The following is a 57,671-nucleotide window of genomic DNA, read 5'->3' on the forward strand; positions in this document are numbered from 1 at the left end:
GCCGTCAACCCGGACGGTTTCTTCATGTCCAACGGCCCTGGCGACCCAGCGACCGCAGACGCCCAGGTCAAGCTGCTCCGCTCAGTCTTGGACGAAAAGCTGCCGTACTTCGGCATCTGCTTCGGCAACCAGATCCTGGGCCGGGCATTGGGCTTTGGCACGTACAAGCTCCGCTACGGACACCGCGGCATCAACCAGCCCGTGATGGACCGCCGCACCGGGAAGGTCGAAATCACCTCCCAGAACCATGGCTTCGCCGTGGACGCCCCGCTCGACGGCGCCACCCAGGCGCCGGAATCACGGTACGGCCGGGTGGAAGTCAGCCACATCAGCCTGAACGACGATGTTGTGGAAGGCCTCGCCTGCCTGGATATCCCGGCGTTCTCCGTGCAGTACCACCCCGAAGCTGCCGCCGGCCCGCACGACGCCGCGTACCTGTTCGACCGCTTCATCGACCTGATGGCGGACACCAAGGACGCTGAAACCAAGACTGCCAACGACAACAAGACCGAGGACAAGAAGTAATGCCAAAACGTACAGACCTCAAAAGCGTCCTCGTCATTGGTTCCGGCCCGATCGTCATCGGCCAGGCCGCCGAATTCGACTACTCCGGCACGCAGGCCCTGCGCGTCCTCAAGGAGGAGGGCCTTCGCGTCATCCTCGTGAACTCCAACCCGGCCACCATCATGACCGACCCCGAGTTCGCCGACGCCACCTACGTTGAGCCCATCACCCCTGAGGTGGTGGAGAAGATCATCGCCAAGGAACGGCCGGACGCCGTCCTGCCCACCCTGGGCGGGCAGACCGCGCTGAACACCGCCATCGCCCTGGACAAGAACGGTGTACTGGAGAAGTACAACGTCGAGCTGATCGGTGCCAACATCGCCGCTATTGAGCTGGGCGAGGACCGGGAAAAGTTCAAGGGCGTCGTGGAGCGCTGCGGCGCGGAATCCGCCCGCAGCCACATCATCCACAGCATGGATGAAGCCCTCACGGCAGCCGACGACCTGGGCTACCCCATGGTGGTCCGCCCCTCCTTCACCATGGGCGGCCTGGGCTCCGGACTGGCCTACAACGAGGACGACCTGCGCCGCATTGTCGGCCAGGGCCTGCAGTACAGCCCCACCAGCGAGGTGCTGCTCGAGGAGAGCATCCTGGGCTGGAAGGAATACGAGCTCGAAATGATGCGGGACAAGAACGACAACGTGGTTGTCGTCTGCTCCATCGAGAACTTCGACCCCGTGGGCGTGCACACCGGTGACTCCATCACCGTTGCTCCGGCGCTGACCCTCACTGACCGCGAGTACCAGAAGCTGCGCGATGTCGCCATCGCCGTCATCCGCGAGGTGGGCGTCGATACCGGCGGCTGCAACATCCAGTTCGCCATCGACCCCGCCACCGGCCGTGTGGTGGTCATCGAAATGAACCCGCGCGTCTCCCGCTCCTCCGCACTGGCTTCCAAGGCCACCGGCTTCGCGATCGCCAAGATCGCCACCAAGCTCTCGCTGGGCTACACCCTGGACGAGATCCCCAACGACATCACCCAGAAGACCCCGGCGTCCTTCGAACCCACCCTCGACTACGTGGTGGTCAAGGTCCCGCGCTTCGCCTTCGAGAAGTTCCCTGCGGCGGACAACACCCTTACCACCACCATGAAGTCGGTGGGCGAGGCCATGGCGATGGGCCGCAACTTCACCGAAGCACTGCAGAAGGCACTGCGCTCCCTGGAACAGAAGGGCTCGCAGCTGGACTTCAGCAGCGTCCCTGAATGGGAAGTGGCCGAACTCATCGAAAAGGCCAAACGCCCCACCACCGAGCGCCTGCACCAGGTCCAGCGCGCCCTCCTGGGCGGCGCCACCGTGGAGCAGCTTTTCGAGGCCACCAAGATCGATCCCTGGTTCCTTGACCAGCTCCAGCTGCTCAACGAGATCTCCCGCGAAATCCGGCAGGCCGGTGCTCTGACAGCGGACATGCTCAAGCGCGCCAAGCGCCACGGTTTCTCTGACGAGCAGATCGGCTCCCTCACGCACAACCCTGAGGCAGTGGTCCGGGGCGTCCGCCAGGCCCTCGGCATCCGCCCCGTCTACAAGACCGTTGACACCTGCGCCGCCGAATTCGCCGCCTACACGCCGTACCACTATTCGGCCTATGACGAGGAGGACGAGGTCGCGCTGCACTCCAAGCCGTCCATCCTGATCCTCGGCTCAGGCCCCAACCGCATCGGCCAGGGCATCGAGTTCGACTACTCCTGCGTCCACGCGTCCATGGCGCTCCGCAAGGCCGGCTATGAGACCGTCATGGTCAACTGCAACCCGGAAACCGTCTCCACCGACTACGACGTCTCCACCCGGCTGTACTTCGAGCCCCTTACGCTGGAGGACGTCCTCGAGGTCATCGCGGCGGAGGAACGCACGGGCGGCGTCATGGGCGTGTTCGTCCAGCTCGGCGGCCAAACCCCGCTGAAGCTGGCGCAGCAGCTCGCCGACGCCGGCGTGCCCATCCTGGGTACCTCACCGGAGGCCATCGACCTCGCCGAGCACCGTGGCGCCTTCTCCCGCGTGCTGGACAAGGCCGGCTTGGTGGCGCCGAAGAACGGTACGGCCGTCTCCTTCGAGGACGCCAAGAAGATTGCCGATGAGATTGGCTACCCCGTCCTGGTCCGCCCGTCCTACGTGCTGGGCGGCCGCGGCATGGAAATCGTCTACGACGAGCCGAACCTCTCGCGCTACATCGCCAACGCCACCGAGATCACCCCGGACCACCCGGTCCTGATCGACCGGTTCCTGGAAGACGCCGTCGAGATCGACGTCGATGCCCTCTTCGACGGCACCGACATGTACCTGGGCGGCATCATGGAACACATCGAGGAAGCCGGCATCCACTCCGGTGACTCCGCCTGCGTCCTGCCGCCCATCACCCTGGGCAGCAATGTCATTGATCGGGTCCGCGTGGCCACCCGCGCCATCGCCGAGGGCGTGGGCGTGCGCGGCCTGATCAACATCCAGTTCGCGCTGGCCTCGGACGTCCTGTACGTCCTGGAAGCCAATCCGCGCGCCTCCCGGACCGTGCCGTTCGTGTCCAAGGCCACCGGCGTCCAGATGGCCAAGGCCGCCGCGCTGATCGGCACCGGCGTGACCATCAACCAGCTGCGCAGCGCCTACAAGATGCTGCCCGAAACCGGCGATGGATCCACCCTCCCGCTGGACGCGCCCGTGGCCGTCAAGGAAGCCGTGCTGCCGTTCAGCCGGTTCCGGACGCTCGAGGGCAAGGTGGTGGACTCCCTGCTCGGGCCCGAGATGCGTTCCACCGGCGAAGTCATGGGCATCGACAAGCACTTCGACACCGCCTTCGCCAAGAGCCAGGCGGGCGCGAACAACGCCCTGCCCACCGAAGGCAAGGTCTTTGTGTCCGTGGCCAACCGGGACAAGCGCTCGGTGATCATGGGCGTCAAGCGGCTCTCGGACCTCGGTTTCGAGATCGTCTCCACCGGCGGCACCGCCGATGTCCTGCGCCGCAACGGCATCCAGGCCACCCCGGTACGCAAGGTGGCCGAGGGCAGCAGCGCCGAAGGGGAAGGCACCATCGCCGACCTCATCGTCGCGGGAGAGATCGACATGGTCTTCAACACCCCGTCCGGCGGCGAAGCCCGCAGCGACGGCTACGAGCTCCGGGCCGCGGCCACGTCCATCGGCATTCCGTGCATCACCACGGTGGCCGAGTTCAACGCCGCCGTCCAGGCCATCGAAGCCATGCGCACCTACGAGTGGTCCGTCACCAGCTTGCAGGAGCACGCGGCTGCCCTCGCCGAGTCGCAGCAGAAGGCGAAGGCGGCCCTGCAGCATGCCTGAGCAGGTACCGGGCGCCGGCCGGGAGTCTTTTGGATCCCGGCTGGGCGCCGCCATGGCATCCCGCGGTCCGCTCTGCGTGGGCATCGACCCGCACCCGGCGCTGCTGGAAAGCTGGGGCCTGGACGACGACGCCGCCGGGCTGAGGCGGTTTTCGCTGACGGTCCTTGAGGCCGTGGCTCCGCTCGCTGCCGCGGTGAAGCCCCAGGTGGCCCTTTACGAACGGCATGGATCCGCCGGTATTGCCGTGCTGGAAGAGGTCCTGGCCGGGGCCCGCGAGCAGTCGGTGCTCAGCATCGCCGATGCCAAGCGCGGGGACATCGGATCCACCATGGCCGCCTACGCCGACGCGTGGCTCCGTGACGGCTCCCCGCTGGCGGCGGACTCGGTCACCCTCAGCCCCTATCTGGGGTTCGAGTCCTTGCGGCCGGCGCTGGACCTTGCCGCGGACACAGGCCGGGGCGTGTTCGTCCTCGCCCTGACGTCCAACCCGGAGGGCGCCTCCGTCCAGCACGTTGGCGGCAGCGATTCGGTGGCGCGCAGGATCACCACCGCCGCAGCCGCGGAGAATGCCCGCTACGCAGGAAACCTGGGGTCCGTGGGCCTGGTGGTGGGCGCCACCGTTGGCACAGCGCTGACGGACCTCGAGCTGGACCTCGCAGCAGTCCGTGGCCCCATCCTGGCGCCGGGCCTTGGCGCCCAGGGAGCTACCCCTGCCGACCTCCGGGCCACGTTCGGCGCCGCGTACCCGCTGGTCCTGGGAACCTCCAGCCGGGACATCCTCTCGGCGGGACCCCGGCCGGGCGGATTGAGGGAAGCTGCCCAGCGCACCTTGGACGGGCTGCGGGGACAATAGTCCGCCAATTCCCCGGATGCATTGCTTCAGGCTGCACCAAAGGGTATTTTCAGGACAGGTCCAAGGGCGGCCGCCCTTGGATGAAATCCGCCGACTCCGGGGGTGTCCGTGATGGTCCTGCGACCTTTATCTGCGACTGAACGGGCCGAGGCCTTGGGCAAGGCGGCGGCGGCAAGGGCCACCCGGGCAGCGGCCAAGGAAAGCCTTCGAAACGGGGACAGGTCCGCGGCGGACATCATTGGCTCAGCCCTTGAGGACGACGCCCTGGCCCGGATGAAGGTGTCCGAACTCCTTGAAGCCCTTCCCGGCATCGGGAAGGTGCGGGCCGCGGCCATCATGCAGCAGTTGGGCATTGCGGCCTCCCGCCGGGTCCGCGGGCTGGGCGTCCACCAGCGGCGGGCGCTGGTAGATTTTATTGACGAGCATTAGCGCAGGCCGGCCGCCTGCGCTTCCCCACCTCCAGCAAAAGGAATACGTGAGCAAGAAACCCGGACTGACAGTCCTCGCAGGTCCGACGGCTGTTGGCAAAGGCACCGTGTCCACCTACATCCGGGACAACTACCCCGAAGTCTGGCTTTCCGTCTCGGCCACCACCCGCGCCCCCCGGCCCGGGGAAGAGGATGGCGTCCACTACTTCTTCAAGTCCAAGGAAGAATTCGAGCAGCTCATCGCCGACGGTGAACTGCTGGAATGGGCCGTGGTCCACGGCCAGAACACCTACGGCACGTTGAAGAGCACCGTGAACCGGGCTATCGCCGAGGGCCGCTCAGTCCTGCTGGAGATCGACCTGCAGGGCGCCCGGCAGGTCAAGGCGGCAGTTCCGGACGCGCAGTTCGTCTTCCTGGCGCCGCCGACGTGGGACGAGATGGTGCGGCGGCTGGTGGGCCGGGGGACCGAAACCCCCGAGGAACAGCAGCGCCGGCTGGAAACCGCTAAACTGGAACTTGCTGCTGAACCGGAGTTCGACCACACCGTCATCAATGATGACGTCCGCCGGGCAGCGGACGAGCTTGTTTCACTCATGGGGCTGACCCCGCATCCACATCTGCCGGAACCGTCAGCCCGCTAGGAATTTGGAGGAATTCGTGTCTACGAACCTTGAAGGCATCATCAACCCGCCGATCGACGATCTGCTGAAGGTAGCGGATTCCAAGTACGGCCTGGTGATCTTCGGTGCCAAGCGTGCTCGTCAGATCAACGCCTACTACGCCCAGCTGCACGAGGGCCTGTTCGAATATGTCGGCCCCCTGGTCGATACCAAGCTGAACGAGAAGTCGCTCTCGATCGCCCTGCGCGAGATCAACGAAGGCAAGCTGGTTTCCACGCCGATCGAAGCCGCAGAGTAATCCTGCAGCCGAACTGACTTGCTGTTGACGGAGGTCACGTGCGCATAGTCCTCGGAGTCGGGGGAGGGATTGCCGCCTACAAGGTGGCATCGCTCCTCCGGCTTTTTACTGAAGCCGGCCATGACGTCACGGTGATCCCCACCGAGGCGTCCACCCGGTTCGTCGGTACCGCCACCTGGGAGGCTTTGTCCGGCAACCCGGTCAGCAACAGCGTTTTTGATGACGTGCACCTGGTCAACCACGTACGGCTGGGCCACGAGGCCGACCTCGTGGTCGTCGCACCCGCCACGGCCGACCTCCTGGCCAAGGCAGCCACCGGCCAGGCCGGCGACCTCCTGACCAACACGCTGCTTATGGCCCACGGCCCGGTGCTCTTTGCCCCGGCCATGCACACGGAGATGTGGCAACATGCCGCCACGCGCGCCAACGTGGAAACTCTCCGCGGGCGTGGTGCTGCAGTCCTTGAACCCGCCTCCGGCAGGCTGACAGGGGCAGACTCGGGACCGGGCAGGCTCCCGGAACCCCAGGCCATCTTCGACGCCGCCATGGCGCTGGTGCAGGGCCGGTCCGATTACCAGCTTCCGCTGGCAGGACGCACCGTCACCATCAGCGCCGGCGGAACCCGGGAACCCCTGGACCCGGTCAGGTTCCTCGGCAACCGGTCCTCCGGCAAGCAGGGCGTGGCGCTGGCCGTTGCCGCGCGGAATGCCGGGGCCACCGTGCGCTTGCTGGCAGCCCACATGGAGGTCCCGGCGCCGGCAGGGGTTGAGGTGCAACGTGTGGAGACGGCCCTGGAGCTCCGTGAGGCCGCACTGGCTGCAGCAGCCGATTCCGACGTGATCATCATGTCCGCTGCCGTGGCCGATTTCCGGCCCGCAGAAGTCTCGGACACCAAAATCAAGAAGCGGGACGACACCGCCGACCCCGTCATCACCCTGGTCCGCAACCCGGACATCCTGCAGGAACTCGTGGAGCAGCGCAACGCATCCCGTGCCGGAAGCGGCCAGCTCGTGGTCGGCTTCGCCGCCGAAACCGGAGACAGCCAGGGCGACGTCCTGGCCTACGCCCAAGCCAAACTGCAGCGCAAGGGCTGCGACCTGCTGGTGGTCAACCACGTGGGGATCGACAAGGTCTTTGGCCAGGACTCCAACGCGGTGGTCATCCTCTCCCGGGCCGGCTCCGAACCACAGGAGGCGTCCGGGACCAAAACCGAGGTCTCGGAAGCCATCATCAGGCGCATCAGCTTTGAACTGAACCACGTTTCGCCCCGCGCCTGAAGTGTTTCAGGCCACGTTTGCTTAGCACGGGGACATCTCCCGCCTGGCAACCAACACCAACCAGTAAGGTAGTTGAGTGACTTTACCGCTGCACCTTCCCCAGGCCCACGGGGCCACGCCCGCCGCGCTCCGGCTCTTCACGTCCGAGTCGGTCACCGAGGGCCATCCGGACAAGATCTGCGACCAGATCAGCGACGCCATCCTGGACGCGCTGCTGGCAGCCGACCCCGAGTCGCGCGTGGCCGTGGAAACCATGGCCACCACGGGCCTGGTGCACGTGGCAGGCGAAGTCACCACCGACGCCTACGTCGAGATCCCGCAGATCGTCCGTGAGACCATCCTGGGAATCGGCTACGATTCCTCGGCCAACGGCTTCGACGGCGCCCGGTGCGGCGTCTCCGTCTCCATCGGACAGCAGTCCAACGACATTGCCGGCGGTGTGTTCAACTCACTCGAGGCGCGCGAGGGCCGCCAGGAGGACGATTACGACCTCCAGGGCGCAGGGGACCAGGGCCTGATGTTCGGCTACGCCAGCGACGAGACCCCTTCCTACATGCCGACGCCGATCTGGCTCGCCCACCGGCTGTCCGAACGACTCACCGAGGTCCGCAAGACGGGCCAGCTGGCCTACCTCCGCCCGGACGGCAAGACCCAGGTGACCGTTGGCTACGACAAAGACGTCCCCGTCTCCGTGGAGACAGTAGTGATCTCCAGCCAGCACGCCGACGGCGCAAGCCTCGAGCAGCTCCGCGCGGACCTCGCCGCCATCGTGATCGAACCCGTTCTTGCCGGCGCCAACCTGGACCTCTCGCGCACCGCCAACATCCTCAACCCGGCCGGTGAGTTCGTTATCGGCGGACCGGTTGGGGACGCCGGACTCACCGGCCGCAAAATCATCGTGGACACCTACGGCGGCATGGCCCGCCACGGCGGTGGCGCCTTCTCCGGCAAGGACCCGTCCAAGGTGGACCGCTCTGCTGCCTACGCCATGCGCTGGGTTGCCAAGAACGTGGTGGCCGCAGGACTGGCCAAGCGCGCCGAGATCCAGATCGCGTACGCTATCGGCCAGGCCCGGCCCGTGGGAACGTACGTGGAGACGTTCGGCACCGAGACCGTGGACCCGGCCAGGATCAGCGCCGCCATCGCCGAGATCTTCGACCTCCGCCCGCGCGCCATCATTGACGCCCTTGACCTGAAGCGGCCCATCTACGCAAAGACCGCCGCGCACGGGCACTTCGGCCGCGACGATCCTGACTTCACCTGGGAACGCCTGGACCGGGTGGATGACCTGAAGGCATTCTTCAACGCCTGACAGTCCCCGTGAGGCGTCCGGAAGACCAATGTCAGTGCCCGGTGCTTGGCTGTCCTTGTCCAACCCGGTAGCTGAACGGAGGTAACCGCCATGGTTGCTGACAGTTCCGTCCAGCCATCGTTGCTGCAGGGATTTCCGGTTCGGACTCCGTCCGCCGGAGCCATGGCAGCACAGCTGCCGGTGGCGCGGGTTCTCGTGGAGTCCTCCCTCCCGCACCTGGACCGGCCTTTCGACTACGCCGTCCCGGCCTCCCTTGACCGGGAGGCCCGGCCCGGGGTGCGGGTCAAGGTCAAGTTCAACGGCCAGGACCTCAACGGCTTCCTCCTCGAACGGGTGGCGGAGTCCGACGCCGGACATGCCCTGGTGCCCCTGGCCAAGGTCGTTTCACCGGTTCCGGTCCTCACGCCCGCCGTCCGGGACCTGGCCACCGCAGTCGCCGCCCGGTACGCCGGTACCGTCAGCGATGTCCTCCGCCTCGCCGTTCCACCCCGCGTCGCCAGGCTGGAGAAGGAATACCCGGGCGCCTACGCGGAAGCGGAAGTCGGAACCACTCCCGCCGCCGCCGGCCCCTCAGCCTGGGCGGACTACCGCACCGGTGCGGCCTTCCTTCGGCACCTGGCCGCCGGTGGAGCGCCGCGCGCGGTGGTCAACCCGCTCCAAGGCTACGGACCCGCCGGGTGGCCGCACCTCCTCGCCGAAGCCGCTGCCGCCGCCTACACCTCGGGCCGCGGCGCCCTGCTGGTGGTGCCGGACTACCGCGACCTTGACCGCCTCGAGGCAGCACTCAAGGACGTGCTGCCGGATGACGCCGTGGCACGGCTCACCGCAGACGACGGCCCCACGCCCCGGTACCGCAACTACCTTCGCCTGCTGGCCGGCACCGCCAAAGTGGCCATCGGCACCCGGTCTGCCGCCTTCGCACCGGTACCGGACCTCGGCCTGGTCGCCTGCTGGGACGACGGGGACGACCTCCACATCGAGCAACGCGCACCCTACCCGCACGCCCGGGAAGTCCTGCTCCTGCGGGCGGAACAGGAAGGCGCCGCCTGCCTCCTGGCCGGGCACTCGCGCAGCACGGAGGTCCAGCGGCTGGTGGAGTCCGGGTGGGCCATCCCCGTGAGCACCCCGCGTAACACCCTGCGGGCCACCGTTCCGCGGGTCGTCAGCACCGCCGATACCTTCGAGCAGGCCCGCGACCCGCTCGCAACGGTCGCCCGGCTTCCGCACGCGGCCTGGCAGGCCGCCAAGGAAGGCCTGGAGCGCGGACCTGTCCTGGTGCAGGTGGCCAGGTCCGGCTACGCGCCGTCACTGGTCTGCGAAACGTGCCGCGAGCCGGCACGCTGCGGAACCTGCCAGGGGCCGTTGGCGCTGGCAGGCACGTCGGCGCTTCCTCAGTGCCGCTGGTGTTCGACGCCGGCACCGGACTGGAGCTGCACCCACTGCGGCGGCCGGCGGCTCCGGAAAGGGGCCACCGGGGTCCTGCGTACTGCGGAGGAGCTGGGGAGGGCTTTTCCCGGCAAAACCGTCGTTACCTCCTCCGGTGACCAGGTAAAGGCCAGGGTGGGGGAGGCAAAGGCCCTGGTGGTGGCCACGGTGGGGGCGGAGCCGGTCGCGGCCGGCGGCTATGCAGCGGCCCTGCTCCTGGACGGCGACTCCCTGCTGCGGCGGGAAACCCTCCGCGCCGGCGAGGACACGGTCAGGCGGTGGCTGAACGCCGCGGCACTGGTGCGCCCTGCCCCGGACGGCGGACTGGTGGTGGTGACGGCCACGGACACCGCTGCCACAGGCGCCCTGCTCCGTTGGGATCCTGCCGGCTATGCCCAGCGGGAGCTGGCCCTGAGGATGGAACTCCAGTTGCCCCCGGCGGTCCGGATCGCATCTGTCACCGGGCCGCGACCCGCCGTCGAACACTTCACGGCCGCCGTGGAGGCCGGGCTCGGCAGCGCCGGAATAACGGTGCGCACCGCAGGCCCGGCGCCGCTGGTGCTGACCGCTCCGCCGTCCGGGAGGCGCTCGGCCGAGGACGTCCGGACCCTGCTGTTCTTCCCGTATGGCCAGGCGGCCGCCGTCGTCCGTGTCCTGCGGGCCACCCGGGCGGCCGCGGCCGCCAAGCGGACCGTGGAGCCGGTACAGTTGCGCCTGGACGGCGTGGACGTCCTGTAACGGGTTGGCAGCACGGTGCTTGTTGCCGCGCCTGCGTCACCGGACTGGAGACGCGCTCAGCGCCGCCTGTTCGCCACCACTTCGTGTGCCGCATCCACCAGTTGCCTCGCCGATTCGTCCCAGCTGAATTCGGCGGCCCGCGCCACGGAACGCCGGGACATGTCCTGCCAATGCCCGTCATCCTGCAACTGCGCCACCGCGTGCGCGAACTGTTCGGGGGAGCCCGGGTCCACGTACAGGGCTGCGTCCGCGCCCACCTCGCGGAAGATCGGGATGTCGCTGGCGATCACCGGCGTCCCCACAGCCATGGCTTCCACCAGGGGGAGCCCGTAGCCCTCGGCCCTGGACAGGCTTACCAGTGCGGTGGCCCGCCGCAGCAGCCCGTCATACTCCTCGTCGGTGACGCCGTTGTGGAACACCACGGCGGCGCCCGGCGGCACCAGGCCTTCGAGTTCCGCGCGCCGTTGTGGACTGATCCGGCTCAGCAGGTGCAGGGTGTAGCCGGGCAGCCCGGACATGCCGGCCACCATGGTTTCCACGTTCTTGTAGGGCATGAACGAGCCCATGTAGATGAGCGTCTTGTCCGCGCCGTCACCCGGGGTGCGGTGGACCTGGGCCGGCTGGGGGGCGTTGGCGATGATGCGCACCGGCCGGCGGGTCAGGCGGTACTTGGCGATGAGCGCCTCCGTGGTCCGGCTGATGGTGGCCACCGTGTCGGCCCGGTTCAGCAGCAGCCGCTGGGGCCAGAACGCCTTGTGGTAGAGGCGCCAGAGCAGCCTGACCGGGGCCGGCAGGAATCCCGGGGGAGCGGGGTGCTCGTAGTAGATGAGGTCGTGCAGCGTCAGGATCAGGCCGTACTTCCTGCCCCAGGTGCCCATGGTCTGCATGGGGCACACCACCACATCGGCGCCGAGGCCGTTGACCTTGCGGGCCACGAACAGCTCCAGCGGTGAGAGCGGACTGTTGATCAGCGTGTACGGAACATCCGGCAGGAGGGCGAGCTGGCGGACGTCGGAGACCAGCATGGAGACGTCTGCGATTTTCGCCGTGGCGGCGATCAGGCTGGCCCCGTAGCGGCTGATGCCGTCATGGTGGTCGGTGCGGGTAAAGCGGGCGTCGATAACTATCTTCACGCGGGATGATCCTTCAGGAAGCTGCGGATGTGGCGGGCGGCGGGCTCCGGCGTTTCGTAGTGGATCAGGTGTCCGACGCCGGGAATCACCTTCAGCTCCCCGTCCGGCAGCAGTGCCAGGAGGCGCTGCTGGCTGGGAAGCGTGGCTATTTCGTCCCTTTCGCCGGCCACCAGCAGCACGGGGAGCTCCAGCCGGCCGGCCACCTGGGCCACGTGGTTGCTGACCGACGCCGTGAAGGACTCCAGCAGGCTGTCGCGGTCGGCGAAGGAACTGAAGTACGCGTGGTGCTGGCCGTGGATGAATGCCCGCAGTTCCTTGTCGCGTGTCTTGGCCATGGTCTCGCTCATGACGCGCACAATCAGCCGGTTGCGCAACAGGGCCAGCCCCGGTTTGCGGGGGAGCCTTGCCGCCAGCCGGTAGTACAGGACTGCCAGCCGCGTCATCACGCCTTTGGGCCCCTCCAGCGCCGGGGCAGCAATGGGGTTGATGAGGATCAGGGGACGGACTGCGCCGGGGTGGCCGGCCACAAAGTGCGCTGCCACGATCGAACCGAAAGAGTGGCCCAGCAGGACGGTGTCCGGTCCCAGCCCGCGGGCCGCCATGAAGTCGCTGACGAACTGTCCGTAGCGTTCCACCGAATGCTCGTCCCGCCCGAAGGCGTCGGACCTGCCAAAGCCCGGCAGGTCGGGCATGATGATGCGCATGTCCGGCAATTGGTCCGCGACGCGCAGGAGCCCGTGATGGTCGCCCCGGAAACCGTGGATCACCAGGATGGTGCGGGTTTCCGGTGTTTCCTCCAGCGGCTCGTAGGTCCAGAACGCCACGCTGCCGCCGTCGAGGGTTACGGTGCCGGCCGAAGTCCGCGCTGCCAGTGCGGCACTCACGTATGCCGGCGCAGGGGAGGTCCCCGGGTTCACGGTATCCATGCCCGCGCCTAGTTGACGTTGTCCGGATGCGAACCGGTGCGCTGCCCGCGGTCCAACGCAGTAATCGCGGCCAGGTCCCGTTCGGAAAGCTCGAACCCGAAGACGTCCAGGTTCTCCCGGATGCGGGCCTCCGAACTTGCCTTGGGGATGGCAATGTTGCCCAGCTGCATGTGCCAGCGCAGGATTACCTGCGCCGGGGTCCTGCCGTGCTCGGCGGCGCAGGCTTCGATGACCGGATCCGCAAGCACCTGGCCGCGGCCCAGCGGGCTCCATGCTTCGGTCCGGATACCCAGGTCAGCGTGCTTGCTGCGCAGTTCTTCCTGCTGCAGCCAGGGGTGCAGTTCGATCTGGTTCACGGCAGGAACCACTTCGGCGCTTTGCAGGAGCCGGTCAAGGTGGGCGGGCTGGAAGTTGCTGACGCCGATGGCGCGGACACGGCCTTCGCGGTAGAGGGTCTCCAGTGCGCGGTACGTTTCCGGGAACAGCCCGCGCCGCGGGCATGGCCAATGGATCAGGTACATGTCCACGTAGTCCAGGCCCAGGTTGACCATGGAGTCGTCGAAGGCACGCAGCGTGGAGTCGTAGCCGTGATGGTCGTTCCAGACCTTGGTGGTGATGAAAACGTCCTCCCGGGTCAGGGAAGGGGACAGCTCCCCGGACCCGCCGCTTCCGGTTCCGTCGCCAAGCTGGGAACTGATGCCGCGCGCGACGCCGGTCTCGTTTCCGTACATGGCCGCGGTGTCGAAGTGGCGGTAGCCTGCCGCGAGCGCCGTGGCCACCAGGCCTTCTGCGTCCGCCGCCGGCACCTTATACAGCCCAAAGCCAAGCTGGTCGATCAGCACGCCGTTGTTCAGGCTGAGCCGGGGTGAGGTTCTCATGGAAACGACTCTACCCACTTCAGCTTGTCAGGCCCTCGTAATCGACCAGCCGGCGGGCGGTGGCTTCGTCCAGGATCAGGTCCGTGGCCAGCCTCGCGGCCAAGGCCCCGCGGAGGCCGTTGATCTTGGAGACACCTGAGACCACGCAGATCCTCCGGCGCACCTGGCGCAACTGGGCAAGTGCCGGCCCGGTGGAGCGTTCGTTCAGGACGATCCCGTTGGAGGAACCGTCGGCCCGGAAGAACACGGTGGCTACGTCCCCCACCACGTCCGAGTTGGCCAGCGCGTTCAGGTCCTCCTCGTCGAGGTATCCGCCCGCGTAGACGTGGCTGGGGTAGTCGGCGTGCACCGAACCGACACCGAAGATGGCAATGCTCATCTTGGCCTGGAGTTCCAGGACGCGCTGCACGCTGCGTTCATTCCACATGGCCGTCTTGGTGGCGGCGTGGTCGAAGAATGCCGGGACGGGAAACTGCTCCACCCGTGCGCCGTAGGCGCTGCCAAACCTTCGCATGATGTCACTGGCGTAGGTAATGCCCGTGGTGTGCATGTTTCCTGCGCCGTTGAGCTGGACGATAACGCTGTCGTGGGTGATCTTCCGGGTGAGGTGCCGGCTGACCGCGCTGAGGGTGGATCCCCAGGCAACGCCGATGATGGCATTGGAGTCCACCAGGGGACCGATGGTGCGTGCGGCCTGCATGGCCACGCGGTCCAGGGTTTCGGCTTCGTTGAGCGTCCCCAGGACGGGAACAACGTGCACGTCAAGGTTGTACCGGCGCCGGATCATGCCTTCCAACTCCGGGCCGGTATCGAGCGGATTGCGGATCTGGATCTGCACCAGCCCCGATTCCCTGGCGGCGGACAGGAGGCGTGAAACGGTGGACCGGGAGGTACGCAGTTCGCGTGCGATCGCATCCATGGTGAGGTCCTGCAGATAGTACATTTGTGCAGCTCGGAGGGCATCTGCGTCCCTGGAGAGAGTCATCTCATTTCCCATCTGCACGTTTGTGCATAGTGCTTGACTCCATTTTCCATATCTCCAAAGAATAGAGCAGAACGGCGGCACGCCACGGTGGCAGCCGCATCACTCAAAGCCCCAAGGGAGTTTGTTTTGGGACCCAAGGAACCAACTGTCCATCTGTCTGCCGGCGCGCCCCGGTCCGGAGCCGAACGCTCATCGGTACACAGCCTCCGGCGCAGGCCGCACGCCAAAGTACTCGTGGTGGGCGGCGGCATTAACGGGGTAGGTACGTTCCGCGACCTGGCTTTGCAGGGCGTCGACGTCGCGCTCGTGGAGCGCGGAGATTACTGCCAGGGCGCCAGCGGCGCATCGTCGCACATGATCCACGGCGGGATCCGCTACCTCGAAAACGGCGAGTTCCGCCTGGTGCGCGAATCCGTGGTGGAACGCAACCGGCTGCTGAAGATCGCGCCGCATTACGTCAAGCCGCTGCAGACCACCATTCCCATCTTCAGCACGTTCTCGGGCATCCTGTCCGCGCCTATGCGCTTCCTGACCCACAAGCAGCAGGGCAAGCCGAAGGAGCGCGGCGCGTTCCTTATCAAAGTCGGGCTGAGCCTCTACGATTCGTTCTCCCGCGACGGCGGCACCGTGCCGCGGCACCAGTTCCGCACGCACAAGGCCGCCCTCAAGGAGTTGCCTGCCCTCCGTCCGGACGTCAAATACACTGCCACCTACTTTGATGCCTCCGTGCACAACCCGGAGCGGCTCACCCTCGACGTCCTGCAGGACGGCGTGAAGGCCGGCCGCCCCGCGGGGACGGAGCAGGCCCACAACGCACAGGGCAACACGGCGCGTGCCAGCAACTACCTGTCCCTGCAGTCCATGTCTCCGGCACCCAACCCGGGGACCGGGCGGGGCAGCACCGTCCGGCTCCGTGACGAACTCACCGGCGAGGAGTTCGATTTCACGGCGGACGTCATCGTGAACACCACCGGCGCGTGGGTGGACCTCACCAACGGAGCCATGGGTGCCGCGTCATCCTTCATGGGCGGCACCAAGGGCTCGCACATCGTGCTTGACCACCCGGGCCTCCTTGCCGCGTGCCGGGGCCGCGAAATCTTCTTTGAGCACACTGACGGCCGGATCGTCCTGATCTACCCGATGGGTGACCGGGTCCTGGTGGGTACCACCGACGTCGACGCCGACATGTCCGAGGACGCCGTCTGCACCGACGACGAGATTGCGTACTTCTTCGACCTGATCGGGCACGTTTTCCCGTCCGTCGACGTGACTCCTGAACACATCGTGTATACGTTCTCCGGGGTCCGCCCCCTGCCACGCCATGACGCCACCCAGCCCGGCTTCGTCTCCCGCGACTACCGCATCGAACGCCGCACCTCCGGACAGGACGCGGGCTCCGCCGTCGTCCTGAGCCTGGTAGGCGGCAAGTGGACAACGTTCCGCGCCCTCGCAGAGCACCTCGCCAACGACGTCCTCGCCGAACTCGGCATGCAGCGCAAGGTTTCAACCGCGCAGCTGCCCATCGGCGGCGGTGCCGGATTCCCCGCTGACGATAACGGCGTCCAGCAGTGGATCAAGGCGCACATGTCGGCCGGCCGGGACGCGGACCGCACGGCGGGCCTGCTGACCCGCTACGGAACGCGGGCCGAAGAAGTGATCGGGTACCTCGACGCCGCCCCTGACCAGGCGCTGCGTTCCACCCGTGAGCTCAGCGTCCGGGAACTGGAATACATGGCGGCACACGAACAAGTGGGCCATCTGGTGGATGTCCTGATCCGGCGCACCTCCCTGGCCTTCCGGGGACTCGTCACCGGCGAGCTGCTCAACGAGCTCGCCGAGGTGCTCTCCGGACCGCTCAATTGGGACGCTGCGACGCGCACCGCAGAGATCAAGCACGCCCAGGACGTGCTGCAGCGTTTCCACCGGGTGGAAACGCACAGCCTGGTCTCCTGAGGCCGGGCGGGGCCGGGGGAGCGAGTTACCCCGGCCCAACGGCCCTCCACCCGCGGAGGGCCGACAACTAAAAACAGAAGGAGTCAAAGATGTCTCTAGGAATAGTTTTCCTCTCCGAAGTCTTTGGTACCGGCATGCTGACCCTCTTGGGTTGCGGCGTCGTTGCCAACGTGGCTTTGCGGGGAACAAAAGGCAACAACGGCGGGTTCCTCATGGTCACATGGGGGTGGGGAATAGCCGTCTTCGCGGGTGTCTTCGTTGCCGCCAAGTCGGGCGCGCACCTGAATCCCGCCGTCACGCTCGGCCTGTTGCTTAACGGCAAAGCCGAGTACGCCCCGGGAGTCACCGTGGATTTCGCCTCCACCCTGACCTACTTTGGCGGCGAAATGCTGGGCGCGTTCCTCGGCGCCGTGGTCTGCTGGCTGGCATACAAGCAGCACTTCGACGACGAACCTGAGCCCGCCGGCAAGCTCGGCGTGTTTTCCACCGGGCCGGCCATCCGGTCCACGCCCTGGAACGTCATTACCGAGGTCATTGGCACCTTCGTGCTGGTGCTGGTCATCCTGACCCTCGGCGGAACCCCCTCCGGGCTCGGCCCGCTCGCCGTTGCCCTGCTCGTGGTAGGCATCGGTGTTTCCCTCGGCGGCCCGACGGGCTACGCCATCAACCCCGCGAGGGACCTTGGACCCCGCATCGCCCACGCATTGCTTCCCATCAAGGGCAAGGGCTCCAGCGACTGGGCCTACTCCTGGGTGCCCGTCGTCGGACCCTTGATCGGCGGCGCACTCGGTGGCCTCGTGGCCCGCGTTGTCCCCATCATCGTCACAGCAGCATCCTGAACCCATACGACAGATCAACAAACCGGACAAGGACGTCATCATGAACCAGTACGTAATCGCTATCGATCAGGGCACCACCAGCACCCGCGCCATCATCTTCGACCACAGCGGCGCCATTGTCTCCTCCGGCCAGATGGAACACGAACAGATCTTCCCGCAAGCCGGCTGGGTGGAGCACGACGCCACGGAAATCTGGAACAACACCCGTGAGGTCATCGGCTCCGCGCTTTCCAAGGCGAACCTGACACGGCACGATATTGCCGCCGTCGGCATCACCAACCAGCGCGAAACCGCCGTGGTGTGGGACAAGACCACCGGCAAGCCGGTCTACAACGCCATCGTGTGGCAGGACACCCGGACCCAGGACATCGTCGATGAACTGTCCAAGGACGGCGGCGGAGACCGGTTCAAGCAAAAAGTGGGGCTCCCGCTGGCAACCTACTTCTCCGGGACCAAGATCAAATGGATCCTGGACAACGTCGACGGCGCCCGCGAAAAGGCAGAGGCCGGGGACCTGGTGTTCGGCAACACCGACGCCTGGGTCCTGTGGAACCTGACAGGCGGCGTGGACGGCGGCGTTCACGTCACCGATGTCACCAACGCGTCCCGCACGCTGTTCATGGACCTTGACACTCTCCAGTGGGATGACGAAATCCTTGGCATCTTCGGCGTGCCGCGCAGCATGATGCCGGAAATCAAGTCCTCCTCCGAGGTCTACGGCGAGGTCCACGGATCCCAGCTGCTCCGCGAGACACCGGTAGCAGGGATCCTGGGCGACCAGCAGGCGGCAACCTTCGGGCAGGCAGCCTTCGACACCGGCGAAGCCAAGAACACCTACGGCACCGGCTGCTTCCTGATCTTCAACACCGGCGAGGAGATCGTCCACTCCAAGAACGGGCTTCTCACCACCGTTGGCTATAAGCTCGGCGACGCCAAGCCGCACTACGCCCTCGAAGGATCCATCGCCGTCACGGGTTCCCTCATCCAGTGGCTGCGGGACAACCTGGGCATGATCAGCAGCGCGCCGGAGGTGGAGACCCTGGCCGCGGCCGTAAAGGACAACGGCGGCGTGTACATCGTCCCCGCGTTTTCCGGTCTCTTCGCTCCCTACTGGCGCTCGGATGCACGTGGCGCGATCGTCGGCCTGACCCGCTTCGTCAACAAGAACCACATCGCCCGGGCTGCCCTGGAAGCCACCGCGTTCCAGACCCGCGAAGTGCTCGACGCCGTCAACGCGGACTCCGGCGTGCCGCTGAGCGAGCTGAAGGTCGACGGCGGCATGGTCGCCAACGATGCCCTCATGCAGTTCCAGGCCGACATCCTGGGTGTTCCGGTGATCCGGCCCAAGGTCGTGGAAACCACGGCGTTGGGCGCCGCCTACGCGGCCGGCCTCGCCGTGGGCTTCTGGAAGGACCTGGGCGAACTGTCCGCGAACTGGTCCGAGGACAAGCGGTGGGAGCCGCAAATGGACAAGGCGGAGCAGGAGCGCCAGCTGCGCCTCTGGAAGAAGGCCGTGACCAAGTCCATGGACTGGGTTGACGAGGACGTGAAGTAGGCCGACGAGCCGATGCCTTCACTGTTGAGGGGGCCCCGCCCGCTTCGCGGACGCCCGAAGCCGCTCCCGGGCCCCCTCAACAGTTCGGCATTTCCGGGCCGGCCGATTCAGCCGCTCGTGGCGACTTACATAACGCTGGCAAGCCGTGCGCTAAAGTGGTGGTATGCGTGCGATCCTCCTTCTTAGCTAGCCGCCCGGCATCCCGGCCAGACTCCCGGATTGTCGAGCGGCAGCCCCTCCGTGTGAGGGGCTTTTGTGTGTCCGGGACGAAGTGCGGGCCCGGAGCAGGGGACCGAAGGATCAGGCGCGACCCGTCCTGATCGGACAAGATCGAAAAGAATAGAAGAGGCCAGCAGTGGGCGTTCAGCCGGAGACAGAGACCGGAACAGCAACAGTATCGGCAGGGCCCGAAGAGGGCACCTACAGTTTCACCGCCATGGAGGCCAAATGGCCTCAGGTGTGGGAGGACCTCAAGGTCTTCACCCCGGTGGACGACGGGTCCCGGGAACGCCGCTACGTGCTTGACATGTTCCCGTACCCCTCGGGCGACCTGCACATGGGTCACGCCGAAGCGTTCGCCATGGGCGATGTGGTGGCCCGCTACCTCCGCCAAAAGGGCTACGACGTCCTGCACCCGATCGGGTGGGACTCGTTCGGCCTGCCCGCGGAGAACGCAGCCATCAAGCGCAACGCCCACCCCAGTGAGTGGACGTACGCCAACATCGACACCCAGGCAGCCTCATTCAAGCGGTACGCGATCTCCGCCGACTGGTCGCGCCGGCTGCATACGTCCGACCCCGAGTATTACCGCTGGACGCAGTGGCTGTTCAAGCGCTTCTACGAGCGCGGCCTGGCCTACCGCAAGGACTCGCCGGTCAACTGGTGCCCCAAGGACCAGACCGTGCTGGCCAACGAACAGGTGGTCAACGGTGCCTGCGAGCGCTGCGGCACCACTGTCACCAAGAAGTCCCTCAACCAGTGGTACTTCAAGATCACCGACTACGCCGACCGGCTGCTGGACGACATGGACGAGCTCCGCGGGCACTGGCCCGAGCGCGTGCTGGCCATGCAGAAGAACTGGATCGGCCGGTCCGAGGGCGCCCACGTCACCTTCGTGATCGAGGCCGACGGCGGCAAGCCCGCCAAGGACGTCACGGTCTTCACCACCCGTCCGGACACGCTGTACGGGGCAACGTTCTTCGTGGTGGCCGCTGACGCGCCGCTCGCCGTCGAACTCGTCACCGACGAACACGCCGCCGCCCTGGAGGACTACCGGGAGAAGGTCAAGGCCCTCTCGGAAATAGAACGGCAGTCAACGGAACGGGAGAAAACCGGTGTCTTCACCGGCCGGTACGCCATCAACCCGCTGAACGGGGAGAAACTCCCGGTCTGGGCCGCCGACTACGTCCTGGCCGACTACGGCACCGGCGCGATCATGGCCGTGCCCGCCCACGACCAGCGCGACCTGGACTTCGCCAAGACCTTTGACCTGCCTGTCCGGGCGGTCCTGGACACCGGCGAGGAGGATCCGGCCGTGTCCGGCACGGCGACTGCCGGCGAGGGCACCCTGATCAATTCCGGGGCCCTGGACGGGCTGCCCAAGGCCGAGGCCATCCCGGCCGCAATCAAGATCCTCGAAGAGCAGGGCACTGGCGAGAAGTTCGTCAACTTCCGGCTCCGCGACTGGCTGCTGAGCCGCCAGCGGTTCTGGGGCACCCCGATCCCCATCATCCACTGCCCGTCCTGCGGGGAAGTGCCCGTTCCGGACGAGCAGCTGCCGGTGACGCTGCCGTCCGACCTCCGTGGCGAGGACCTGTCGCCGAAGGGCACGTCCCCGCTGGCGGCTGCCGAAGCGTGGGTCAATGTCGAGTGCCCCTCCTGCCACGGCCCGGCAAAGCGCGACACGGACACCATGGACACTTTCGTGGACTCGTCCTGGTACTTCCTGCGCTTCGTCTCGCCCCAGTTCACCGAGGGCCCCTTCGACCCGCAGAAGATCAACGACTGGATGCCTGTTGGCCAGTACGTCGGCGGCGTGGAGCACGCCATCCTGCACCTGTTGTATGCCCGGTTCTTCACCAAGGTCATCCACGATCTGGGCATGATCGACGCCGACGAACCGTTCAGTGCCCTCCTCAACCAGGGGCAGGTGCTCAACGGCGGCAAGGCCATGAGCAAGTCCTTGGGCAACGGTGTGGACCTCGGTGAACAGCTGGACAAGTACGGTGTGGACGCCGTCCGCCTGACCATGGTGTTCGCCTCCCCGCCCGAGGACGATGTGGACTGGGCCGACGTGTCGCCGTCGGGTTCGGCCAAGTTCCTGGCCCGCGCCTGGCGCCTCGCACAGGATGTTGCCAGCGACCCCGGGGTGGACGCCGCAGCCGGTGACCGTGCCCTGCGTTCGGTAACGCACCGCACCATTGCCGACGCCGCCGAACTGCTGGATGCCAACAAGTTCAACGTGGTGGTGGCCAAGCTGATGGAACTGGTCAACGCCACCCGCAAGACCATCGATTCCGGGGCCGGCGCCGCGGACCCGGCCGTCCGGGAGGCCGCAGAGGCTGTAGCCGTGATCCTCAGCCTGTTCGCCCCGTACACGGCCGAGGACATGTGGAACCTGCTGGGCCACCCGGCATCGGTGGCCAATGCGGGCTGGCCGGCACACGATCCCGCCCTCCTGGTCCAGGACACGGTCACCGCCGTTGTCCAGGTGCAGGGCAAGGTGCGCGACCGCCTGGAGGTGTCTCCGGACGTTTCCGAGGACCAGTTGCGTGAGCTGGCCCTGGCCTCCGAAAATGTCCAGCGTGCCCTCGACGGCCGCGGCATCCGGACTGTGATTGTCCGTGCGCCTAAGCTGGTCAACATCGTTCCGGCCTGACCGCTGCACCCGCAGTATCCACCGGCCGTCGGATATTTTCCGGCGGTCGGTGCCGCCTGAGCCGGACACCGTATCCAGGAGGCCCCTTGCCTGACAGTAACGCCGCCGCCTGGCCATGGGTACGGTCCCGGCTCTCGGCGCTCAGGCCCTCTGCCCGTCCCGGGACCACGCGGCAGGGCCCCGGCGCCGCGGTCCGCACCGCTGTCGTCACAGACTCTGCAGCCGCCCTGCCGGCCAGCTATCTGGCGGGGCTTCCGCACGACGGAATCCTCACCGTGGTGCCGATGCCCGTCATGGTGGGCGCGGAGATCTATGGCGAAGGCGAAGACGACATCCTGGAAACCATCGCCGTGGCCCTCGCTTCGGGAACCGCCGTCAAAACGTCCCGTCCTTCACCCGGGCAGTTCGAGCAGGCGTACCGCGCAGCCCAACAGCGCGGCTTCGAGGCGGTGGTGTCAGTCCACATCTCCGGTGAACTCTCCGGTACGGCGGACGCCGCAAGGCTCGCTGCGGCACGGGTTGGAATCCCGGTCGAGGTGGTGGACACGGAAACTGTCGGCATGGCCCAGGGAATGGCCGTCCAAGCTGCAGTCGCAGCCGCGGCAGCCGGTGCAGGCTGCGCCGACGTCGCCGCGGCCGCCCACGCCCAGGCAACCCGGACCAGGGTCTACTTCTACGTTCCCAGCCTGGAACAGTTGCGCCGCGGCGGCCGGATCGGCGCCGCAGCGTCGCTGGTGGGCACCATGCTCGCCATCAAACCCATCCTGGCGGTCGACGGCGGCAGGATCGTTCCGCTGGAACGGGTGCGTTCCGCGGCGCGAGCCGTGGCCCGGCTGGAAGAGATCGTTGCGGCAGAAGCGGTGCCCCGCCCGGGAGAAACCGTGCGCCTGGCCGTACACCACTTTGGAAACCAGGCGGAAGCGGACGGCCTGGCCGCCAGGCTGGCAGCGGCTTTGCCCGACTGCCCTCCTGCCCAGATCAGCGCCCTGCCCGCTGTCCTTGCGGCCCACGCCGGGCTCGGAGTGCTTGCCGTCATCGTCGGCAGGGGAACCGGCGGCGCCAGCCTTTCCACATAGGAGCCTCGCTGCCTGTCGACCGGTGGCAGGGATCCCTAGGGTGGAGCTATGTCACGCCGGGATGCTGGAGCAGCAGGTCAGCAGGCGCGGCATGCGAGGGACCGGCTCCAGTCCACGCTGGGCGGGGGACGCCCGGGCCTCCTGCTGGACGGTCCGGGCCCGGGTGGCTTTGAGTACCATGGCCCGGGACAACCGGACGAGGACGGCACGGGGCCCGCCGCGGATGGCAGGAAAGATGCGGGCCTGGGCCTCCGGTGGCGGATGGGACTGCGCGTTGCCGCGCTGCTCACCGCGCTGGCGTTGGCTGCCGGAGCCTGGTTCTGGTGGCAGGCGGGAGCCGGCGCCCCCGAAATCCTGCCACTGGGCGGCACAGGCATTTCCGGCGGCAGCCACGCGTCCTCCAAGGACCCGGTTGCCGGTGCAGCGGAGGGCCGCCCGGACTCGCCAGCGGATTCCGGCCAGGCCCAGGGGGAGCCCGTGTCCGGCGGCGGCCAGGTGGTGGTGCATGTGACCGGGGCCGTGGGCAGCCCCGGGGTCATCCGTTTGCGGCAGGGCAGCCGCGTTGACGACGCCATTGTTGCAGCGGGCGGTCCTGCAGCCGATGCTGACGTGGACCGGCTCAATCTCGCACTTGTCCTGGAAGATGGACAGAAGATCCAGGTCCCGAAGGTGGGGGAGCCGCTTCCGTCCGCCCAAGGGACAGGAAGCGCAGGTGGCCCGGACACCGCCGGTCCGGTTGCCGGATCAGGCCAGCCCGGCGGGAAGATCAACCTCAACACCGCAAGTGTGGCGGAACTGGACACCCTTCCCAAGGTCGGCCCCGTGCTCGCGCAGCGGATCGTCGACTGGCGAAAAGACCATGGCCCCTTCAAGAGTGTTGAGGAACTGGACGCGGTGGATGGCGTCGGGCCCAAGATGCTTGAGTCCCTGCTGCCCCTGGTGACGGTCTGAAATGGCGCCGCGTGGTGGTGACACCGGGCCGGGATTGCCTGAGCAGGACCGCTATGCCCGGGGCCCGCAGCAGAACTCATGGAGCAAATTCGTGGAGTCAGCGGTCCGGGGAGAAGCACCCGGGCGGCCAGGGAACGGGCAGGGTCCGGTACCGTCAAGAACCGCGGGACACTCACGAACGGTTCCGCTTGGTTCACGTCCACGCCGGCTCCTCCAGGGCTGCCTGATATGGTGCGCCGGCTTTGTGCGCAAGCACGCGGCGGAAGCGCCGGACGCCCCGGCAGCCGCGGATTCTCCTGTTACTGCGCCCCGGCGCCGCACCGATCTCCGTCTCGCCCTTCCGGCAGCACTGGTGTGGGGAGGCGCCGTGGCCGGGATCTGGTTGCCGCCTCCGTCCCTGGGCTTGCTGTGCGCCGTCTTGGCGGCCGTTGCGGCAGCGTTCATTTCCGGCGCCGCCAGAGGCAGCCGCCGGGGAACACGTGAACCCGTCCAAGGGCCGCGGGCCACACCAGGCCGGAAGGCCCGGGCCAGGAGTTTCATGGCTGCTGTCGGGGTCTCCCTGATGCTTGCCGCTGCCGCTGCCGCGCAGTCGGCGGCGGGCTCAGCACAGCGCTTCGACGGACCCCTGGCAGAGGCGATCGCAGCAGGCAGGTCGGTCGTGGCCATCGTGGAGGTAGCCGGAAGTCCACGGGCGGTGACGGGACCGGGGGGAGCGGCGGAACGGTGGTCGGTGCCGGTGGTGACCCAGGAAGTCTCGACCGGCGGGGCGCGAATTCGCACGCATGCCCCGCTGGTTGTCATGGGCGGACAGGACTGGGGCTCGTTGGTCCCGGGACAAACGGTGCGTGCGGCCGGCACGTTGCGGCCGGCCGAACCGGGACGCACGGAAGCGGGAAGCCTCGCGGCCTCCACTGCGCCCGCACGGACAACGGCCGGTCCAGTCCTGCAGGAGGCTGCACGTGAGTTTCGGGACCGGTTCGTATCGGCCGCGTCCTTCCTGGAGCCGGACGCCCGCGGTCTCCTGCCGGGAATGGTCACCGGAGACACCAGCGCCCTGGACCAGGGATTGGGGAACGCCATGAAAGCGGTGGGCATGACACACCTGACCGCGGTGAGCGGGGCAAACTGCAGCCTGGTGCTGGGGGCTTTGCTGGTGTTGTGCCGGCGGTTCCGGTTGCCCCGTGCGCCCGCTGCGGGAGTGGCCCTTGCCGGGTTGGCGCTGTTCGTGGTCCTTGTGGGTCCGGATGCCAGCGTCCTGCGTGCGGCCCTGATGGGAGCCATCGGGGTTGCAAGCCTCGCCGGGGGACGCTCGGGACGTGGGCTGAGCTTCCTCTGCCTGGCCGTCATCGGTCTCCTGCTGTCAGATCCAGCACTTGGCAGCAGTTTCGGCTTTCTTCTATCAGTGCTGGCTACGCTGGGCATCATCCTCCTGGGCCGGCCGATCATCGACTGGATTCCCGTGGTGGTGCCGAGGTGGCTGGCTGCTTCGGTAGCCGTCCCGCTGTCCGCCCAGCTGCTGTGCGGGCCCGTCATCGTCCTGTTGCAGCCACAGTTCGCCACATATGCCCTGCCGGCCAACGTAGTGGCCGCGCCCCTGGTTGCGCCTGTGACCCTGCTGGGGACCGCCGCAGTGCCCCTGGTGGCCCTCATTCCTTGCGCCGCCACGGTCCTGATTGCCGTGGCGGGGGCCTTCAGTTCAGGGGTGGCCGCCACCGCGAGGTTCGCGGCGCAGCTGCCCGGGTCCGCTTTGCCATGGCCGGAAGGGGTACCCGGCCTGCTTTCCATGCTGCTGCTGTCGGCCCTTACCTTCGCCGTGGTGTGGGCGGCTGCCCGGCCACGGCACCTCATCCGTCGGATCCAGGAGGCGCACACGGGGACTGAAGCGTTGATCGAACTGCTCGAGATCCGGATGCATCGGGTCCGCGCTGCGGGCAGCTTGGAGCCCGGGCGCGGACATGGCAGGCTGGGATACTGCACCAAAACCTCCGGAAGGGACCTTCGATGGCCGCTGCGCAAAAGCGTGAAACCCGCTCTCCAGCGTCGAACGCTGCCTCCTGGCGGGACGTGACCCCGGCGCAGATCGTGCTGGTCACCGGGCCGGAGGAATACCTTGGCATCCGGGCCATGGACAGGGTCCGGGCGCAAGTCCGGGCGGCGGCGCCGGACGTGGAACTCAGCCGCATTAACGCCGCCGGTTATGAGCCGGGGGCCCTGACCATGCAGGTCAGCCCCTCGCTGTTCGGCGAGAGCAAACTCATTGAAGTCGAATCTGTGGAAGCCATGAACGAAGCCTTCCTGGCCGACGCGCTGGCTTACGTGCAGCACCCCGAGCCGGATGCCGTCGTCGTGCTTCGACACGCCGGCGGCGCCCGCGGAAAAAAGCTGCTCGACGCCGTCAAGAAGGGCGGCTGGCCAGTCGTTGACTGCCAGCCCTTGAAGAAGGACGCTGACAAAATCTCTTTCGTCACCTCGGAATTCAAGGCAGCGGGACGCCGAATCAACCAGGACGCCGTCCAGGCCCTGGTGAACGCCGTGGGTGCAGACCTGTCCGAACTCGCTGCCGCCTGCAGCCAGCTGATCGCTGACGCCACCACTACCGTCACGTCCGAGACTGTGGACCGGTACTACGGAGGGCGCATCGAAGCCACGGCCTTCAAGGTGGCGGACGCCGCCATGGCGGGAAACGCGCCGCTGGCGCTGTCCACCCTCCGCCACGCCCTCGCCACTGGCGCGGATCCGGTACCCCTGGTTGCCGCCCTCGCCGCAAAGCTGCGGACTGTGGCGCGGGTGGCCGGCGCATCAGGATCGTCCGCCCAGATTGCGGCGGAACTCGGAATGCAGCCCTGGCTGGTTGAACAGGCCCAGCGGGACGTCCGCCGCTGGACCCCCGAGGGCCTGGTGCGCTCCATCCAGGCCACGGCAGAGGCTGATGCCCAAGTTAAGGGCCTGTCACGGGATCCGGTTTACGCCGTCGAACATGCCGTGACGGTGATCGCCATGTCGGTCCAGGGCAGGTAACGCCGGCAGACGCGACTGCCGGCGAGGCGCCCGGGGCATCCTGCTGCCGGCGTCCAGGGTCGGCTGCGTATCACTGTGCCCGCTGCCTGGCAGGCCGCCGCTTAAACGCGTGTGGCCGGCACCTTCCGGTACCGGCCACACCATCAGTTCGCGGGAACTGGAAACCTTAGAGTGCGTTGACCTTCTTGGAGATCGCCGACTTGCGGTTCGCTGCGTTGTTCTTGTGCAGAACACCCTTGCTGACAGCCTTGTCCAGCTTACGGCTGGCAGAAACGAGCGCAGTAGTAGCAGCTTCCTTGTCAGCGGACTCAACGGCGGTGTTGACGGCGCGGATGGCCGTCTTCAGCTCAGACTTGACTGCGTTGTTGCGCAGGCGTGCCTTCTCGTTGGTCAGGATGCGCTTCTTCTGGGACTTGATATTCGCCACGTGTGAACTCTCTTTGTAATGCGGAAATGGTCTAGAGGGCTTTCCGGCTGGCCTTGACTGAGCGGCGTGGGGATACCTATGGCGGCCAACCATCAGTGACCGTCGACCTGCACGGACACACAGCAATAAAGAATAGCAGGTCAGGGACGGGACTGGCCATTTCCGGTGCCTATGTCCAACCGTGCCGCCGGCGCAGCCCGGAGGCAACTTTCTCAAAACGCGCCTTGTCCAGGACGGCGCCCTCCCGCCGAACGCTGTCCGGCCTGATTTGCAGGACCCGGTCCAGCCGGACCTCGCTGGCCCTGCCCTGCTTGTCCCAGGCGCCGGAGCCCAGGTCCACGTAGAGGTCGGAGGCCGTACCCGGCGCCACCCGGTCCCTGCTGGTCATCATCAGTCCCAGGAGATATGTCCCGTGATGTCCCACAAGCAGCACGGGGCGGTCCTTGCCCCTGCTGTGGTCCTCCTCGTAAGGGACCCAGGTCCACACCACCTCACCGGGGTCCGGGTCGCCGTCGGGCCGGGGTGCATACCGCACGGCAGACCGGCCGGTGAAGTCACCCGGATAGGCGGACTTGGGAGCACCCTCGACGGGGCCTCGCAACTGCAGCATGCGCAGGCCGCGGCGGACGGCGTTAGCCACGGAGCGGAGGTCGATAGCCATGCTGAAACCCTATCGCCCTGCGCGGCCGGCGGAACGCCCCCACTGTGGCGCGGCAGGATGCGGTGCCGCGGCCCGGGACGTGGGACACTGGGAGTTCAAGATGTGCGGCCATACCGCCCGGCACCTTCGGGGTTGCCTGCCGGCTGGCTGCGAACAATGCCAACAGTAAGGACCCTGCGTGTCTCCCATGGCCCGCACCGCACCGGTGCCCGCCGCGACAGATCCGGCCATTATTCGGAACTTTTGCATCATCGCGCATATTGACCACGGCAAGTCCACGCTGGCTGACCGGATGCTGCAGTCCACCGGGGTTGTCCAGGCGCGCGACATGAAGGCCCAGTACCTGGACCGGATGGACATCGAGCGTGAGCGGGGCATTACCATCAAGTCCCAGGCCGTGCGCATGCCATGGGAAGTGGACGGGGTCAGCTACGCACTGAACATGATCGATACGCCCGGCCACGTGGACTTCACCTATGAGGTCTCCAGATCGCTGGCCGCCTGCGAGGGGGCAATCCTCCTGGTGGACGCAGCGCAGGGTATCGAGGCGCAGACACTGGCAAACCTGTACCTGGCCATGGAGAACAACCTCACCATCATCCCGGTGCTGAACAAGATCGACCTTCCGGCAGCGCAGCCGGAGAAGTACGCAGCCGAACTCGCCAACCTCATCGGCGGCGATCCGGAGGACGTCCTGCGCGTGTCCGGCAAGACCGGCGTCGGTGTGGAGGCGCTCTTGGACAAGATTGTCCGCGACCTCCCCGCCCCGACGGGCGACCCGGATGCGCCGGCCCGTGCCATGATCTTCGATTCCGTCTATGACACCTATCGTGGCGTGGTCACCTACGTCCGCGTTGTGGACGGCATGCTGCACCCCCGTGAGCGCATCCAGATGATGTCCACCCGGGCATCGCACGAGCTGCTGGAAATCGGTGTCAGCTCGCCGGAACCCACGCCGTCAAAGGGCTTGGGCGTCGGTGAAGTGGGTTACCTCATCACCGGCGTTAAGGACGTGCGCCAGTCCAAGGTGGGCGACACCGTCACCAACCTGGCGAAGCCGGCGGCCACGTCACTGCCCGGCTACGCAGACGCCAAGCCCATGGTGTTCTCCGGCCTGTATCCGCTGGACGGCGCCGACTATCCGGTCCTCCGCGACGCCCTCGAAAAACTCATGCTCAACGACGCAGCCCTGGTGTACGAGCCGGAAACCTCCGCAGCCCTTGGCTTCGGTTTCCGTGTCGGTTTCCTGGGCCTGCTCCACCTTGAGATCACCCGTGAACGCCTGGAGCGCGAATATAACCTGGCACTCATCTCCACCGCACCGAACGTTGAGTACGAGGTCACCTTGGAGGACAAGAAGGTGGTCCAGGTGACCAACCCCAGCGAGTACCCCACAGGCAAGGTCGCTGAGGTGCGCGAACCCATGGTGTCCGCCACCATCCTGGCGCCCAACGAATTCGTCGGCGCCATCATGGAACTCTGCCAGGCCCGCCGCGGCGTCCTGGGTGGAATGGACTACCTGTCCGAGGACCGGGTGGAGATCAGGTACCGCCTCCCGCTGGCCGAGATCGTGTTCGACTTCTTCGACATCCTGAAGTCCAAGACCCGCGGCTACGGGTCCCTGGACTGGAAGGCCGACGGCGACCAGGCAGCCGATCTGGTTAAGGTCGACATTATGCTCCAAGGCGAACAGGTGGACGCGTTCAGTGCCATCACGCACAAGGACAAGGCCTATGCCTACGGCGTGATGATGACCGGCAAGCTGCGGGAACTCATCCCGCGGCAGCAGTTCGAGGTGCCCATCCAGGCGGCCATCGGCTCCAGGATCATCGCCCGTGAAAGCATCCGCGCCATCCGCAAGGACGTCCTGGCCAAGTGCTACGGCGGCGACATCTCCCGTAAGCGCAAGCTGCTGGAGAAGCAAAAGGAAGGCAAGAAGCGCATGAAGATGGTGGGCACGGTGGAAGTTCCGCAGGAAGCGTTCATCGCGGCCCTCACCACGGACGATTCAAAGGACAAGGCCAAGAAGAAGTGACCAGCGCGCAGCGGGGGACCCGCTGATGCCCAGCGTCCTTCCCCTTGGCGACCCGGCGCCGTCGGACGGTCTGCTGCCTGCGCAGGCAGCAGAGGGTGCGGCGGCCCGGGCCTTCGGCTTGTACGTCCACATCCCGTTCTGTGCCGTGCGCTGCGGGTACTGCGACTTCAACACATATACGGCAACTGAACTCGGCGGCGGCGCTTCCCAGGATGCCTACGCGGGCACGGCCGTCTCGGAAGTGGGGCTGGCCGCGGAGGTACTGCAGCGTTCAGGCGTCCCGGCACGCAAGCTCAGCACCGTTTTCTTCGGCGGCGGCACGCCTACGCTCCTGCCGGCCGATGACCTCGCCATGATCCTTCGTTCCGCCATCGACCAGTGGGGAATGGAGGAGGGCGCGGAAGTCACCACGGAGGCCAATCCCGACTCGGTCACGCCCGAATCCCTCGCGATCCTCAAGGAAGCCGGTTTCACCCGGGTGTCGTTCGGCATGCAATCCGCTGTCCCGCACGTCTTGAAGGTCCTGGACCGCACCCACACCCCGAGCCGGGTTCCGCAGGTGGTCCGGTGGGCCCGGGAGGCGGGACTTGCCGTCAGCCTGGACCTGATATACGGCACGCCCGGTGAATCCCTTGCCGACTGGCGGTACTCCCTCGAAACAGCCTTGTCCTACGAGCCCGACCACATCAGCGCCTATGCGCTGATCGTCGAGGAGGGCACCAAGCTCGCCGCACAGATGCGGCGCGGCGAGGTCCCCGGAATCGACGACGACGACCACGCCGACAAGTACGAGCTCGCCGACCAGCTGATCACCGAAGCCGGGCTGGGCTGGTACGAGGTCAGCAATTGGGCCCGGACCCCGGACCAGGCCTGCCGGCACAACCTGGCCTACTGGCGGGGCGACGACTGGTGGGGGATAGGGCCTGGCGCACACTCACACGTGGGCGGCGTGCGCTGGTGGAACGTCAAGCACCCTGTGGCCTACGCCAACCGGCTCGCGCAGGGCTATTCGCCGGCTGCGGGCCGCGAAACCCTGGATTCGGACACCAGGCGACTGGAGCGGGTGATGCTTGAGGCGCGGCTGCAGTCAGGGCTCGACGTCTCGACGCTCAGCACCTTGGGCCGCCATGAGGTGGCGGCCCTGATCGCGGACGAACTGGTGGAACCGGCCGCGGCGTTCCACGGACGGCTGGTCCTCACCCTGAAGGGCCGGCTCCTGGCGGACGCCGTGGTCCGTAGGATCCTGCCCGACTAACCGCAGCACGAACCCGGCGGGGCTTGTGGGGGCTTGATTGCGCTGGGAGCCGCTGGGTGGGCCCACAGCGGCGAGGGCCCCGGCCTGAGCTTGCGAGGGCTGGGAGCCGCTGGGGACTATTTGATCCAGCGCAGGTTGTACGGGTAGCGGTGCGGCTGGCCCCGGTTGACGTGGATCCCTGCGGCCACCGAGAAGCAGGTTAGCGCCACCCAGATCAGCGTGGCGATAACGGCGAAGATGTTGCCCACGTAGGGAATGAACACCAGGATGTTGGCCAGGACCGCGGCGATGGTGGGCGGCAGGCTGAAGTTCAGCGCTTCCTTCGACTCCTGCGCGGTGAACGGTCCGCGGTCCCGGAAGATCAGGTAGATCAGCAGGGACGGAATGCACCCCAGGATCCCGCCGAAGTGGGCCAGCGTGGCCCATTGGCGGTCTTCGCTGGCCGTGAGCGGCAGCGCATTGGCGGGGACGCCATGGTACTCGGAACGGCCTTGGCCATCCCTGTGATCACGTGCGTTTTCTGCCACAGTCTGTTTTCCTTCTGGGGTGCAAGTGGTGCTGACGACTAATAAGGACTCGGTGCCATGCTGTGAAAAGCAAGGCATCGCAGTATCCAGAATACTGGGTCGCGGGGCGGGAGCGGCTTTCAGGGCACGGTGAGGAAGTCGATCACTTCCTCAACCCGCCCCAGCAGCGACGGTTCCAGGTCGGCGTACGTGCGGACGGCGCCGAGGAGCTTTTGCCACCCCAGCCCGATATCTTCCTTCGAGGAGTGGGGCCAGCCAAAGGCCTTCAGGATGCCGGTCTTCCAGTCCTGGCCGCGGGGAATCGCCGGCCATTGCTGGATGCCCAGCACCGCGGGGCGGATGGCCTGCCACACGTCCACGTAGGGGTGGCCGACGATCAGGACATTTCCGGCGGCACCAGGGGAGGCCATCACAGCCTCGGCGATGCGCGATTCCTTTGAATCGGGCACCAGGTGGTCCACGAGGACCCCGAGGCGGCGCCCAGGTCCCGGCCTGAAGTCCGCCACGGCGGCCGTGAGGTCGTCGATGCCGTGCAGGGGTTCGACGACGATGCCTTCCACCCGAAGGTCGTCTCCCCACACCTTCTCCACCAGTTCAGCGTCATGCTTGCCTTCCACCCAGATCCGGCTCGCCTTTGCGACCTGGGCGCGCTGCCCTGCCACCCGAACCGACCCGGACGCGGTCCGCCCTGCGGCGGGACCGGCCCCAGCGCGGGCGGGCGCCGGCGGCATCAGGCGGATCGGCTGTCCTTCCAGGAGGAAGCCGAAGCCCAGCCGGAAGGACCGCGATTTTCCGCGCCGGTCCTCGAGGGCAACCACGTGCATTCCGCCGGACTTCTCCACCCGGGTGACAGCCCCAACCCAGCCGGACTGGACTTCCTCAAGCACCATGCCGCGCTCCACGGGAACCTCCGGCAGTTCGGTCCGGGCAGGGGCGGAAATCCCGCGGGGGCCCCAGTTCTGGTAGTCCATGGATTCGATCCGCCTCGCATTAGGTCCTCACCCCCGGAGTTTCGCCCGGAGCGGTACCAATGCTAACAACGGGCCGAGGCATAATAGACTGTTAGCACTGAGGCATGTCGAGTGCTAACCCCTGGGCGGCACCGGACGGGGCACGCGCCCCGGACCGTGGATGGAGGTGGAGAGTGAGCGAGCCACGCAAACTGGAAGTGCTGCGGGCGATCGTGGAGGACTACGTCCACTCCCGCGAGCCGGTCGGCTCAAAAGCGCTGGTGGAGCGCCATCATCTCGGTGTGTCCAGCGCCACGATCCGCAACGACATGGCGGCGCTGGAGGATGAGGGCCTGATCACCGCGCCGCACACCAGCGCAGGGCGGATACCCACGGACAAGGGCTACCGCCTGTTCGTGGACCAGATCTCGGCGGTCAAGCCCCTGTCGGCCGCAGAGCGGCGGGCCATCCAATCACTCCTGGAAGGAGCGGACGACCTCGACGACGTCCTGGACCGCACGGTCCGCCTCCTGTCCCAGCTGACCAACCAGGTGGCCGTGGTCCAGTACCCGCACTTGAGCAGGGCCCTGGTCCGCCACATCGAATTCGTGCTGCTGGCACCGCGCAAAGTACTGGTGGTGCTGATTGCCAACAGCGGCAAAGTCGAGCAGCGCGTGATCGACGTCGGCCAGGACCTCGGTGACGAGGCGCTGGCGGAGTTGCGGACCCGGTTCCTCGGGGCCTTGGGCGGCACGTCGCTGAGCCACCTCGCGCAGGCCTTGCCCGCCGTCGTCGCCGCCGCGCCGCACCCTCAGCGCCAGGCCGCGCACGCACTCGCGCTTGGGCTGGAGGTTTTGGCCCAGAGCAGCCGGGAAGACCGGATGGTCATGGCCGGAACGGCCAACCTGGCCCGGTCCAACGTAGACTTTCCACTCAGCATCGGCCCGGTGCTCGAAGCACTCGAGGAGCAGGTGGTGATGCTGCGGTTGCTGAGCGAAATGGCACAGGACCACCGTGGCGTGGCCGTCAGCATCGGACGGGAGAACCCTTACGACGGCCTCGCGGAGGCATCGGTGGTGGCCACAGGCTACGGCCCTGACAGCGCCGCGAAGGTAGGGATCCTTGGCCCCACACGGATGGACTACCCCACCACCATGGCCGCCGTCAGGGCCGTGGCCCGCTACCTTTCCAGGATTTTGGGGCCCTGATCCTCCGTTGCCGGACCACGTCCGGCAACGGGACCGGACACCGGGCCCAACGGCACGCAGTACAACAAGGAAGAGATACGAACTTTGAGCAGCCACTATGACGTCCTTGGAGTCTCCCCCGAAGCTACGGGCGAAGAGATCAAAAAGGCCTACCGCAAACTGGCCCGCACCCTCCACCCGGACGTAAACCCCGGGGCGGACGCGTCGGAACGCTTCAAGGCAGTCACTCACGCCTACGAGGTCCTCTCCGACCCCCAGAAGCGCCGCATCTACGACACCACCGGCAATGAGAACGGAACGGACAACGGCTTCGGCGGTGCGGGCTACGCGGGCCAAGGGTTCGCGTTCCAGGACATCTTCGACACCTTCTTCGGCGCCGGCGGCACGTCCGGTCCGGCGTCCCGGGTGCGAAGGGGCCAGGACGCGCTCATCAGCGTCCGGATCGACCTCCGCGACGCCGTCTTTGGCGTCAACAAGAAGCTCGAAGTGGACACCGCCGTCGTCTGCCCCACCTGCGACGGATCGTGCTGCCGCCCCGGCACACACCCCGAGCGCTGCGATATCTGCGGCGGCAGCGGCCAGGTCCAGCGTGCCGTCCGCTCCATTCTTGGCCAGGTCATGACGGCGGCCCCCTGCGGCACCTGCGAAGGCTTCGGCACGGTCATCAAGGATCCCTGCAACGAATGCAGCGGCCAGGGCCGCATCCGCAGCCGCCGCTCACTGACCATCAAGGTTCCTGCCGGTGTTGCCACCGGAACCCGCATCCAGCTCTCCGGGCAAGGCGAAGCCGGCCCCGCCGGTGGCCCCGCAGGCGACCTCTACGTGGAGATCCGGGTCAACAACGACGCCACCTATGTCCGCGAAGGCGATGACCTGCACGCCACTTTGCACATCCCCATGACAGCGGCTGCCCTCGGCACGGACGTCAGCCTGGAAACCTTCGACGGCAGCCAGGAGATCGACGTCAAGCCCGGCACCCAGTCCGGCGAGGTCATTACCCTCCGCGGTCTGGGCGTCACCCACCTGAGGGGCTACGGGCGCGGAGACCTGAAGGTCCACCTCCAAGTGGACACTCCCGCCAAACTCGACGCCGCGCAAGAGGACCTGCTGCGCCAGCTGGCCAAGCTCCGTGGGGAACAGATCACCGAGGGTAAGCTCGCTGCCAGCGGCGGGATGTTCGCCAAGCTCCGGGACCGGCTCGGTAACCTGTAGCGGTGAGCAACCCCGTATTCTTTGCCAGCCCCGGCTCGCTGGACGGCCTGGCGCCCGGCCAGGTCTTTGTCCTGGAAGGCCCTGAAGCCCGGCACGCAGTCACCGTGAAGCGCTTGTCGCCGGGGGAGGCCGTGGACATCGTGGACGGCGCCGGCGCCCGCATGACCGGCAAGGTGGCATCAGCATCGTCCTCCGCGCTGGAAGTGGAGTGCGGGACCGTGGTGGCCGAAGACAGGCCCGAGGTCCGGTTGGTGCTGGCGCAAGCGCTGGCCAAGGGCGACAGGGACGAACTGGCCATTGAGACGGCAACGGAACTGGGCATCGATGCCGTCATACCCTGGCAGTCGGAACGGTCCATCGTCCGCTGGAAGGGGGACCGGGCCGCCAAGGCCCATGCCAAGTGGCAGTCGGCCGTTGCCGCTGCCGCCAAGCAGGCCCGCCGCGCCTGGATTCCCGAGGTACGGGACGCCGTTGAAACGTCCGGGCTCTGCAACGCCGTGGCCGCCGCGGACCTGGCCGTGATCTTGCACGAAGACGCTGTCAGGCCCCTGCGCACCGTCCTGGAAGGATGGCAGGGGAGCGCGGGCACCGGGCCCCGCGAGATCCTGCTGATTGTTGGCCCCGAAGGCGGCATCAGTCCCCGCGAGGTGACGAAGCTCTGTGACAACGGCGCGGTGACGGCCCTGCTGGGGCACCACGTCCTGCGGTCCTCCACTGCCGGCCCGGCCGCCGTCGTGCTGGCCAGCGATATCCTGGGACGCTGGGCTACCGCACCCTAAAGGACCGGGTGTCCTCGTTCCGGTCCGGTTCTCCACCGGATCCGGCCTGCGCCACGTGGAGTTCATAGTCACCGGCCGGCAGGTTAAGGGCCAGTGTGAAGACCCCCGCCTGGCCCTGCTCCGCGGCCGCCGTCGTTTCGCCGCTCAGGAAAGGCGTCTTGCCGCCACCGTTGTCCGCAACCTGCAGGATTTGCCAGTGGAGCTTGGCTCCCGGCGACGTGCTGCGGCCCGTGATCTTCACGCTTCCTGCCGGGACTTCGGTATTTTCCTGCGGATCAATGATCCAGACCGGCGCCACCAGGCCGGCAGCACGGGTCATCAGGGCGCCCAGCTGGACCTTCCCGAAAGCGACGTAGTCGGTGTGCCCGTCCACGAGGATCCGGACCCGGACCTGCTGGCTGGTGTCGATCAGCCCCGAACTGGCGGCCGCCGCGGTGGCCGTATAAATCAGTTGCTGGATGGCGCGGGCAGCCATGTCGGCGTCGAGGTTGCTGTTGAACGCGTCAGCCGAAACGTCCACCGTAATGACGTCTTTGCCTGAAATCGAGGTGGCCAACTTATCCGGATTCTGCCATGGCGTGAAGAAATCGGGGTCGAGCGGCTTCTCCGACATCATGGCCCGCAACGCACGCGTTACCGGGTTGTCCTGCTCCGGGACATCGCGGAATTCGCGGTACAGGAAAATGTTGCCGCCGCTGCGGCCGATCCAGTACACGGGCGCCTTGTTGGAGGATTGGGTGGTCTCCAGCGGAGCGCTGGTGGACGGTGCGTCCGGCATGGTCCCGCCGGACGCCGGGACCGAGGCGAGGGTGCCGGTGGGCGATGGGCCGCCCTCAGCGGTGCAGCCTGCCAGTATGGGAACGAGCACCAGGACGCCTGCCAGGACCGCCGGGCGCAAGGGGCCCATCGTTCGGCCTGCCCTTTTGGGCACAGAGGTATCCGGCACTGTCCTGCCCTTGTCCTTTCGTGGCGTGGCGGGCCGATCCCCTGACGGCCTGGAGTCCCAGCAGTTGCTGGATTTCCAGCATTGCACAGCGGTGCAGCCCAGCAGCGGTTCTGTGGCCCTCACGCCCCAACTGCAACGGGAACGATATGAGGCCGATATGAAGTTGATACCAAACGGCCGCGCCTGTGTGATGGGCAGCAGCCCGCCGTGCCCGCAGACGCCTGCTGCTGGCGTAAGATGATGGGATCGCTGGGCAAGGAGCACCGTGCAACGGGCGCCCCTTTCCGGCACGGAAAATTGGATTGAAGAACTTCGAGGGGACCACAGGCCTGCGGGCCAGCACCATGACTGAATCAGCGAATGGTAAGCGCCGGCTCAACACAGGCGACGGCAGCCCGGGGGAGTTTCCCCACTCACTGCCGGGCACCAGGACCGAAGTTGTCCTGTTTGAGAATTCGGACCAGATGGTTCAATCACTTGGCAGCCACGATGAGGCGTTGCGGTTCATCGAAGTCCAGTTCCCGGACGTCAACTTCCACGTGCGCGGCAACGAGCTCTCCATCAGCGGTCCGGCCAGCGACGTCCCCCGGATCATGCGGCTCCTCCAGGAGGTCCGTGGCCTCGTGGCCCGCGGCACGGTGATCACCCCTGCTGTGCTGCAGCAGCTCGTGGCGCTCCTGCGCACCCAGTCACTGCAGAACCCGGTGGACGTCCTCACCCATGACATCCTCTCCAGCCGCGGCAGGACCATCCGGCCCAAAACGCTGAACCAGAAGAACTACGTCGACGCGATCGACGCCAATACGGTGATTTTCGGGATCGGGCCCGCAGGCACCGGCAAGACCTACCTGGCCATGGCCAAAGCCGTCCAGGCCCTGCAGCAAAAAGAGGTCAGCCGCATCATCCTCACCCGCCCTGCGGTGGAGGCAGGGGAACGCCTTGGCTTCTTGCCCGGAACGCTGAGCGACAAGATCGACCCGTACCTTCGGCCGCTTTACGATGCGTTGCACGACATGATGGATCCCGAGTCCATCCCTCGGCTGATGGCCGCCGGGACCATCGAGGTGGCACCACTGGCTTACATGCGCGGCCGGACACTCAACGACGCCTTCATCATCCTCGACGAGGCGCAAAACACCACGCCGGAACAGATGAAGATGTTCCTCACCCGTCTCGGGTTCGGCTCCAAGATGGTGGTCACCGGAGACGTCACCCAGGTGGACCTGCCGTTTGGAACGCGTTCGGGGCTGCGGATCGTGGAGGAAATCCTGCAGGGCATCGAGGACGTGAACTTCTCCGTCCTTGACGCCGCGGACGTGGTCCGTCACCGCTTGGTCGGCGACATCGTCAACGCCTACAGCGTCTGGGACGAAGCCCAGCGGAACCGCGTCAAGCACTCAGTCAACAGGGAAAAGCGGGGGGAACACGCGTGAGCATCGAGGTGAACAACGAGTCCGGCGTCCACGTCGAAGAAGCCGAACTCGTTGCACTATCGCGGTACATCTTTGAACAGCTCTACATCCATCCCCAGGCCGAGCTGTCCATCCTCCTGGTGGACGAACCGGCCATGGAAAAGCTGCACATTGAACTGATGGACGAACCTGGCGCCACGGATGTGCTCTCGGTCCCCATGGACGAACTCACGCCCGGAACCCCGGGTCGGCCCACGCCCCAGGGCATGCTGGGCGATATCGCAATTTGCCCGCAGGTGGCGAAGGTCCAGGCCAGGAACGCCGGCCACTCGCTGCAGGACGAAATGCTGCTCCTGGCCACCCACGGAATCCTCCACCTGCTGGGCTACGACCATGCGGAACCGGAGGAAAAAGCGGAGATGTTCGGCCTGCAGCGCGAACTCCTGACCGGATTCACCGGCAAAGAAGCACCCGCCGAGACGACCCAGTGACGCAACTGCTCCTCGTCGCGGTGGCACTGGTCTTCCTTGCCGTCGCGGCACTGCTGACAGCGGCCGAAGCCGCCTTCAGTTTCCTTCCCCGGCACGACGCGGAAGCGGCACTGCACAAAAGCCGCGGCACGGCCATGCGCCGCATCCTCGCGGAGCCGGTGGCACACACCCGGGCCCTCCGGTTCTGGCGTGTCTGGTTCGAGATGGCCTCGGCCGTGGCAGTGGCCGTCCTGGTGGCCAGCCTCCTGGACAACGTCTGGCTGGCAGGCCTCGTAGCCACCGGCATCATGGCCGTTCTCGGGTTCGTGATCGTAGGTGTCTCACCCCGACAGCTCGGGAGACTGCACTCCACGACCGTGGTGCGGTTCACCGCCCCGATGGTCCGTTTCCTCACCAGTGTGCTGGGCCCCATTCCCGGCTGGCTCGTGGCCCTCGGCAGTTCCGCCGCCCCGGGAGCCCCGGGCGGGGACGACGCATTCTTCAGTGAGCAGGAATTCCGTGAGCTCTTGGACCGGGCCAGTGAATCGGACATGATCGAGGACACCGAGGCGGAGATGATCCAGTCGGTCTTCGACTTCGGCGACACCCTGGTCAGGGCCGTGATGGTGCCGCGGACCGACATTGTCAGCATCGACGCCGGTTCCAGCCTTCACCAAGCGATGTCACTGTTCCTCCGCTCCGGATATTCACGGATCCCGGTGATCAGCGAAAACACCGACCACATCCTGGGCATCATCTACCTCAAGGACGTCGCCGCGGTCATCCACCAGCTGGAAACCGGTGAGGAGCCACCCGTCGTTGAGGCGTTGGCCCGGGAAGTGCGCTACGTGCCCGAGTCCAAACCCGTCAGTGACCTCCTGCGCGAATTGCAGAAGGAATCCACCCACGTGGCAATCGTGATCGACGAGTACGGCGGTACCGCAGGCCTCGTCACGCTGGAAGACCTGATCGAGGAAATCGTCGGCGAGATCGTGGACGAATACGACACCGAAAGTGCCGAGGCTGTGGCGCTGGGTGACGGCTCCTACCGGGTCAGCGCCAGGATGGGCATCGACGATCTCGGCGAACTTTTCGACCTGGAGCTCGACGACGACGAGGTGGACACCGTCGGTGGCTTGCTGGCCAAGGCACTTGGCCGGGTCCCGATCGTGGGCAGCAGCGTGGAAGTACAGGGAGTGTCCCTTCGCGCGGAGCGGCTGGAAGGCCGGCGCAACAGGGTCAGCCACATCATTGCGGCGCCCGTACCAAGAGTAGAGACTGACTTTGAAGGCCTCCTGGAAGAGGCCGAAACAACCCAGCAGGGAGTTCCACGTGAGCAAGAAAAATAAGGACGCGGCGCCGGACGATTTCGGCGGCTTCCGCGCAGGGTTTTCGATCCTCGTCGGCAGGCCGAACGCGGGCAAGTCCACCCTGACCAACGCGCTGGTGGGCAAGAAGGTGGCCATCACCTCGGCCAAACCGCAGACCACGCGGCACACCATCAGGGGCATCGTCCACCGTGAAGACGCCCAGCTGATCCTTGTGGACACCCCTGGACTGCACCGGCCACGCACCCTGCTGGGCAAGCGCCTCAACGACCTCGTCGCCGACACCCTGTCCGAAGTTGACGCCATCGGATTCTGCCTGCCGGCCAACGAGAAGATCGGCCCCGGTGACAAGTTCATCGCCACACAGCTTGCCGCCGTCGGGCGCAAACCCGTCATCGCCATCGTCACCAAGGCTGACCTGGTGGACAAGCAGGCTCTGACTGAGCAGCTCCTCGCCGTTGCGGCCCTGGGCCGCGAGGTGATGGGGGAGGACGGCTGGAAAGACATCGTGCCCGTCTCAGCCGCTGACGGTTTCCAGGTGGAAACCGTGGCCGACGTGCTGATCAGCCACATGCCGCCGTCGCCTCCGCTGTACCCGGACGGTGAGCTCACGGACGAGCCCGAGGCCGTCATGGTGGCCGAACTGATCCGCGAGGCGGCGCTGGAAGGCGTCCGGGATGAGCTTCCACACTCCCTGGCTGTCGTCGTCGAGGAGATCGTCCCCCGGGAAGACCGTCCCGATGACAACCCGCTGCTGGACGTCCGGGTCAACCTATACGTGGAACGGCCCTCGCAGAAGGCCATCATTATCGGCAAGGGCGGCAGCCGATTGCGTGAAGTGGGCACCAACGCCCGAAAGGGTATCGAAGCGCTCCTGGGAACCCGCATCTACCTCGACCTCCATGTCAAGGTAGCCAAGGACTGGCAGCGCGACCCGAAGCAACTGGTCAAACTGGGTTTCTGAGCAGCTCACAGGGCGCCCAATGAAGCCGTCCTGCCGCATCTCCAGACTGGACCACTAAAATGGACCGGACTTTGTACTAAGAGGAAGGTTCACCACGTGGGTCGAGGCCGCGACGAACGCGACAACGAGGCTGACCTCTCAGCCGGACCGGGACCGGTATCCCGGCACGCGGACGGCGGTGCCGCAGGGGCGGCGCGCCACCTGGGGCCGCTGCGCACCATGCCCCTCTGGCTGAAGATCCTCACCGGCGTGGTGGCCGCAGTCCTGGTGGGCGGGATCGCTTTTGCCGGCTTCTGGTTCTTCCGGCTGCAGGGCAACATTTCCAAGGCCCCACTGAACGCCGGCGGTGGCAGTACCGAATCGCCTGCCAATGATGCCACAGGCCGGATGCAGATCCTGATTCTCGGCTCGGACACCCGGGACGGGAAGAACTCCCAGTACGGGTCCGCTGACGATTCCACCGGCTATGGCAAGTCGGACGTGATGATGCTGATGGACATTTCCGAGGACAACAAGCGCGTCAACGTCATCAGCTTCCCGCGTGACCTCCTGGTCGACATCCCGCAGTGCACCGACCAGAAGACCAAAAAGGTCTACCCTGCCCGCAGTGGCGTGATGATCAATGAGGCCATGGGTGAGGCCGGCATCGGATGTGCCGTGGATACCGTCAACAAACTCACCGGCATGCAGGTGGACCACTTTATGATGGCCGACTTCAACGCCGTCAAGGAACTCTCCAACGCCGTCGGTGGCGTGGAGGTATGCATCAGCGACGCCGTCTTCGACCCCGACTCGGGGCTTCGCCTCCCCGCCGGGACATCGTCCGTCCAGGGCGAGATGGCCCTTTCCTACCTCCGGACCCGGCACGCGTTCGCCGACGGCGGCGATCTGGGCCGGATCAAGGCCCAGCAGGGGTTCCTGTCGTCGCTGACCCGCAAGATCAAGGACGAGGGGACGCTGTCCGACCCCGCCAGGATGCTCAAGATCGCTGACGTCGTCACCCAGAACCTGACAGTGGACGATGGCCTGGCCTCCGTTCCGGCCCTCCTCACCATCGGCAACCGGTTGAAGAACATCGACATCGGCAAGGTTGCGTTCGTGGCCGTGCCCACCACGCCGGCACCCACCGACCTCAACCGCCTGGTGATCGCCGAACCTGCGGGCGCCCAGCTTTTCTCCGCGCTCCGGAAGAACGTCGACCTGACCGACCCGACGGCACCCACCACCACAGCACCGGCCCCTGGCGAGTCTGCCACGCCAACGCCCTCGCCGACGGAGACAGCGGCGCCGGTACCCCCGTACAACAAGGCGATCCAGCCCGTCACCGTTGCCAATGGCAGTGGCGTCCCCGGCAGGGCGCAGGAACTTGTGCAGGCCCTGGTCAGCGGCGGCTTCGCCGCAACGTCGCAGTTCCAGGCACAGCCGGTGGCCAAGACGGCCGTTTACTACGGCCCCAACTTCGCCGACGTGGCCACCGACGTCGCCGCCCTGCTGGGCATTCCAGCCGAACAGGTAATTCCGCTGCCGGCCATCCAGGGCGTCCAGGTGTACGTGGGCAGTGACTTCACCACCGGCACTGCCTTCGGTTCCGGCGCGCCCGCGCTGCCGTCTGACATCGTCAACCAGACCGCAGGGGACAAGGTCTGCCAGCAGGCCAACCCTGCACTGATCGTCCGGCAGTAGCAGGCAGCGCTTTGCCCGGAGCAGGCGAAGGCGCCCGCAGACGAACAGCAGGCCCCGCCGGTACCGGCGGGGCCTGCTGTTTGCCCGGAATCCCGCGCGGCCGCTACCAGATGCTGACGCGGTCAGCGGCGGGCATCCACATGCCATCAGCCTCCGTCACGTCGAACGCCTCATGGAATGCGTCAAGGTTCTTGGCGATCGCGTTGGTGCGGAATTCGTTCGGGGAATGCGGGTCCGTGGCCAGGCGACGGACAGCTTCCTCCTGGCGGATGACCTGGCGCCAGCCCGCGGCCCAGGAGGCGAAGAAGCGCTGTTGCCCGGTGAAGCCGTCCAGGACCTCGGGTTCCTTACCGTCCAGGCTGATCAGGTAAGCCTTGTAGGCGATGGTGAGCCCTGCCAGGTCGCCGATGTTCTCGCCCAGCGTGAGCCTGCCGTTGACGTGGTGGCCAGGTGCCGCGGTGGGGGACAGGGCGTCATACTGCGCCACGAGCCGGGCCGTCAGGGCCTCGAATGCCTGGCGGTCCTCGTCCGTCCACCAGTTGCGGAGCGCCCCGCCGCCGTCGAACTGGGAACCCTGGTCATCGAAACCGTGGCCGATCTCGTGCCCGATCACCGCACCAATGCCGCCATAGTTGACGGCGTCGTCGGCGTCGGCCGTGAAGAAGGGCGGCTGCAGGATGGCTGCCGGGAACACAATTTCGTTCATCATCGGGTGGTAGTAGGCGTTGACCGTCTGCGGCGTCATCAGCCACTTGTTGCGGTCCACGGGTTTGCCCACTTCATCCAGGTGCCGGTCCACATCGGCGTTGTGGGCGCGCTCCACGTTGCCCAGCAGGTCATCGGGCTTGATTTCGACGGCTGAGTAGTCGATCCAGTCGTCCGGGAAGCCGATCTTGGCACGGAAGGCCGAAAGCTTGCGGAGGGCCTCCGCCTTGGTGTCCTCACCCATCCAGGCGACATCGTTGATGCTCCGGCGGTAGGCCTCGGTCAGGTTTGCCACCAGGGTCTGCATCCGGGCCTTGTGGGTTTCGGGGAAATGCCGTGCCACATAAATCTGGCCCACGGCCTCGCCCAGACCGGATTCGACCACCGCGACCCCCCGCTTCCAACGGTCCTTGTTCCGCGGGGTGCCGCTGAGCGTGGTGCCGTAGAACGCGAAGTTGGCGTCCACGAAAGGCGAGGACAAGTAGGGTGCGGCGGCGCTGACGACGCGCATCGCCAGCCATTCCTGCCACGTGGAAAGCGGCACTTCGTCCAGGAGCGCGGTGGCCCCCGAAAAGAAGTCAGGCGTGCTCACCACGATTTCGGCCCGTTTGGCCGGCTCAATCCCGGCTGCCTCAAACCAGGTACCCAAAAGCGGGAAGAGCGCAGTGGCTTCATCTGCCGTTTTCAGGTTGTAGGTCTTCTGCGGATCCCGCAGGGTGACGTTGTCCCAGTGGTGGGCGGCGAGTTTCGTTTCCAGCTGGACCACCCGGTCAGCCGCACCATTCGGATCAGCCACGCCGGCCAGTTCGAACATCTTCCCCACGTGTCCGGTGTATGCCGAGACAATGGGAGCGAACTTCTCTTCGCGGTAGTAGGACTCGTCGGGCAGGCCCAGGCCGCCCTGGCCGGTGTAGAGCAGGACCCGGTCCGGATTACCCGCGTCCGGTGCCGGGTAGATGTAGAAGAGGCCGCCGACGTCGGCGCGGAAGAGCCGGCCTGCCAGCGCCATGAGCTCTTCGACTGACGCGGTGGCGAAGACTTCGGCCAGCCGGGCCCGGATGGGTTCCAGGCCTTTGCCCTCAACAGTTGCCTCGTCCATGAAGCTGTTGTAGAGGTCGCCGATCTTCCGTTCGATCCCCGTGGCATCCGCGCCCTTGGCCGCCGCTTCCTCGATAATGTCCCGGACGGCGATCTCGGACCCGTCACGGAGGGCAGTGAACGTACCTTCCAGGGGCCGGTCGTCGGGAATCTCGGTGGCTTTCAACCAGGCGCCGTTCACATGTTGGTACAGGTCATCCTGCGGCCGGACTGTGTGATCAATGGTGGACAGATCGATCCCCGAAATGGGCACTGAAACTCCTTTTTGCTGCGACGCCGCTGCCGGGCGAACACGGAGGCGTCTGCATGCTGGACTTTACGGACGGTAGTGCCCTTTCATCTTACGCACCCGTGTTACGCTCAAAGTGTGCGTGCAGAGCTCCTTCTCCTTAGCTGCCGCGGCGAGGCCACAGACGCTATCTAGCGCACGGCCCACCCTCGCTGCGGAGTTTGTGTTGCCCGGCCACCCTTTCACTGAAGATCGATAGAAAAGGCCACGAACATCATGCGTAACGCACAAAAGCCCTCCGGAATGCCTGCCCACCGGTACACCCCGTTCCAGGACCAGATCAAGGTCGAACTGCCGGACCGCACCTGGCCGGACAAGGTCATCACCAAAGCCCCGCGCTGGTGCGCGGTGGACCTGCGCGACGGCAACCAGGCCCTGATCGATCCCATGAGCCCGGCCCGCAAGATGAAGATGTTCGACCTGCTGGTCCGCATGGGCTACAAGGAAATCGAGGTCGGTTTCCCGTCTGCGTCGCAGACGGACTTCGACTTTGTCCGCCAGCTCATTGAGGGAAACCATATTCCTGACGATGTCACCATCCAGGTCCTGACCCAGGCCCGCGAGCACCTGATCGAGCGGACCTACGAGTCCCTGGTGGGCGCCAAGCAGGCCATCGTGCACCTGTACAACTCCACGTCGGTCCTGCAGCGACGTGTGGTGTTCAACCAGGACGAGGACGGAATCCTGGACATCGCCCTGCAGGGTGCGCGGCTCTGCAAAAAGTACGAGGAAACGCTCGCTGACACGCACGTGACCTACGAGTATTCGCCGGAGTCTTTCACCGGCACGGAACTCGAGTACGCCGTCCGCGTCTGCAACGCCGTCGCCGATGTTTTCGAGGCGTCCGCCGACCGCCAGGTCATCATCAACCTCCCCGCCACGGTGGAAATGGCAACGCCCAACGTCTACGCCGACTCCATCGAGTGGATGAGCCGCCACCTGCACCCGCGCGAGGGAATCATCCTGTCCCTGCACCCGCACAACGACCGCGGCACCGGTGTCGCCGCCGCGGAGCTGGGATACATGGCCGGTGCCGACCGCATCGAAGGCTGCCTCTTCGGCAACGGCGAGCGGACCGGCAACGTGGACCTGGTGACGCTGGGCTTGAACCTGTTCGTCCAGGGGATCGATCCCATGATCGATTTCTCCAATATTGACGACGTCCGCCGGACCGTGGAGTACTGCAACCAGCTGCCCGTCCCGGAGCGGTCCCCCTACGGCGGCGACCTGGTGTTCACCGCGTTCTCCGGCTCCCACCAGGACGCCATCAAGAAGGGTTTCGAAGCCCTGGAGCGCGATGCCGCTGCGGCCGGAAAGGCCGTGGACGACTTCACCTGGCAGGTGCCGTACCTGCCGGTGGATCCCAAGGACCTGGGCCGCAGCTACGAAGCCGTGATCCGGGTCAATTCCCAGTCCGGCAAGGGTGGCGTTGCGTACCTGCTCAAGAACGAGCACAGCCTGGACCTGCCGCGCCGTGCCCAGATCGAGTTCTCCGGCGTCATCCAGCGGCGCACCGACACTGTCGGCGGGGAGGTCAGCGGGGCCCAGCTCTGGCAGATCTTCCAGGACGAGTACCTGCCCTCCGGCCAGGCGGACGGGCAGTGGGGCCGCTACTCGCTGGGTGCCGTCAAGACGGAAACAGATGACGACGGCGGCATGACGCTTCACGCCTCGCTCACCATTGATGGCGCGCAGGTCCGGCGCACCGGTACCGGCAACGGTCCGATCGCCGCGCTGCTGAGCATCCTGCACGACGACGGCGTGGACGTCCGGGTGCTGGACTACAGCGAACATGCCTTGTCCGAAGGCGGCAACGCCATGGCCGCCGCGTACGTCGAGTGCGCAGTGGGGGAGCGGGTCCTGTGGGGTGTCGGCATCGACGCCAATACCAGCATGTCGTCGCTGAAGGCGGTCATTTCGGCCGTCAACCGCGCCATCCGCGACGCCCAGGCCTGACGCCTGCGAGGTTGTGCCGCCGGTTCCGCCGGCGGCACAACCGCGTCCTGGCGACCTACGGCCGGGCAGAATGGGAAGATAGAGCGTGGTCCAACAGTCTTTTGCCTCCCGGGCGTACCGGGACGACGCCGTGGTGCTCCGCACCCACAAGCTGGGCGAGGCGGACCGGATCATCACGCTCCTGACGAAGCACCACGGGCAGGTCCGCGCGGTGGCCAAGGGCGTACGCCGCACCAGCAGCCGGTTCGGTGCCCGGCTTGAACCGTTCATGGTGGCTGACCTGCAACTCGTATCCGGACGCACCCTTGATATCGTCACCCAGGCGGTGGCCAAGGGTGCCTACGGCGGCAGCATCGCAGCGGACTACGGGCGGTACACGGTGGCCGCCGCCATGACCGAGACGGCGGAGAAGCTGACAGACGTCGACGGCGAGGCCGGCACGGCGCAGTACAACCTGCTCGTGGGTGCCCTGGCTGCGTTGAGCCGGGATGAACATGCTGCCGGCCTGATTCTGGACTCCTACCTCCTGCGTGCGTTGTCCACTGGCGGATGGGCGCCGAGCTTCACTGATTGTTCCCGCTGCGGCGCGCCGGGGCCGCATTCGGCGTTTTCGGCGCCCCTTGGCGGCATGGTGTGTGCCCGGTGCCGGCCCCCCGGTTCCCCTGCCCCGGCGCCCGAGACCGTCGGCCTGCTCGCTGCCCTGCTGACCGGTGACTGGACGACGGCGGACGCATCGTTGGCCCAGCACCGCAAGGAAGCGGCGGGCCTGGTGGCGGCGTACCTGCAATGGCATTTGGAACGAGTCCTGAAATCCCTCAAACACGTGGAGCGTACCTGACAGTGGCCCTGGGTAAGAAGAACAATGCAGCCCGCAGGCGGACCCATCCGGTAACGGCACCCTACCCGCATCCTTCAGGCGAGGTGGCGCCCAAGATCCCGGCGGAGTTCATACCCCGCCACGTGGCCATCGTGATGGACGGCAACGGCCGCTGGGCCAACCAGCGGGGCCTTCCCCGGATCGAAGGGCACAAGGCGGGGGAGCCGGCCCTCCTTGACGTCATGGCCGGTGCCATCGAACTCGGGATCGAGTACGTCAGTGTTTACGCATTCTCTACGGAAAACTGGCGCAGGTCTCCGGAAGAAGTCCGCTTCCTGATGGGATTTAACAAGGATGTGCTGCGCAGGCAGCGGAACCAGCTGGACGAGTGGGGCGTGCGGATCCGCTGGGCAGGCCGGCGGCCCCGGCTGTGGGGGTCCGTGATCCGCGAACTGGAGGAAGCCGAGGAGTTCACGGCGGCCAACAGCACCTGTAATTTGACCATGTGTGTTAATTACGGCGGCCGTGCTGAGATCACGGACGCGGTGTCGGCGATAGCCGCGGATGTGGCCGCGGGACGGCTCAAACCGGGTTCCATCACTGAACGGACCATCCAGAAGTACCTCGACGAGCCGGACCTGCCGGACGTGGATCTCTTCCTGCGCAGTTCGGGTGAGCAAAGGCTGTCCAACTTCCTGCTCTGGCAGTCCGCCTACGCCGAGTTCGTCTTCATGGACACGCTCTGGCCGGACGTGGACCGGCGCACCCTGTGGGCCGCCGTCGAAGAATATGCGCGCCGGGACCGCCGCTACGGTGGGGCTGTCGACGCCGCCGCACCGGCCGGGTCAGAAGCGGAACGGCCTCAGCCGTAAGCCCGCAGCCAGCGTGCCAGCCGCGCGTAGGCGTCGGTTCGGACCGCCTCAGGGGACAGGAAGACGTCGTGCAGCGCGCCGTCGATTCGTTCCACGGTCACCGTGGTGCCCAGGGTCAGGGCACGCGCGCCGATGATTGCCACATCCAGGACCGCATCGGTCCGCCGCATGTCCTCCGACCAGAGGAGCCCGTTGGCGCTTCCCGCGGACAGCAGCACCAGGATGGGCACCTGGATCCCCAGTCCCCGTGCCACCCGGGCGTGACCGGCGAGGACAGCCCTCAGCCAGCCGGCACGCACCGGGAACGCCATGCGTGGGCGGTACCGCTCGTCAAGCGGCCACTCGCCGTCGGCCGCACTGCTGATGGTGCGCCAGTAGTGGCCCCGCTGGGGAAGCCGGAGCACCGCCTGGGGCCGGAACCGGGCCACCGGCCCCACCATGCCTGACGCGGCGCGGCGTACCAGTGCACTCCCGTGCATCTCCAGCCAGGGGCTGTTGAGGATCAGTTGCGACACGGCGCCAGGGTGGCGGCTCGTCCAGAGTGCCGCCACCAGCCCGCCCGTGGAGTGGCCCATCAGTGCCATGGGCCCGGGCCCGCCGGCACGGGCGATGAGCCTGCACGCCTCCTGTATTTCCGCGTCATAGGCGGCCAGGTCGCCAACATAGCCGCCCGGGAAATCCGGCCGCAGGCTGCGCCCGTGGTTGTGCATGTCCAGCGCGTAGAAGTCGTACCCGGCCCGCGCCCAAAAATAGGCCAGGTCTGCGTTGAAGAAATAGTCGCTCCACCCGTGAAGGAACAGCACTGACCGTCGCGGGCCATCCGAAGCGGCCACATCGCCGGCCGGCCGGAGCCGGACCAAGGTTGCCGTCCGCTCCACGCCGTCGGCACTGGTCGCCACGAAGGAACAGGACTCGAAGTCCCCGCCCAGGATGTCCCGCTGCCAGTGCATGCCATCATGCTAATCCGGCGCTGCGGGTACGGCCGCCTGCCAGGGTGCTTCTCCGTTTTGGTGTGGGACGCCACGAGACGGGAAACTGGAGGCATGCGCGTTTATCCCACTTTCTTCAAGCTGGCTTTTTCATGGATGGACGCCGAGCGCGCCCACAAAATCGGATTCAAGGGGATCCGGCTCGCGCATGCCACAGGCGCGGGAAGGGTCCTGCAGAAGCTCACCGCTCCCGCGCCGTCACTGCGGACCACCGCGTTTGGCGTGACTTTCCCCTCGCCCTTCGGCCTTGCCGCGGGGTTCGATAAGGAAGGGCTTGGCATCGAAGCCCTCAGCGAGCTTGGATTCGGCCACGTGGAGGTGGGAACCATCACCGGCCAGGCACAGCCCGGCAATGAGAAGCCCCGGCTTTTCCGCCTGGTCCAGGAAAGGGCCGTGATCAACCGGATGGGATTCAACAACGACGGCGCCGGAGCCGTCGCGCCCCGGCTCAAGGCCGCGCGCGCAGCGCTTCAGCGCCGGTACCCGGACGTTCGTCCCGTCATCGGTGTGAACATCGGCAAAACGAAGGTGGTGGAGCTGGCCGACGCCGTGGACGACTACCTCGTCAGCGCACGCAGCCTGGCCCCCGCCGCCGACTATCTGGTGGTCAACGTCAGTTCACCCAACACTCCGGGGCTGCGGCTGCTCCAGGACGTGGAAACGCTCCGCCCGCTCCTGGTCGCCGTGGGGCAGGAAGCCGACCGGGCCGCCGGGCGGCACGTACCGCTGCTGGTGAAGATCGCCCCGGACCTGAGCGATGAGGACATCGACGACGTTGCCCGGCTTGCATTGGACCTGAAATTGGACGGCATCATCGCCACCAACACAACGATCGCCCGTACGGGGCTTTCCTCGGCGGCCGGCGACGTGGAAAAGTGCGGAGCCGGCGGACTGTCCGGGGCTCCCCTGAAACAACGCTCACTGGAGGTCTTGAAGCGGCTCAAAAACGCCACTGATGATGCGCTGGCTTTGGTGTCAGTTGGTGGCGTGGAGTCCGCCCAGGACGTCCAGGACAGGCTCGACGCAGGGGCCACTCTGGTGCAGGGATACACCGCGTTCCTGTATGAAGGACCGTTCTGGGCCGCACGGATCAACAGGCAGCTGGCGAAGCGCCGGCACCGCTGACCCTCAGCGTTAAACGCAGGAACCCCGGTGGGCTGACCACCGGGGTTCCTGCGTTTAAGTGGTCCCGCGCGTCAGGACGGGTACTGTCCGCGGCCAACCTGCGGTTTGGGCAGGCGCAGCTTGCGGAACTGCAGGGAGCGCATGGAGCCGTACCAGACGGTTCCGCGTTCCACCTCACCAAACTTCTGGGCCAGGTTCTTCCGGAGCTTGCGGGAGAGGATGAAAACGTCAACGAAGACGGCCAGGAACATCACCCAGAACGCGCCGAGCACGTAGACCATCATGTCGCTTGAGGCCGGAACCACCAAGGACACCAGGACGAAGAGCAGCGCGCCGAACATCAGGTATTCGCCGAGATTGAAGCGCGCATCCACGAAATCCCGGGCAAAACGCTTTTGCGGCCCCTTGTCCCGCAGCGGGAGGAACCTCTCATCTCCGGTGTCCAGCGCGCGGCGCATCTTCAAGCGCTGGTCCTGGACAGCCTGGCGTTCGGCGGCCTTGGACGCCTTGCGGTCCTCCGGCACCAGCGGACGCTTACGGGCAGCTTCCTGGGCCTTCCGGGTGGGGGTCGGGGCACCCTTGCCCACCGCGCTGTTCTGCCGGGCTGCCGCTTCCGCTGCCTGCTGGTCTACTGTTTCCTGCGCCGAGGGCGCTTCTTTTCTACGTCCGAACACCTGACAAGAATACCTTGCGGGAACACGCCCGCCGCCTGTCCGCCCGGCTGCAGGCAGCCTGCGGCCTAATGTGACGGGGGTAATGTTTTGGCCATGACTTCATCACCTGCGGCGACCCCGCACACCACTGCAGATACATCAGGACAGGGCGCTGCCAGCTGGACGGACGATCTCCGTTCGGCGGTGGACCGGTCCTTCGACCAGACCGTCGCCCGGCTCAAGGATCTGGTGGCCATTCCAGGCATTGCCTGGCCCAGTTTTGACCGCACCCCGCTCGAACGCAGCGCGGACGCCGTCGCCGCCCTGGTCCGTGAAGCAGGATTGCCCGAGGTCCAGGTCCTGACCGTTAACAAAGAGGACGGCACCCCCGGCGGCCCCGCCGTCGTCGCCCGCCGCCCTGCGGCGGAAGGGAAGCCGACCATCCTGCTCTACGCCCACCACGACGTCCAGCCTGTGGGTGACGAAGCCCTGTGGGAGACCGCGCCATTCACCGCCGTCGAAAAGGACGGCCGGCTGTACGGGCGCGGCGCCGCCGACGACAAAGCCGGCATCATGGCGCACATTGCCGCCTATGCCGCCGTCTCCGAGGTCTTTTCCGACTCCCTCGGACTCGGCGTGACCTTCTTCATCGAAGGCGAGGAGGAAGCCGGCTCGCCAACGTTCCGTTCCTTCCTGGAGGCCAACCGCGAACTGCTGCGCGCTGACGTCATCGTTGTTGCGGATTCCAGCAACTGGAAAGTCGGGATACCGGCGTTGACCACCAGCCTCCGCGGACTGGTTGACGGCGTCATCGAGGTCCAGGTCCTCGAACATGCCGTGCATTCGGGCATGTTCGGCGGCCCCGTCCTCGACGCACCGACCCTGCTGTCCCGCCTGATCGCCACCCTTCACGACGACGACGGGAACGTCGCCATCGAGGGGCTGGTCGCCACCGACACAGCGTCCGTCGAGATGCCCGAGGCCGACTACCGCGCCGATGCGTCGGTCCTGGACGGAGTGCGCCTCGCCGGCACCGGAAGCATCGCCTCACGGCTGTGGACCAAACCCGCGTTGTCAATCATCGGGTTCGACGCGCCCGGCGTCGATGTTGCCTCGAACACCCTGATTCCGCGGGCACGGGCCAAGTTCAGCCTCCGGCTGGCGCCGGGGCAGGCGCCGGCGGAGGCCATGGAAGCGGTGCGCCGCCACGTGGAAGCGAACGCCCCCTTCGGCGCGAAGGTGGTCTTCACGCCGGGGGAGGCCGGGAATCCATTCCGCACCGACACCTCTTCGGCCGCCGCTTCGCTGGCCATGTGGGCCCTGGGCGAGGCCTGGGGAGTTCCCGCCGTCGAAACCGGGATAGGCGGTTCCATCCCGTTCATCGCCGACCTGACGGAGGTCTACCCTGATGTGCAGATCCTGGTGACGGGTGTGGAGGACCCTGATTCCCGCGCCCACAGCGCCAACGAATCCCTGCACATCGGGGACTTCCGCAACGCCGTCCTGGCTGAAGCCTTGATGCTGGCCCGGCTCAACAGCGAAGGCCTGGCCTAGGCGGCGCTCCCAGGGAACAACCGGCAGGTTTTGACGGTTACGTCAGGAGTTAGAGCTACAGGACTGCCGCGCGTAGCATGTAGCTATAGCCCATACCGTATTTGTAGGGGCAGGCGCCGTTACGGCGACGCCGCCAGACCGTCCTAAGAAGGTAGGCCAATGAGCACCTCAACCAACGAAAACAGCACCGCCACCACCGTGGCCAGCGACGAACTGCCCGTTCACGAGGTCAACCTGACCGATGTCGCCGCCGGCAAGGTGCGCAGCCTCCTCGAGCAGGAAGGCCGCACGGACCTGCGCCTGCGCGTTGCCGTGCAGCCCGGTGGCTGCTCAGGGTTGATTTACCAGCTCTACTTCGACGAACGGCTCCTCGATGGTGACGCTGTCCGCGACTACGACGGAGTGGAAGTCGTCGTCGACAAGATGAGCGTGCCGTACCTGAGCGGTGCAAGCATCGACTTCGAGGACACCATCTCGAAGCAGGGTTTCACCATCGACAATCCGAACGCCGGCGGCTCCTGCGCCTGCGGCGATTCATTCCACTAAGCCGGTTATTTCGCCTGATGTCGGCGCCGGGCTTCCAGCCGTTTAAAACGGCACGGGGGCTCGGCGCCGACATGTGGGCGAAACGCCCGGCGGAGCGGTAAGCTCTACATCGAGTAGTAAAACTTTTTTGTGCCCGGAGCGCCGATAGCTGCCCGGACAACAGCAACAAGTAGGAAGGGCCGTCTGTGAGTTCGCAGAACCGAACCGGCAGCCGACGCAAAACGATCACCACGATCTCAAGCTTGGCTATTGCCGGCGCGTTGGTTTTGACCGGATGTTCGCCAGAGGTAGAGAAAGGGTGGATGCCCACTGAACGTGGCACCACCAGCAACACCGACCGCATCATGGACCTCTGGGTCAACTCCTGGATTGCTGCGCTCGTGGTGGGCACCATTACGTGGGGCCTGATCATCTGGTGCCTGGTCGCTTACCGGCGCCGCAAGGGAACGGTTGGCTTCCCCCGCCAGACCAGCTTCAATCTCCCGCTGGAAGTCTTCTACCTCACCATCCCGATCTTCATGGTCCTGGTGTTCTTCTACTTCACCGACCGCGACCAGCAGGCGATCGATGACCGTTCGCAGCCGGCCGACGTCGTCGTGGACGTCCGCGGCAAGCAGTGGGCCTGGGACTTCAACTACAAGTCCGGCGAGGTCATCCAGGAAGACGTGTACGAGGCCGGCGTCCAGGCCCACCTCACCGGCAACACCATTGACAAGGAACAACTCCCCACCCTGTACCTGCCGGTGAACAAGTCTGTCGACCTGGAACTCAACTCGCGCGATGTCATCCACTCCTTCTGGGTTCCAGCCTTCCTGCAGAAGCGTGACATGATTCCCGGCAAGACCAACTACATCCGCTTCACGCCCACTAAAGAGGGCACCTACGACGGCAAGTGTGCCGAGCTCTGCGGGGAGTACCACTCCGAAATGCTGTTCCGCGTCAAGGTGGTGTCTGAACCTGAGTTCCAGGCCCACATGGACGAACTTAAGGCGGCCGGCAACACTGGTCTACTCGGCAACGAGTATGACCGCAACCCAAACGTGAACGAGATGAAGTAAGGGGAGCGACGTGGCTACGTACACTCAATCCGCACCAGCGGGGGTCCTGACAGCTCCCGTGGTTCCGAAATCCAAAGGACGCATCGTCGTCAACTGGATCACGTCCACCGACCACAAGACCATCGGGTACATGTACCTGATCGCGAGCTTCGTGTTCTTCTGCCTGGGCGGTGTCATGGCGCTGCTGATCCGCGCCGAGCTGTTCGAGCCCGGCATGCAGATCCTGCAGACCAAGGAACAGTACAACCAGCTGTTCACCATGCACGGCACCATCATGCTGTTGATGTTCGCCACCCCGCTGTTCGCGGGGTTCGCCAACGTGATCATGCCGTTGCAGATCGGCGCCCCGGACGTGGCGTTCCCGCGCCTGAACGCGCTGGCCTTCTGGTTCTTCCTGTTTGGCTCCACCATCGCGGTGTCCGGGTTCATCACCCCGCAGGGCGCTGCCTCGTTTGGCTGGTTCGCTTATGCGCCACTGTCCAACACCACCTTCAGCCCCGGCATTGGCGGTGACCTGTGGGTCTTTGGCCTGGCGCTGTCCGGTTTCGGAACCATCCTGGGTGCTGTCAACTTCATCACCACCATCATCTGCATGCGTGCGCCCGGCATGACCATGTGGCGGATGCCCATCTTCACCTGGAACACCCTGATCACGGCGATCCTGGTCCTCATGGCGTTCCCGCCGCTGGCCGCCGCCCTGTTTGCCTTGGGCGCGGACCGGAAGTTCGGTGCCCACATCTTCGATCCGGAAAACGGCGGCGCCATCCTCTGGCAGCACCTGTTCTGGTTCTTCGGCCACCCTGAGGTGTACATCATCGCGCTGCCGTTCTTCGGCATCGTGTCGGAGATCTTCCCCGTGTTCAGCCGCAAGCCGATCTTCGGCTACAAGGGCCTGGTCTACGCCACGATTGCCATTGCAGCACTCTCTGTGACGGTGTGGGCCCACCACATGTACGTCACGGGCGCCGTCCTGCTGCCGTTCTTCTCATTCATGACCATGCTCATCGCGGTGCCCACGGGCGTGAAGTTCTTCAACTGGATCGGCACTATGTGGGGCGGGTCGCTGACCTTCGAGACTCCCATGCTGTGGAGCATCGGCTTCATGATCACGTTCCTCTTCGGCGGTCTCACCGGGATCATCCTGGCTTCCCCGCCACTGGACTTCCAGGTCTCGGACACCTACTTTGTGGTGGCGCACTTCCACTACGTGGTGTTCGGCACCGTGGTGTTCGCCATGTTCGCAGGGTTCTACTTCTGGTGGCCCAAGTGGACCGGCAAGATGCTCAATGAGCGCCTGGGCAAGATCCATTTCTGGATGCTCTTCCTGGGTTTCCACGGCACCTTCCTGATCCAGCACTGGTTGGGAGTATCCGGGATGCCGCGGCGCTACGCCGACTACCTGGTGGAGGACAACTTCACCTGGATGAACCAGTTCTCCACCATCTCGTCCTTCGTCCTTGGCGCATCCTTGATTCCGTTCTTCTGGAACGTCTACATCACCTGGCGGAATGCTGAAAAGGTCCAGGTTGATGACCCGTGGGGCTTCGGTGCTTCGTTGGAATGGGCCACGTCATGCCCGCCGCCGCGCCACAACTTCACCTCGCTCCCCCGGATTCGCTCCGAGCGCCCCGCGCTGGACCTGCACCACCCGGAACTCCGCCAGGTTCATACCGTCGATTCGCCGGCACCCGCAGCAGCGACCCTCGGAAACGCTGACCAGAAGGACACCGCACAGTGAAAATCGAATCTTGGATCTTTGGCTCTGGAGTCTTCTTCTTCGTCCCCGTCGCTCTGGTCTACGGCTTCCTGACCAACTGGGGTGAGTGGGTAGGAACCTTGGGCATCCTGCTTGTCGGTGGACTTGCCGGCATGATCGGGGCATACCTTGGTTTCACTGGAAAGCGTGTGGGCCTTCGTCCCGAGGACCGCAGCGACGCTGAAATCCACGAAGGTGCCGGCGAACAGGGGCACTTCAGCCCCTGGAGCTGGTGGCCCCTGGTCCTGGGCATCGCGTGCGCCACGGGCTTCCTGGGCCTGGCAGTAGGCATCTGGATCACGTTCATCGCAGGCGGCATCGCCGTTGTGGCCCTTGTTGGCTGGGTGTACGAGTACAGCCGCGGCGACCACGCTCATTGAGCAAGCAAACGAATAACGACGTCGGGCCCCACCAGTTTGGTGGGGCCCGACGTCGTTATCTGCGTTCCAGGGACCTCTACGCGGCCCCCTGCGACTCTAAAAACGCCCGAAGCTGCCGGAGGGCGTTCTCGGCCTTCTCGCGCCCCACGGCGTCTTCCAGTTCGTTCTCGCTGATTGACAGTTCCACTTCACAACCTTGGGGGAAGTCAGCGGTCATCACCTGAAGCAGGGAACGCGCGTCCACCCTGCCGGCACCGGCCTTGCTGATGCTGACCGGCAGCCCCGTGTCCGTGACGGCCCGAACGAATACCGCCGCAGAACGTGCATGCAGGCCCACGGGCGCTGCCACCACGGCCTTCATTGTTGGCAAAGGGACTCCTTTTTCGAACGACGGCCCCCTCCGTCAATTGGCAAGTTTCCAGACCAAATATAGCTTCCAGTCCGGCTGCTGCGCGAAAGACTGCCGCGGTCCGGGGCTGGTCTAGACCGTCCTAAAATTGAGGGGACACCCAACGGCAGGAGAACGATCATGGCAGCCGGCGCCGCCGCAATCACGGGGGAAATCGACCGCACCAGCGGAACGGCCATCTACGTGCAGCTTCGCGAGATCCTTCGTACGTACATCTCGCAGTCGTGCCCGCCAGGTTCGGCCCTGCCGTCGGAACGGGACCTGGCAGAGCGGTTTGGGTTGGCCCGGATGACAGTGCGGCAGGCCATCGATGCCTTGGTGGGGGAGGAGGTCATCGAGCGGGTGGTTGGCCTGGGGACATTCGTCCGCCGGCCGAAACTCGACCTGCAGGTCAAGCTCACGTCCTACAGCGAAGAAATGCAGCGGCGTGGCATGGTGCCTGCCGCCAAGGTCCTCAGCTTCGAACAGATTGGCGCCAGCGCCTTCCTTGCCCGCGAGTTGCAGCTTGATGAGGGCACCCCGCTGGTCCGCTTCCGCCGGCTGCTCCTTGCGGACGGGGAGCCCATGAGCGTGGACGAGAACTTCATCCCGGCGCATCGGGTCCCGGGCCTGCTCG

General features: G+C 66.2%; 50 protein-coding genes (2 of these 50 cut by a window edge). 37 read left to right on the forward strand and 13 right to left on the reverse strand.

The genetic code is table 11. The features are described 5' to 3' along the window. The 9 genes from carA to DC347_RS04320 all read left to right on the forward strand — a co-directional run. Positions 1–525, forward strand: the end of a protein-coding gene (carA, locus tag DC347_RS04280; protein ID WP_240617690.1) for a glutamine-hydrolyzing carbamoyl-phosphate synthase small subunit. It extends 690 nt beyond the left edge of the window; 525 of the gene's 1,215 nt are visible here — the last part of the coding sequence; its start codon lies off the left edge, out of view; it ends in the stop codon at positions 523–525. Beyond that, complete coding sequence (gene carB / locus DC347_RS04285) at positions 525–3,848, forward strand: carbamoyl-phosphate synthase large subunit (protein ID WP_109044551.1); 3,324 nt, start codon at positions 525–527, stop codon at positions 3,846–3,848. Before carA ends, carB begins: the two co-directional genes overlap by 1 nt. Beyond that, a complete protein-coding gene (gene pyrF, locus DC347_RS04290) occupies positions 3,841–4,701 on the forward strand; it encodes an orotidine-5'-phosphate decarboxylase (RefSeq protein WP_018761419.1) in 861 nt (286 codons plus the stop codon). Before carB ends, pyrF begins: the two co-directional genes overlap by 8 nt. Positions 4,702–4,812: 111 nt before the next feature. Then, the gene (mihF, locus tag DC347_RS04295) at positions 4,813–5,130 is read left to right on the forward strand and encodes an integration host factor, actinobacterial type (RefSeq protein WP_026264488.1); all 318 of its coding nucleotides are present in this window, start codon (positions 4,813–4,815) and stop codon (positions 5,128–5,130) included. Positions 5,131–5,176: 46 nt separating this feature from the next. Then, positions 5,177–5,770, forward strand: a complete 594-nt coding sequence (gmk, locus tag DC347_RS04300) for a guanylate kinase (RefSeq protein WP_018761417.1) — start codon at positions 5,177–5,179, stop codon at positions 5,768–5,770. A gap of 16 nt (positions 5,771–5,786) precedes the next feature. Next, positions 5,787–6,047, forward strand: a complete 261-nt coding sequence (rpoZ, locus tag DC347_RS04305; RefSeq protein WP_026264487.1) for a DNA-directed RNA polymerase subunit omega — start codon at positions 5,787–5,789, stop codon at positions 6,045–6,047. Between the two features lie 38 nt (positions 6,048–6,085). Continuing rightward, positions 6,086–7,324, forward strand: a complete 1,239-nt coding sequence (coaBC, locus tag DC347_RS04310) for a bifunctional phosphopantothenoylcysteine decarboxylase/phosphopantothenate--cysteine ligase CoaBC (RefSeq protein WP_109044552.1) — start codon at positions 6,086–6,088, stop codon at positions 7,322–7,324. 76 nt (positions 7,325–7,400) lie between these two features. Continuing rightward, positions 7,401–8,636 carry a methionine adenosyltransferase gene (metK, locus tag DC347_RS04315; protein ID WP_018761414.1) on the forward strand — a complete coding sequence of 412 codons (1,236 nt, stop codon included), beginning with the start codon at positions 7,401–7,403 and terminating at the stop codon, positions 8,634–8,636. Between the two features lie 90 nt (positions 8,637–8,726). Next, positions 8,727–10,799 carry a primosomal protein N' gene (locus tag DC347_RS04320; RefSeq protein WP_109044553.1) on the forward strand — a complete coding sequence of 691 codons (2,073 nt, stop codon included), beginning with the start codon at positions 8,727–8,729 and terminating at the stop codon, positions 10,797–10,799. A 56-nt stretch (positions 10,800–10,855) separates the two neighbouring features. Here DC347_RS04320 and DC347_RS04325 read toward each other — a convergent pair whose 3' ends face one another. Genes DC347_RS04325 through DC347_RS04340 form a run of 4 tightly spaced genes read right to left on the reverse strand, consistent with a single transcriptional unit; the run spans position 10,856 to position 14,721 of the window. Further along, entirely contained in the window at positions 10,856–11,932 is a 1,077-nt protein-coding gene (locus DC347_RS04325) for a glycosyltransferase family 1 protein (RefSeq protein ID WP_109044554.1), read from the reverse strand. Continuing rightward, complete coding sequence (locus DC347_RS04330; protein WP_109044555.1) at positions 11,929–12,858, reverse strand: alpha/beta fold hydrolase; 930 nt, start codon at positions 12,856–12,858, stop codon at positions 11,929–11,931. Before DC347_RS04330 ends, DC347_RS04325 begins: the two co-directional genes overlap by 4 nt. An 8-nt stretch (positions 12,859–12,866) precedes the next feature. Then, entirely contained in the window at positions 12,867–13,736 is an 870-nt protein-coding gene (locus DC347_RS04335) for an aldo/keto reductase (RefSeq protein ID WP_109044556.1), read from the reverse strand. 19 nt (positions 13,737–13,755) lie between these two features. Beyond that, complete coding sequence (locus DC347_RS04340) at positions 13,756–14,721, reverse strand: sugar-binding transcriptional regulator (RefSeq protein ID WP_026264485.1); 966 nt, start codon at positions 14,719–14,721, stop codon at positions 13,756–13,758. Positions 14,722–14,847: 126 nt separating this feature from the next. Here DC347_RS04340 and DC347_RS04345 point away from each other — a divergent pair, with 126 nt between their 5' ends. The 8 genes from DC347_RS04345 to holA all read left to right on the forward strand — a co-directional run bounded on the left by DC347_RS04345 (position 14,848) and on the right by holA (position 26,991). Then, positions 14,848–16,674, forward strand: a complete 1,827-nt coding sequence (locus DC347_RS04345; protein ID WP_206073881.1) for a glycerol-3-phosphate dehydrogenase/oxidase — start codon at positions 14,848–14,850, stop codon at positions 16,672–16,674. 89 nt (positions 16,675–16,763) lie between these two features. Then, on the forward strand, positions 16,764–17,513 hold the full coding sequence (locus tag DC347_RS04350) for an MIP/aquaporin family protein (RefSeq protein ID WP_026264481.1): 750 nt from the start codon (positions 16,764–16,766) through the stop codon (positions 17,511–17,513). Between the two features lie 40 nt (positions 17,514–17,553). Then, positions 17,554–19,068 (forward strand): glycerol kinase GlpK, encoded by a 1,515-nt coding sequence (glpK, locus tag DC347_RS04355; protein WP_109044557.1) that lies wholly within the window; start codon positions 17,554–17,556, stop codon positions 19,066–19,068. A gap of 355 nt (positions 19,069–19,423) precedes the next feature. Beyond that, positions 19,424–21,946: a leucine--tRNA ligase gene (leuS, locus tag DC347_RS04360; protein WP_018761405.1), complete on the forward strand. Its 2,523-nt coding sequence runs from the start codon at positions 19,424–19,426 to the stop codon at positions 21,944–21,946. A gap of 86 nt (positions 21,947–22,032) precedes the next feature. Further along, complete coding sequence (locus DC347_RS04365) at positions 22,033–23,022, forward strand: DegV family protein (RefSeq protein ID WP_018761404.1); 990 nt, start codon at positions 22,033–22,035, stop codon at positions 23,020–23,022. Positions 23,023–23,070: 48 nt separating this feature from the next. Then, the gene (locus DC347_RS04370; protein WP_240617691.1) at positions 23,071–23,973 is read left to right on the forward strand and encodes a helix-hairpin-helix domain-containing protein; all 903 of its coding nucleotides are present in this window, start codon (positions 23,071–23,073) and stop codon (positions 23,971–23,973) included. A gap of 538 nt (positions 23,974–24,511) precedes the next feature. Continuing rightward, positions 24,512–26,041, forward strand: coding sequence for a ComEC/Rec2 family competence protein (locus tag DC347_RS22095; protein WP_109044558.1), 1,530 nt, complete (start codon positions 24,512–24,514; stop codon positions 26,039–26,041). Beyond that, entirely contained in the window at positions 25,975–26,991 is a 1,017-nt protein-coding gene (holA, locus tag DC347_RS04380) for a DNA polymerase III subunit delta (RefSeq protein ID WP_109044559.1), read from the forward strand. Before DC347_RS22095 ends, holA begins: the two co-directional genes overlap by 67 nt. A gap of 166 nt (positions 26,992–27,157) precedes the next feature. On the opposite strand, the gene rpsT is transcribed toward holA, so the two are convergent. Both rpsT and DC347_RS04390 read right to left on the reverse strand, forming a co-directional pair. Then, entirely contained in the window at positions 27,158–27,418 is a 261-nt protein-coding gene (gene rpsT / locus DC347_RS04385; protein ID WP_018761400.1) for a 30S ribosomal protein S20, read from the reverse strand. A 169-nt stretch (positions 27,419–27,587) separates the two neighbouring features. Next, positions 27,588–28,079 (reverse strand): type II toxin-antitoxin system PemK/MazF family toxin, encoded by a 492-nt coding sequence (locus tag DC347_RS04390; protein WP_018761399.1) that lies wholly within the window; start codon positions 28,077–28,079, stop codon positions 27,588–27,590. Positions 28,080–28,257: 178 nt separating this feature from the next. Here DC347_RS04390 and lepA point away from each other — a divergent pair, with 178 nt between their 5' ends. Together lepA and hemW are read left to right on the forward strand one after the other, a co-directional pair. Then, a complete protein-coding gene (gene lepA, locus DC347_RS04395; protein ID WP_109044560.1) occupies positions 28,258–30,114 on the forward strand; it encodes a translation elongation factor 4 in 1,857 nt (618 codons plus the stop codon). A gap of 25 nt (positions 30,115–30,139) precedes the next feature. Beyond that, a complete protein-coding gene (hemW, locus tag DC347_RS04400; RefSeq protein WP_109044561.1) occupies positions 30,140–31,369 on the forward strand; it encodes a radical SAM family heme chaperone HemW in 1,230 nt (409 codons plus the stop codon). 116 nt (positions 31,370–31,485) lie between these two features. On the opposite strand, the gene DC347_RS04405 is transcribed toward hemW, so the two are convergent. Together DC347_RS04405 and DC347_RS04410 are read right to left on the reverse strand one after the other, a co-directional pair. Next, entirely contained in the window at positions 31,486–31,896 is a 411-nt protein-coding gene (locus tag DC347_RS04405) for a DUF4870 domain-containing protein (protein WP_018761396.1), read from the reverse strand. A 119-nt stretch (positions 31,897–32,015) separates the two neighbouring features. After that, the gene (locus tag DC347_RS04410; RefSeq protein ID WP_109044562.1) at positions 32,016–32,867 is read right to left on the reverse strand and encodes a DUF3097 domain-containing protein; all 852 of its coding nucleotides are present in this window, start codon (positions 32,865–32,867) and stop codon (positions 32,016–32,018) included. 173 nt (positions 32,868–33,040) lie between these two features. Here DC347_RS04410 and hrcA point away from each other — a divergent pair, with 173 nt between their 5' ends. The 3 genes from hrcA (at position 33,041) to DC347_RS04425 (ending at position 36,045) form a co-directional block, all read left to right on the forward strand. Then, a complete protein-coding gene (gene hrcA, locus DC347_RS04415) occupies positions 33,041–34,054 on the forward strand; it encodes a heat-inducible transcriptional repressor HrcA (RefSeq protein WP_109044563.1) in 1,014 nt (337 codons plus the stop codon). Between the two features lie 84 nt (positions 34,055–34,138). Next, positions 34,139–35,266 carry a molecular chaperone DnaJ gene (dnaJ, locus tag DC347_RS04420; protein ID WP_109044564.1) on the forward strand — a complete coding sequence of 376 codons (1,128 nt, stop codon included), beginning with the start codon at positions 34,139–34,141 and terminating at the stop codon, positions 35,264–35,266. A gap of 2 nt (positions 35,267–35,268) precedes the next feature. Continuing rightward, on the forward strand, positions 35,269–36,045 hold the full coding sequence (locus DC347_RS04425) for a 16S rRNA (uracil(1498)-N(3))-methyltransferase (protein WP_018761392.1): 777 nt from the start codon (positions 35,269–35,271) through the stop codon (positions 36,043–36,045). Here DC347_RS04425 and DC347_RS04430 read toward each other — a convergent pair. Continuing rightward, positions 36,032–36,952 (reverse strand): GerMN domain-containing protein, encoded by a 921-nt coding sequence (locus tag DC347_RS04430; RefSeq protein WP_109044565.1) that lies wholly within the window; start codon positions 36,950–36,952, stop codon positions 36,032–36,034. The genes DC347_RS04425 and DC347_RS04430 overlap by 14 nt on opposite strands. A gap of 383 nt (positions 36,953–37,335) precedes the next feature. On the opposite strand from DC347_RS04430, the gene DC347_RS04435 reads away from it, so the two are divergent. From DC347_RS04435 to DC347_RS04455, 5 genes are all read left to right on the forward strand, one after another. Beyond that, on the forward strand, positions 37,336–38,424 hold the full coding sequence (locus DC347_RS04435; protein ID WP_026264475.1) for a PhoH family protein: 1,089 nt from the start codon (positions 37,336–37,338) through the stop codon (positions 38,422–38,424). Then, a complete protein-coding gene (gene ybeY / locus DC347_RS04440) occupies positions 38,421–38,894 on the forward strand; it encodes an rRNA maturation RNase YbeY (protein ID WP_109044566.1) in 474 nt (157 codons plus the stop codon). Before DC347_RS04435 ends, ybeY begins: the two co-directional genes overlap by 4 nt. Beyond that, positions 38,891–40,222 carry a hemolysin family protein gene (locus DC347_RS04445; RefSeq protein WP_018761388.1) on the forward strand — a complete coding sequence of 444 codons (1,332 nt, stop codon included), beginning with the start codon at positions 38,891–38,893 and terminating at the stop codon, positions 40,220–40,222. The genes ybeY and DC347_RS04445 overlap by 4 nt, the downstream gene beginning before the upstream one ends. Next, the gene (gene era, locus DC347_RS04450) at positions 40,206–41,165 is read left to right on the forward strand and encodes a GTPase Era (protein ID WP_018761387.1); all 960 of its coding nucleotides are present in this window, start codon (positions 40,206–40,208) and stop codon (positions 41,163–41,165) included. Before DC347_RS04445 ends, era begins: the two co-directional genes overlap by 17 nt. 96 nt (positions 41,166–41,261) lie before the next feature. Beyond that, entirely contained in the window at positions 41,262–42,848 is a 1,587-nt protein-coding gene (locus DC347_RS04455; RefSeq protein ID WP_109044567.1) for an LCP family protein, read from the forward strand. Positions 42,849–42,951: 103 nt separating this feature from the next. Here DC347_RS04455 and DC347_RS04460 read toward each other — a convergent pair whose 3' ends face one another. Beyond that, positions 42,952–44,904 (reverse strand): M13 family metallopeptidase, encoded by a 1,953-nt coding sequence (locus DC347_RS04460; RefSeq protein WP_109044568.1) that lies wholly within the window; start codon positions 44,902–44,904, stop codon positions 42,952–42,954. A 252-nt stretch (positions 44,905–45,156) separates the two neighbouring features. Here DC347_RS04460 and leuA point away from each other — a divergent pair, with 252 nt between their 5' ends. The 3 genes from leuA to DC347_RS04475 all read left to right on the forward strand — a co-directional run bounded on the left by leuA (position 45,157) and on the right by DC347_RS04475 (position 48,585). Continuing rightward, positions 45,157–46,896 carry a 2-isopropylmalate synthase gene (gene leuA / locus DC347_RS04465; RefSeq protein WP_109044569.1) on the forward strand — a complete coding sequence of 580 codons (1,740 nt, stop codon included), beginning with the start codon at positions 45,157–45,159 and terminating at the stop codon, positions 46,894–46,896. Positions 46,897–46,981: 85 nt separating this feature from the next. Then, positions 46,982–47,734: a DNA repair protein RecO gene (recO, locus tag DC347_RS04470; protein WP_018761383.1), complete on the forward strand. Its 753-nt coding sequence runs from the start codon at positions 46,982–46,984 to the stop codon at positions 47,732–47,734. A gap of 2 nt (positions 47,735–47,736) precedes the next feature. Further along, positions 47,737–48,585: an isoprenyl transferase gene (locus tag DC347_RS04475; RefSeq protein WP_018761382.1), complete on the forward strand. Its 849-nt coding sequence runs from the start codon at positions 47,737–47,739 to the stop codon at positions 48,583–48,585. On the opposite strand, the gene DC347_RS04480 is transcribed toward DC347_RS04475, so the two are convergent. After that, positions 48,576–49,535 (reverse strand): alpha/beta hydrolase, encoded by a 960-nt coding sequence (locus DC347_RS04480; RefSeq protein WP_109044570.1) that lies wholly within the window; start codon positions 49,533–49,535, stop codon positions 48,576–48,578. The genes DC347_RS04475 and DC347_RS04480 overlap by 10 nt on opposite strands. A gap of 93 nt (positions 49,536–49,628) precedes the next feature. Between DC347_RS04480 and DC347_RS04485 the strand changes: the two genes are divergently transcribed. Next, positions 49,629–50,699 carry a quinone-dependent dihydroorotate dehydrogenase gene (locus tag DC347_RS04485; protein WP_109044571.1) on the forward strand — a complete coding sequence of 357 codons (1,071 nt, stop codon included), beginning with the start codon at positions 49,629–49,631 and terminating at the stop codon, positions 50,697–50,699. A gap of 71 nt (positions 50,700–50,770) precedes the next feature. On the opposite strand, the gene DC347_RS04490 is transcribed toward DC347_RS04485, so the two are convergent. Next, positions 50,771–51,373, reverse strand: coding sequence for a DUF3043 domain-containing protein (locus tag DC347_RS04490; protein WP_018761379.1), 603 nt, complete (start codon positions 51,371–51,373; stop codon positions 50,771–50,773). A gap of 93 nt (positions 51,374–51,466) precedes the next feature. Between DC347_RS04490 and DC347_RS04495 the strand changes: the two genes are divergently transcribed. The 5 genes from DC347_RS04495 to DC347_RS04515 all read left to right on the forward strand — a co-directional run bounded on the left by DC347_RS04495 (position 51,467) and on the right by DC347_RS04515 (position 56,646). Continuing rightward, a complete protein-coding gene (locus DC347_RS04495) occupies positions 51,467–52,906 on the forward strand; it encodes a dipeptidase (RefSeq protein ID WP_109044572.1) in 1,440 nt (479 codons plus the stop codon). Between the two features lie 159 nt (positions 52,907–53,065). Then, on the forward strand, positions 53,066–53,452 hold the full coding sequence (locus DC347_RS04500) for an iron-sulfur cluster assembly accessory protein (RefSeq protein ID WP_109044573.1): 387 nt from the start codon (positions 53,066–53,068) through the stop codon (positions 53,450–53,452). Positions 53,453–53,637: 185 nt separating this feature from the next. After that, on the forward strand, positions 53,638–54,510 hold the full coding sequence (gene coxB / locus DC347_RS04505; RefSeq protein ID WP_109044574.1) for a cytochrome c oxidase subunit II: 873 nt from the start codon (positions 53,638–53,640) through the stop codon (positions 54,508–54,510). Between the two features lie 10 nt (positions 54,511–54,520). After that, positions 54,521–56,248 carry a cytochrome c oxidase subunit I gene (gene ctaD, locus DC347_RS04510; protein ID WP_109044575.1) on the forward strand — a complete coding sequence of 576 codons (1,728 nt, stop codon included), beginning with the start codon at positions 54,521–54,523 and terminating at the stop codon, positions 56,246–56,248. Continuing rightward, entirely contained in the window at positions 56,245–56,646 is a 402-nt protein-coding gene (locus DC347_RS04515) for a cytochrome c oxidase subunit 4 (RefSeq protein ID WP_109044576.1), read from the forward strand. Before ctaD ends, DC347_RS04515 begins: the two co-directional genes overlap by 4 nt. A gap of 76 nt (positions 56,647–56,722) precedes the next feature. On the opposite strand, the gene DC347_RS04520 is transcribed toward DC347_RS04515, so the two are convergent. Beyond that, positions 56,723–57,016, reverse strand: a complete 294-nt coding sequence (locus DC347_RS04520) for an HPr family phosphocarrier protein (RefSeq protein WP_109044577.1) — start codon at positions 57,014–57,016, stop codon at positions 56,723–56,725. Between the two features lie 159 nt (positions 57,017–57,175). Here DC347_RS04520 and DC347_RS04525 point away from each other — a divergent pair, with 159 nt between their 5' ends. Beyond that, on the forward strand, positions 57,176–57,671 hold the 5' portion of the coding sequence (locus DC347_RS04525; protein WP_109044578.1) for a GntR family transcriptional regulator. 275 nt of this gene lie beyond the right edge of the window; only the first 496 of its 771 coding nucleotides appear in the window; the start codon lies at positions 57,176–57,178; the stop codon falls past the right edge of the window.

Origin of the sequence: Pseudarthrobacter sp. AG30 (genome assembly GCF_003116525.1) — a bacterium.
Classification (GTDB): domain Bacteria; phylum Actinomycetota; class Actinomycetes; order Actinomycetales; family Micrococcaceae; genus Arthrobacter.

Coding starts and splice junctions, on each gene's coding strand:
- DC347_RS04390 (WP_018761399.1), bottom strand. CDS start 28,079: ATGGCTATCGACCTCCGCTCCGTGGCTAACGCCGTCCGCCGCGGCCTG.
- hemW (WP_109044561.1), top strand. CDS start 30,140: ATGCCCAGCGTCCTTCCCCTTGGCGACCCGGCGCCGTCGGACGGTCTG.
- DC347_RS04480 (WP_109044570.1), bottom strand. CDS start 49,535: ATGCACTGGCAGCGGGACATCCTGGGCGGGGACTTCGAGTCCTGTTCC.
- pyrF (WP_018761419.1), top strand. CDS start 3,841: ATGCCTGAGCAGGTACCGGGCGCCGGCCGGGAGTCTTTTGGATCCCGG.
- DC347_RS04335 (WP_109044556.1), bottom strand. CDS start 13,736: ATGAGAACCTCACCCCGGCTCAGCCTGAACAACGGCGTGCTGATCGAC.
- DC347_RS04500 (WP_109044573.1), top strand. CDS start 53,066: ATGAGCACCTCAACCAACGAAAACAGCACCGCCACCACCGTGGCCAGC.
- DC347_RS04485 (WP_109044571.1), top strand. CDS start 49,629: ATGCGCGTTTATCCCACTTTCTTCAAGCTGGCTTTTTCATGGATGGAC.
- leuA (WP_109044569.1), top strand. CDS start 45,157: ATGCGTAACGCACAAAAGCCCTCCGGAATGCCTGCCCACCGGTACACC.
- DC347_RS04410 (WP_109044562.1), bottom strand. CDS start 32,867: ATGGACTACCAGAACTGGGGCCCCCGCGGGATTTCCGCCCCTGCCCGG.
- glpK (WP_109044557.1), top strand. CDS start 17,554: ATGAACCAGTACGTAATCGCTATCGATCAGGGCACCACCAGCACCCGC.
- DC347_RS04330 (WP_109044555.1), bottom strand. CDS start 12,858: ATGGATACCGTGAACCCGGGGACCTCCCCTGCGCCGGCATACGTGAGT.
- mihF (WP_026264488.1), top strand. CDS start 4,813: ATGGTCCTGCGACCTTTATCTGCGACTGAACGGGCCGAGGCCTTGGGC.
- DC347_RS22095 (WP_109044558.1), top strand. CDS start 24,512: ATGGCTGCTGTCGGGGTCTCCCTGATGCTTGCCGCTGCCGCTGCCGCG.
- DC347_RS04340 (WP_026264485.1), bottom strand. CDS start 14,721: ATGACTCTCTCCAGGGACGCAGATGCCCTCCGAGCTGCACAAATGTAC.
- DC347_RS04350 (WP_026264481.1), top strand. CDS start 16,764: ATGTCTCTAGGAATAGTTTTCCTCTCCGAAGTCTTTGGTACCGGCATG.
- DC347_RS04370 (WP_240617691.1), top strand. CDS start 23,071: ATGTCACGCCGGGATGCTGGAGCAGCAGGTCAGCAGGCGCGGCATGCG.
- DC347_RS04435 (WP_026264475.1), top strand. CDS start 37,336: ATGACTGAATCAGCGAATGGTAAGCGCCGGCTCAACACAGGCGACGGC.
- carB (WP_109044551.1), top strand. CDS start 525: ATGCCAAAACGTACAGACCTCAAAAGCGTCCTCGTCATTGGTTCCGGC.
- DC347_RS04430 (WP_109044565.1), bottom strand. CDS start 36,952: ATGGGCCCCTTGCGCCCGGCGGTCCTGGCAGGCGTCCTGGTGCTCGTT.
- DC347_RS04320 (WP_109044553.1), top strand. CDS start 8,727: ATGGTTGCTGACAGTTCCGTCCAGCCATCGTTGCTGCAGGGATTTCCG.
- holA (WP_109044559.1), top strand. CDS start 25,975: ATGGCCGCTGCGCAAAAGCGTGAAACCCGCTCTCCAGCGTCGAACGCT.
- DC347_RS04495 (WP_109044572.1), top strand. CDS start 51,467: ATGACTTCATCACCTGCGGCGACCCCGCACACCACTGCAGATACATCA.